Genomic DNA, 53,650 nt, shown 5'->3' with positions numbered 1-53,650 from the left:
TGGGCGACGCGCTGGGCGGACTCCGTCTCACCATCATCATGCTCCTTGCGCTGACCGCGCTGGTGACCTGGCTGATCGTCGCGCACCACCTGTGGGAGAAACCCGACCGGGAGACACCGGCCGGGCTGGCCCGGCTGTTCAACCTGGCCACGATCTTCACCCTCACCCTGGCCGCCGCGGTGTCCTATCTGGTGCTGTTCGCCGGAACGATACTCGTCACGGCACTGCTCATCGAGACATCCGTGCTGGCGGACACCCTGAAGCGGCCGGTCCATCCCACCGACTACCTGAACCTGACCTGGATCATCAGCTCGCTGGCCACCGTCGGTGGCACGATCGGCTCCGGATTGGAGGACGAGGACACGGTACGCGCCGCCGCCTACGGCTACCATCCCGACCCCGGCGGCCGGCGGGACGAGCAGCACGCGTGATCTCCTCCTCGGAGGTCTTGCCTCTGGCTGACAGCCGGCGGGGTCGCACCTGTCCCGATCGGCGAAGATGGCGACCAGCAGGCCAACGGGTAGTCCGCCGTCACAGGGGGCGGAAGTGCTGGTCAAGGTGAGGGTCTGCCCCCAAGATCCTATGATGAATCATAATTCCCGTATTGAGCTTCATAAATGCCCGATCGAGGCGAACCCGGCCAGGTGACCTCCGGACGGGTACCGGAAGGTCTTTCGGCCCGTCCCCGCGAGACTTTCCGCCCTCACCCGCAGCCGCCGCTCGGTCGAGGCTGGAGTCAGGACAGCGAGAAGGGGGGCGTCACCATGAACATCACCGAGGAAGAGCGCGTCAGGACCTTCGCCGGCACGCTCAAGACCCTGCTGCACGAGGGTAACGTGCGGCGGATCGTCGTCAAGGACGCGTACGGGCGTACCGTGATGGACGTCCCGCTGGCGGCGGGGGCGGTGGCGTTCGTCGCCGCGCCGTTGGTGACCGTGGTGGCGGGCCTGACCGCCGTCGCCGCCGGCTGGACCATCGACGTCCAGCGGCCAGGGCAGGACCCTGGACCAGCCGCAGCCGTGCGCGACGACGAGAGCGCGACACCGGCGGTGTGGGCCCCACGCTGGTGTGGGGCCCCAACGGGCATGGCCGAAGGTGGACGGGTTCGGGACGTTCGGCGGTACCGCGAGGCGCCGGCCCGCGCCATGCTGAGGTCAGGAGCTCTCGCGGAGAAGAGATGATGACGATGCTCCCGATCCGCCCCCTCATCGCCACCGCGATGGTGGCCAGCGCCACGGGCCTGCTCGCCGTACCGGCGCAGGCCACGCAACAGGCGGCCACCCCCACTTTGGTGGACGTCCGAGCCGCGCACCAGCCCGGCCTTGACCGGCTGGTCTTCGAGTTCAGCGGCCGGGCTCCGGCGCAGCGCGACGTGCGCTACGTGTCCCGGCTGATCGCCGACGGGTCCGGGCGGCCGGTCAGCGCGGTCGGCGACGCGCTGCTCCAGGTCCGCTTCAGGCCGGCCGACGGCCACAACCGGCAGGGCCGCCCCACGTACGGGCCCGCCCGCAAGACCTATGCGCTGCCCGGCGTCATCCAGGTCGTCAAGACCGGCGACTTCGAGGGCACGCTCACGTTCGGTGTCGGCCTCGCCAGGCGCGTGCCATACCGGGTCTACACGCTCACCCGGCCGAGCAGGGTCGTCGTCGACCTCGCCACGCCCTACCGGACGATGCCGGTGCGCGACTACTTCCTCAACAGCGCCGACTACAACGCCGGCCGGCGGCCGTACACGACCGCCGTGACCCGCCCGGTGGCGCCCCCGGCGACCGCTTACGGCGCGTTGCAGCGGCTCTTCGCCGGCCCGACCCAGGCCGAGCGCGCGCAGGGGCTGCGCTTCGTCAGCTCCAAGGCCACCGGGTTCAGCAAGCTGACGATCCGGCGCGGGGTCGCCAGGGTCCACCTGACCGGGCCCGTCGCGAGCGGCGGCGCCACGTTCACCATCGCCGACCAGATCCGGCCGACGCTGAAGCAGTTCCCGACGATCAAGTGGGTCAAGATCTACGACGCGGCCGGGCGCACCGAGAACCCAGCAGGGCCCTCGGACTCCATCCCGCAGTCGCTGGAACCGTGACGGCAGTCCTTCGTACCAGGTCCGGGCCGCCCGCACACCGAGCGGTTCGGACCGGACGCGCCCCACGCGTCTGCCCGCGTCGGCGTCACTCGTCCAGGTAGCCCAGTTCCTTCACCTCGCCCGCGACGTTTCGAAGATCTGCCGGGCCGGCCTCTCATCCTGCTTCGCCAGTCGCACCCAAGTGCGGCGACCGGCTGAAGCATGTTCTGGCAGGACTCGGCATGAGGATCCGGCGCCAGGATGGCGGCGGTCCTTCTGACCCATTCACGTGGCACACCGCTATGACGGAATGCGAACGGTGGAGATCGTCCCGGCGCCCGTCATGCCCAGGAGAACGGCCATGTCGATCACCTCCGGTCGCTGTGTCGTCCTTGATGAGCTCAGTCCTCGCTCCGTCCCACCGGTGTGCGCCTGAGGGAACGTTCTCCGAGCAGTGCGACCTGGCTCACGATCAGCGGTGCCTTGCTCAACCCTGACCGAATCCCGCGTGTGGCCGCGATGGTCCACGGCCGACCTCGTGGTGGTGGGCTCGCGCGGCCTGGGCGGGTTCAAGTCCGCGGTGCTGGGCTCGGTCAGCCATGGCGTGCTCTACCACCGGTCTGCCCGGTGGCAGTGGTGCCTCCGGGCAGACCGCGTGCGGCCGCCCACGGAACCCGCTGAAAGGCGCCTCCGGCACCAGCTTCGCCATCGTCGTGCTCGGCCAGTTCGCCGACGCCTTCGCCTGCCGCAGCGAGTCACGCCCGGCTTCCCAAGACGTGGCTCGGACGCCAGGTGGCCTAAGCAGGCGGTTCCGGCACGATCGCGACCGGGCACGGCGCGTGCTGGGAGAGGAAGCTCGCGATGCCGAACGGAGCCGAACTCTTTCTACCGACGACGACCAGCGTGGGCGGCTCGTGCGGCTCACCCTGCTGGATGCAGACCTGCGGATGGTGTGCCGCCGGCTCTCCCACATCGGCGGAGGTGGCGAGAGGCAACTGGCGCAAGGCCGCTTGGATGAGCGCGAACTCGGCCGCCGCTTCGTGCGGCTTGTCATCGGCCAGGACGATCGGGCCCGGCCGGGTTGCCTTGGGCAGCGGGCCGGGGCCGCGTACGACGATCACGGGGCAGTCGGCATGGGCGGCCACGTACCCCGCCACCGAACCGACCACCGCCCTGGGCAGCGCGCTCAACCCCCGCGAGCCGACCACGATGAGCGAAGCCGAACCCGAGAGCTCTACGAGCCGCTGAGCCGCCGGCCCTTCGTACAGCTCGCTCTCCACCTGCACACCGCTGCTGGTGGAGCGGGCGCATTCGGCGCCGTGCCAGAGCACGTGATCGGCGGCCTTGCGCAAATGGGCCTTGGCCTCCTCCTCCGCTTCACCGTACGGCCATTGCCACGCATGGACGACGCTCAGGGGCAGGTGCCGCAGCTCGGCCTCGTCGAGCGCCCAGTCCAGGGCCTGCATCGAGAAGTCCGATCCGTCGTATCCGAGCACGATGTCATTCATGTCGGGTCCCTCCTCTCATGTCCAGCCTCGGCGGCCAGCAGCCGTTCTCCCAGGGCAGAGGGCCCTTCATCGAAAGGCCCTTGGTCACGCGCTGCGTATCACCGCCACGGGGCAGCGGGCGTGGTGGAGCACGCCGCGGCTGACCGAGCCGAGCAGCGCCGCCTTGAGACCGCCGCGTCCGTGCGAGCCCACCACCAGCAGGTCGGCCTGGTCGGAGGCGGCGGTGAGCGCGTCCACCGGGTGCGCGGACGGGGCCTCCTCCAAGACCTTCACCTCCGGGTAGTCGCCCGCGAAGACGCGTACCCGGTCGCTGACCAGCCGATACTGCGCCGCACGTACCTCATCCAGGTCGTACCCGGCACCAGAAACCTGTACCGGCAACTGCCAGGCGTGCAGGACCCGAAGCGTGGCTCCGCGCAGCCGGGCTTGCTCGAAGGCGTAGGCGAGGGCGGGCTCGCACTCGGGCGAGTCGTCCACGCCGACCACGATCTCCCCGCGCACCGGGCGGCGCTCGCCGCGTATCACGACGACCGGGCAGCGCACATGCCCGGCCACCTGCGTGCTCACCGAGCCCAGCAACGCGCCGGCGAACCCGCCGAGGCCGCGGCAGCCGAGCACGATCTCGGTGGCGCCGTTGTCCTGGTCTCGCAGGACGGGGACGGGCAGCCCCTCGACGATCTGGGTCGTCACCTCGATGGAGGGCTGACGTTCGCGGGCGACATCGGCCGCCTCGCGCAGGATCCGCCGCGCCTCACCGGTCAGCATGTCGGGCAGCCATGGGGCGGGGAACTTGTGAATCTGGTACGGCGACCGGTCGACGGCGTGCACGACCCGCAGCGGCACCCGCATGCGGAAGGCATCGTCCGCGGCCCGCTCGACGGCATCCCGTGCGGCGGCTGACCCGTCTGCTCCCACAACGATCATGATGAACGCCTCCTTCGTCACCCCCATGGGACCTCACCCGCCGTGGTCCCTTGCAGGGCCGGAGGTCGGTCGGCTGAGAGTCGAAGGGCCCATCACCAACGAGGGCCATGGGATCCGTCAATCGGTTGGTGCCGGTTCTCCGAGCAGGACGAACTTGCCTGCGACTGGATCGAAGCCGAGGACCGCGTCTTCTCGGCCTCCGCCTTCCGGAGCGATCAGCACCGGCTTGTCGAGTTCGCTCCCGATCGCCCGCAGAAAGGCGCAGAGCGTGTCGACTCCTTCTTGACCTTGCAGTTCATGAAGGTAGAAGCCCTGCTCATGGAGAAAGCGTGCATGGGACCACCCACCACCAGCAGCGTGACCTCGTCGCCCACATGGGCGGGCGCGGCCCCAACCTCCGTCACGTCGGCCGGCATCCCGGTTGGCCGGCCCGTCGGCGACGACCCGCGCGACCTGTTGGGTGTTGCCGTACATCGATTCGTACACGACCAATGCCCTCATGACGCCACTCCTTCCATCTCGCCCCTGCTCTCCTGCGGGCCGCGGCAGGGCGCCCGAGGAGGAAGTCCCATTCGGCAGCGCCGTTGGTCCTCAGCCCGGATCGCCCGGAAGGTTCACGTGGTGAACAGCGTCCGCAGCAGGCGCTTGGCGACCTCGTTGGCCACGACGTACAACGCGGTCAGGGCGGCGAGCGCGCCGAGCACCGGCCACGTCAGCGGCACCAGCCCCAGCAAGCCGCCGACCGGCGTGTAGGGCAGCGCCACCGTCAGCACGGCCACCGCCAGGCTCGTCAGCAGCAGCGGTCTGGACGGGCGGCTGCGGAAGAACGGCCGTGCGGTCCTGAGGACGAGCATGACGGGCCGAGACGCGGGCCACCAGCGCTTCCTCGTCCAGCCGGTCGAGGTCGGCACCGGTCAGCACATCGCCGCCGAGACCCACTTCGCGGGCGATGCGCTCGGCGGCCAGCCGGTTGTCGCCGGTGATCAGGCGAACCGAGATGCCCAGCCCGGCCAGGTTCTGCACCGCTGCGGCGGCGCCGGCTTTGGCGGGGTCGTGAAAGGTGAGCAGGCCCACCAACGTCATTCCCTCCTCGTCCGCCACGGCGGCGGTGGAACGGCCGGGCAGCGCGGCGGTCGCCAGGCCGAGCACGCGGAAACCGTCCCCGCTCAGCTCGGCGAAGCGGCTCAGCACGGCCGCACGCACCGCCTTCAGCGGCACCGTGCCTTCGCCCGTGCGCGCGGTCGCGCAGGCGGCGAGGATCGCCTCCAGGGCCCCCTTCGTCATCAGCGTCGGGGCTCCGGCCTCGTTCACGAGCACCGACAGGCGTTTGCGCTGGAAGTCGTAGGGCACCTCGTCGAGCCGCGATGCCGGGTCGGGTGGGGGCGCGCCTGCGAGGACGGCCTCGTCCAGCGGGTTGGCGAAGCCCTGCTGCAGCCCGGCGTTGAGCCGGGCCAGCCGCAGCACCTCCTCGCTCGGCTCGCCCCCGATGCCGGTCGCGCGATCCAGCCGGATCGCGCCTGCGGTGAGCGTGCCCGTTTTGTCAGTGCACAGAACGGTCATCGCGCCGAAGTCCTCGATCGCGTCCAGGCGCTTGACGATGACGCGCTCGGCGGCCATCTTGCGGGCGCCGGCGGACAGGCTGACGGCCACGATGGCGGGCAACAACTGCGGGGTCAGGCCGACGGCCAGCGCGAAGGAGAACAGCAGCGCGTCCACGATGGGACGCTCCAGCACCACGTTGACGACGAAGATGACGGTGACCAGCACCACCATCGCCCGTACCAGGAGCAGGCCGAAGCGGGTCATCCCGCGCTCGAAGCCGGTGGTGACGTCGCGTCCGGCCAGCTCGGCGGTCACCTCGGCGAACTCGGTCGCGCGCCCGGTGCGTGTCACGGTGGCGGTGGCGGTGCCGCTGGCTACGTGAGTGGCCGCGTAAAGCTCAGACGCGAAGGTCTTCTCCGCGGGGAACGACTCGCCCGTCAGCGCCGACTCGTCCACAAGCAGGCTCTGGGCCCGTTCGACGACGCAGTCGGCCGGGACGATGTCGCCGGCCCGCAGCACCAGCAGGTCGCCCGGGACCACTTCGGCGGCGGGCACGGACACTTCGCGGCCGTCCCTGATCACCTCGGCCTCCACGCGCACGCGGGCCAGCAGGGAGTCGACGGCACTGCCCGCGGAGTGTTCCTGCCAGAATCCGAGCGCGCCGCTCAGGACGATGATCACCAGGATGATGAACCCGTCGGTCAGGTCGCCGAGAACCATGGACAAGGCCGTGGCGGTGATCAGGATGAGCACGATGGGGCTGGTGAACTGGCCAGCAGCAGCCGCAGCCCACGGTGCCCGCGCGGCCCGGCCACCTGGTTCGGCCCGTGCGACCGCAGCCGCCGCCGCGCCTCCGCGCCGGTCAACCCATGGTTCACCGAGTTGTCCACGGTCGCGCCGCCTTTCCGGCGCCATCGACGGGGATGTCACGCTCGCGGCACGCCCCGGGAACCGCTTGCAAGCCGGTCATCTTGCCGACGACCGGCGCCGCCCACGGGATCGGCTTGCGGTGTCGTGACGTGCATGTGAGGGTCATCATGCCCTCCTCCCAGGAACTATCCCAGCACGGCAGTGCCGCCTGCCCGGCTGATGCGACGGACCTGTCGTCCTCGTCACGCATGTCCGAGCACAGCGGAACGCCCGCCCCGGTGGTGCTGGGGGCGGGCGTGTCCCGGTGCGCACTACTTCAGCCAGGCGTGACGCTGCACGATCGGCAGGCCGCCGAGCCCGACGGTGGTACCGGCACCGGCCATCGCCAGGCCGATCAGAACGATGGAGTAGACGATGTGGTCGTCCATGAAGGGGTTGTTGGCCAGGGGCAGCTCGGCCGCCCACATCAGGACCAGCATCAGCGTGCCGGCGACGGCGGCGAGCCTGGCGGCGACGCCGAGGATCAGCGCCAGGCCGACACCGAGCAGGCCGGCCATGAACAGCCAGTCCACCCACACCTGTCCCGCCAGCGCGGAGAAGAGGCCGCCGAGCGCGTTCTCGCCGGTGCCCTTGAGGAACCCGGTCGTCGGGCTACCGCCCGCGATCCAGGCCCGATCCGACGGGGTGGCGAAGCCCCATCCGAACGTCTTGTCCAGGAACGCCCACAGGAAGATCCAGCCGATCGCGATCCGGGCGACTGCCCAGACGTAGTCGACCGGACGGCGTCCCTCGGTGATGGTCGCGCCCGCCTGCCCGGCGGACCTGTCGATCGTGGCGGCCATGACGGCCCCCCTTCCATGGCGGTGTGTCTCGTGCCCTCATCACACCGGGAAGGGCCCGTCCGAGGCAGTGCCGTACGACCGTCGCACGAAGGACCTTGGTCCTGGGGTGGACCTGTGCGGCGTGCGGGTAGAGCCGTACCGTCACCGGCGACGCGGTGTCGCCGGCAAGCCGGTCCCGAAGGCCGGAGGCCGACACGAGGAGGCGAGATGCTCGTCCGCGAGGTCATGAGCAGCCCGGCGGTCACCGTCCGCCACGACGATCCGGTGCGGCGGGCCGTCCGGGTCCTGCACGGCCACGACATCACCGCCGCCCCCGTCGTCGACGACGAGGGCCGGCTCGTCGGCGTGGTAAGCGAGCTCGACCTGTTGCGCGGCGAGTTCGAGCCCGATCCACGGGCCACCGTACGGCCGGTCGCCGCGTCCGCCGAGCCACTCCCCCGCCGGATCATGGACGTCATGACCCGGGACATTGTCACCGTCACCGGGACGACGGACGTCACCGTCGCCATCGACCTCATGGTCCGTCAGCGGGTCAAGAGCCTGCCCGTCGTGGACGGCCGGCGGATCGTCGGGATGCTCAGCCGCCGTGATCTGATGGCCATGCTCGCGCGTACGGACGAGGACCTGCGTCGGGCGGTGGAGGCAGCGCTGCGCGAACAGTTCCCGGCGGGACCAGGCTGGGGCCTCGCCGTCCACGATGGCGTGGCCGAGCTGAGCGGGCCGCTTGGCGACCAGGCCGGTCACATCGCCGACGTCCTCGCCCGTACGGTGCCCGGCATCGTGCGGGTCAGGCACGTCGACAGGTCGCCGTGACGCACTGGACGGGCCCTCACTGTGCGCGGCGCGGGCGCACGACCGCGACCGGGCAGGTCACGCGGCGCAGCACCGCATGGCTGACCGAGCCCAACCGGCCAGACCGTCACCACCTACGCCGACCTGGTCCGCTACGCGACCGCCGGCGAGCCGTACGTGATCAGGTTGAACGGCACCATCGTCGGCGGCGGCTTCTTCCTCAACGGCGTCTCGAACGTCATCATCCGCAACCTGACGATCAGGGACACCCGGATGCCGGAGGACGATCCCGACGACAAGGAATTCGACTACGACGGCATCCAGATGGACGGCGCCCACCACGTCTGGATCGACCACAACCACATCACGCGCAGTACGACGGCCTGATCGACAGCCGTAAGGACACCAGTTACCTGACGGTCTCGTGGAACGTGCTGTCGGAGAACAACAAGTCGTTCGGGATCGGCTGAACCGACGACGTCACCGCCCGCATGACGATCCACCACAACTGGATCCACCACACCAACCAGCGCAACCCCAGCACCGACAACGTGGCCTACGCCCGCCTGTACAACAACTACCTGCAGAACATCACCGGCTACGGCCATTACGCCCGCGGCGCTACGGAAATGGTCCTGGAGAACAGCTACTTCCAGAACGTGAAGGACCCGTACTACCGCGACGACGCCGCCCAGCTCCGCCAGTCCGGCAGCATCTGCTCCGGCTGCTCCGGCCAACAGGAAACCGGCGGCTCAGCCTTCGCGCCAAGCTCCTTCTGCTCCTACGGCCTCGACGCGGCCTCCCAGGTCCCCTCCCTGGTCCAGGCAGGCGCCGGCCCGCAGTCCAACATCGGAACCTGACCCTTTTCTGATACGGGTGGTGACGGCTCAGACCGCCATCACCCGTATCGTCTACGTCGGAGCTGCGGTCAGCAATCAACCGCTGAGCTGACGCCTCGATACGCCTCCAGCGCTGCTCCTGCGAAGGCGCTGCTGCTGCCGGGGCCATGGCGTTCCGTTATGCCGTACTTTCCTGCCAGGTATTCCTCTACTGCGATCCGGCTACTGGGCGCGTCGCTGCAGGCCAGACTCACTACCCTTTTCGCCGACTGGATGGCGTCCTGGTCCGACATCCGGCTCTGCGGGAAACCCGCTGTCCGAAGCTTCATGAGAAACTCCTCGTCAGGATCCGCCGCAGTCCACAGAGCGGTGGGAGCACTGGCCGCGGCAACGGGACCGAGTGGAGTTGCTGCTATTGCCATCGCCGAAGTAAGGACTGCAACCACTCTCGCTGGACGGCTGCAATGTCCGTGCTTCCTCATTTTCGACCTCCGTCCGAGGGAAGTGAGGAATCCGTGGCCTAGCGAGGAGTGCAAAACTTCTGCATACCCTCGTCGAACCCCTTGTAGTATCCGGTCCGGTAGCCGTAGAAGTAACCCTGGCTATAAGCGTCGCCCTCCTTCACTTTGGGCCAGGGCTTATTGCTCGCCGCGCAGTGGTTCCGCGTCTGGGCCAGAGCCGCCGAATACCCGTCGGAGTTACCTTTCTCGTAGCCCTTTTGGTACGGGGACGGCGGTTCCAGACGCATGACGGGATCTCTCGAACCGATCGTCGATGCTTCGGCAGCCACCGGACCGGCAGCCATCCCGACGAGAAGCATCGGGCCCAGGATGATGAAGCGTCCAGCATGCATGAGATCTCACTCTCCTCCACGAGACCTACTGAGAGGCTCCTCGTTCGGGAATTGCTCTCCCGCAGAGACGCACCTTTCTGCCTACGTCCGTGCAGTAACCCTTACGCGGGTCCTGGCGGCCACGCGACCGCCGTCCCGACCAGCCTAAGCCGCCGCTCCTGATGAAGCACAAGACGCAGCACCTCAAGAACCTGCCATGCGCTTTCCCCTGGCAGGTTCTTGTGCCAAGAAATGCGCACCCCCACTCGACTTTGCCCAATCTTTACCACCGGACAGGCTTACTTCAGCGCGATGCCTGATCCAGCCGCTCAGAATCGCGCTGCCCACGGCCGAGCAGGCACCGCTCCCTACATTTCCAGCAAGTCGAGTTGATCGTTTGCATGAATTTTCGGACACCAGGTCGGCAGGTGGCCCGAAGCCACAATGTCACGAATGACATCGACCATTGCGGCGACCCCCTTGTCCCGCACGACGATCAGATCGGGCGTACCAAAGTACCGGCCGGAGAGATTTTCGCCGGACTGCCGATGGCGGTCCATTATCCGCGATATCTGGTCCAGCGTGATGAGCAGGGCGCTGTACCGCTCACCGGTGGGCAACGTGATGATGGAATCGCCGACTTCCAGGTCCCCTGCATCGACATTCCCATCAAGGAGGATGTCGACTTCGAAACCATCGCCCACCCAGTGGAAATATGGTTCACTAGCCAGTCTTCCCAGCAGCATTCTGATGACTCTTCCTCGTCGCCGATGGCAGAAATAATCTTATAGCAGCTACAGAGGATCAAAGGCTGAGGCTACCGAGATGGCGGGGCGTTTCAGCAGGTAAGCGGCACAGCCATGCCATCACCCTGGCACTTCATGTTCTGTACGCCCGCGAGGAACCCGCCGTTGCCACCTGGAAGGGGCCTGGTGAAGATTGGTGCGTCGGGAAGGATGTCGTTCGGCCCAGCGCGCTACTGCAGCCTCGTTGCTTAGTGAAGGGAAGCACATGGACATCGAGAACATCATGACCTGGGACCCGCAAGACTTCCCTCCAGGTAGGGCCAGCCGGGACCGGTGCACCTGGGGAGGGAACGGGGCAGACGACCCTTGCACCGAGGACATCAAGTACACCGTGGTGGACAGCCTCGGGCGGCGCTGGTCCAGTTGCGAGTCGCACATGAACGCTTATCGGAAGTCCCGGCAGAGGCACGACCTCTGACACTAGCAGTAACACCTAGTAGTACTTTGTCAGCTCGTCGTGACAGCCGTTGGTGGCAGGCAGGGTAGCGGCCGCTCCAGAGGCCAACAGTACCCGGAGCATGTGCAAGATCTTGTAGAAGGTCGTCCCGCCACGCCTGCCGATCCTTCACGTACTGCTTCCTGAGCTTCTTCACCCGCTCCTACCAGCTGAGCTGCTTGGCCACGTCGTACGGGTCGGCCGGCTACGCCGTGGCCGGCTGCCGCGCCGGCGCCATCACCCGGTGACGGGTGTGCGGGACCACTGCTGGTTGGCGCCGCCGTTGCACGCGTACTGCTTCAGGACGACGCCGTCGGCGGTCGAGGAGGCCGGCACGTCCACGCACTTGCCGCTGTGCCGGGCCCGCAGCTCGAAGTAGCCGCCGGCGGCGACCATCTGGAACTGCTGGTTGGCGCCGCTGCCGCAGGTGTACTGGATGAGCTCGGCGCCGTCGGCGGTCGAGGCGCTCACCACGTCCAGGCACTTGCCGCTGTGCCGGCTGATGAGGCGCCAGTAGCCGCCGCCGGCGTCCTGGAAGCGCCACTGTTGCCAGGCGCCGCCGTTGGCGGCGTACTGGCCGACGCGCGCGCCGTCGGCGGTGTTCGGCTGCTGCACGTCCATGACCTTGCCGCTGTGGCGCGCGGCGACCGTGTAGTAGGACGGGGGCGGCGTCGGGGTGATGGTGTCGCCCCAGGCGTAGCGGATCCGGTCGGCGCCGGAGGCGTTGCGGACGGTCAGGCGCAGGTCGGTGCCGCTGCCGCTCAGCGCGTACATCGAGTACCAGTCGTAACCGATGTCGCCGGGCTTGCCGCCGAGTGCGGGCCAGTAGGTGCCGCCCATCTGGTTGTCCCGCATGACCTGCGCCATGGCGCGGATGTGGCGCACGAAGTTGTCGGCGCTGCCCGCGTCGGCGTAGTCGAGACCGGTCGACATCGGCGCGCCGAACTCGGTCGCGACCGCTCGGGAGGCGCAGCCGCCCAGGCGGGTCTGGATGTGGCTGCGGAAGGCGTCGTAGGTCATGGGGCTGTAGAAGAAGGCGTAGTGGTGGAAGGACAGCAGGGTCGCGCCGAAACGGCCGTCGTTGCAGATGTCGCGCAGGTCCTGGCTGTAGCCGGTGCCGCCGATGAGCACCCGTCCCGGAGGGGCCGCGGTGTGCCGGGCCAGCCAGCCGGCCGCCACGTCGCGCCACTGGGCGGAGCTGTAGCCGTGCGGCTCGTTCATCGGCTCGAAGTAGACGTTGCCGTTGGAGCCGTAGGCGCCGGTCACGGTGGACCACATGGCGTTCCAGGCGGCCAGGTCGGTGATCCTGCCTCCGGAGGCGGCGCCGTCCTCCCAGTAGGCGAGGATGACCTTGAACCCTCGGGCGGTGGCGGCGTCGATCGCGCCGCGGTAGGCGTTCCACCAGGACGTGGCGGCGACCGTGTGGGTGTTGATGGGCAGCCGGACGGTGTTGACGGCCATGGTGGCGGCCATGTCGTCGTAGAGGCTGTCGGCCTTGGCCCGCACGGTGGCGTAGCCGTCGGACTGGCTCAGGCCCTGCACGACGAGGGGGCCGGTGCTGAAGTTGTCGCCCAGCACGGCCCAGTTCATGCCACGGAACTGGCTGGTGGCCGCCTGGGCCGGCGGCGCGGCCAGGACGAGGCCCGTCAGGGCAGCGAGCGCGGCCACCAGGAGGGGGATCAGCGATCGGCGTGCCTGGGTCGCTGTCATGGGGATCGCCTCTCAAATCTCTGTTAGCGCTAACATCGCGGCGAGCGGACAGTCCGAACCGGTTTTACGGGGACGTTTCAGGCGGTACTGCCGCCGAGTGTCGACGCGACCGTAAGGCTTGTCAAGAGGTTGACAGGAAGCACGGAATGCGCTTACCGGCTTTATGACGATTTTTCCGGCAATATGCCAGCGTCCATTCTGGCGACCAGCCTATCCCCCCATGGATCACTGGCTTTGGCACCCGGGCAAACTCGAGGTCTCTTTTCCATCCACCAGAACAAAGCAGGCGGCATCGTGCGTATCGGCCGCAAGCTGCGCAATCAGCGCCTTCTCCCATCCCTCGCCCTCACCGTCGCGACCTGCGCGAACACCGCCCTTCCCGCGCACACCGCCACCGGGTTCATGATGGCCGGCAATGAATGGCTCATGCATCCGCACGAGGGGTGCCACAATCTACGACCCGCCTCTGCGGAACGTGAGGATCTGGAACGCCCTCCGGGATAACGCCATCGTCGCCATTGATTCGCAGTACTCCTGCGAGGGCGCCATCACGCAGCGCATCTACGTCGATGAAAGGTACATCCTGTACGACGCCCTCCTTCATGGCGGGAACGCCCGGAGACTGACCCGCCGGCGCGATCGTGTCCGCGGTGACCGCCCGGTCCACCACCTCGCCCACGCCAGCGAATTCGCCCGGTAGATGTCAGGATGCTCCCATGAGACGCATGATCGTCCGTGGCCCGGTTTTACGGTGGGCAGCGGTACTCCTGGCAGGGGCTCTCCTTCTCACCGGGCTCGTCTGGTTCACCATCAACTCGGACGACCGGTTCGCTCGGTCGGCTCCTCAGATGGAGGCCGTCGCTCGCACGTTGGGGAAGGACGAGGTGCTCGGGCGCCGGACGATCGGCGCCCTGACCTTCGACACGGTCTTTTGGGACGGTGACGTGGTGGTCTTCCACCTGAGCGGCACTCACCGTGCGTACTTCTACAGCCCTGACCGGAGGCCGGGCGACTCATCGCCCGTGTGGGGACCGTGGTATACGTTCGTGAGCGATCCCCACTGAGGCTTCTCTCCTTCGGTCAAGCGAAAAGTGGTCGCATCCAGATCGAGCTGAGCCGGCCGTCAGTCGATCCGATGAGCACGCCGTCGGCGATCTCCGTCAGGTGTTCCGCGGAAGCACCCTCCGGTGCGACGCGAAGCCATCCCGATCTCGGATCGAATTCCTTTCGCCACGAGTCTTCGTCTGAGACCCCGTACGCGATTCCCCGCTGGAAGGTGCTCCCTACGAATTGCACGACGCCAGGAGTGCTGCGAGGGATCGGCAGCTCCGCTGTCTTCCACGATATCTTCGGGAAGTAGCCCCAGACGTGCAGGGCTTCGTAGCGGGGAAGTCCTACCTCGATTTGCAGCGTGCGGATGGCGACACTGGCGACTCCGTCTGCGGTGCAATCCAGATATTGATCAGGTTCTGAGTGCATGAAATTGATGCTGTATTCGTGGTCTATGTAGGTGAGGGTGCCGGCGAATGGGGGGCCGGGGCGTTGTTTTATGTTCATGAGGTGAGGTCGATGCGGTGGACCTGGGCTGGGGACTCGATGATGAGGGCTTGATCCTCGTGCCGCCACCGTACAGGGCGGTCGTCGCCGAGGGCGTGGACGCCGGTGATCTCGCGGTCGAGCAGGCTGGCCACACGCCCCAGACGGCGCAGGACCACCGGGCCGTCAGGGCGGGCGAGGGCGGTGTCGAAGATCGCTTCGCCGTTGACGGCGAGCCGGTCGCCGATGCCGGCCAGGATGGCGCATTCGTCGTCGTCGATCTCGCCGTCGCCGGTGATCGGTACGCTGAGCAGCAGGTTCCCGTTCTTGTTGACCACGTCGGCGAGCATGCCGACCGCCTGGGCCGCGCTCTTGTAGGTGTGCTCGGCGAGCCGGCGCGCGTCGTAGTGCCACGAGCCGAGGCAGGTGCGAGTCTGCCATGGGTGCGGTTCGATGCGGTCGCTCGCGCCGCGTTCGACGTCCCAGGTCAGGGCGCGGCGCCGGCGTTCGTCGAGGATCTTGCCGCAGACGATCATGTCCTCGCCGAGGTTGTACAGCTCGGCGGCGATCTCCAGGCCGACCGGGCCGCATTGGTGCGGCGGGAGCACGGTGTCGTCGAAGTAGACCACGTCAGGCCGGTACGCCTGGGCCAGTTGCAGGGTTCTGGCCTTGAAGTTCGCCTGGTAGGCGGTGTCCGGGTGGTGCTCGGGGTCGGGCCAGTCCCAGTGGTGGTGGACGGTCTTCGGCTGGTCGAAGCCGGGGATCGGCCGGTGGTCCTGCGCGTACAGCTCCCGCGGGTCGAGCCCTTACCACCAGGTGCCGGCGCCGTCCGCCTTGGTGAGCCGCCCGTCGTACGGCACGCCCCCCAGCGGCCCGTCGGGGTCGGCGCCCTGGCTCGTACCAGGACCAGGCGTGCACGCTCACCCCGAACCGCAGCCCGTGCGAGCGTGCGGCGGCGGCCCACTCGCCGACGGCGACGAGTTCCTCCGGGTCCCAGCGGGACGCCTTCCACTCGTTGATGACATCCTTGAACCCGAACTGCGACGGATGCCCGTAACGCTCGCGGTGGTAGCGGAAGGCGTCCGTGCCCGGGAGGTCCCTTCGACGATCACGCGAAGTACCGAGCCTGCAGGGGAAACAGCCCGGAGTGAAGGCCTTCAGACCGCCGCTGCCACGGCCGACGCCGCCGGGCGGCCCGGACTGTCACGGTGGAAGATCGCCAGGAGGGCGAACCAGACCAGGATCATGATTCCGGCCGGGCGCAGGTACTCCTCGGCGAGCTGAGTGCCGACGAAGGAGTAGCCGGCGAGCCAGACGCCCGTGACGACGCCGACCACGCGGACCGGCCAGGAGTGGCTGACCAGGGAACTCGCCACGATCCAGACACCGGCGAGTACGTGGCCGCCGAGCCGGACCGCCCAGGCCGTGTCGTGGTCGACCCCGTTGATCATCAGGATGCCGGTGAGGACGTCGAGCACCACCCAGCCGTACCCCGCTGCCTTGGCCCAGGCCGCCGCCTCCAGGCGGGAGACCAGGAAGAGGATCGAGAGGTGGAAGAAGACGCCCAGGTATTCTCCCCACGCCACGTCCGGGTCCGTGAAGAAGGCGATCACGGCGGGCAGGAACAGGACGAGCGGGAGCAGCGCGAGCAGGCGCAGGCTGGCATAGTGCCGTCGAGCATCGAGCATCGGTGATGTCCTTCGCATGAGCCGTATGGTCGGGTTCGAACACTAGAGAGGCAGTGTTGACATGTCAACAGCTGGCGGGAGCGAGGCGACTGAGCTGTGGCTGCGCTGGAAACGCGCTCATGAGCTGGTACGTGCCGCCGTCGTCGCCGAGACCACAGCGGCGTCCGGCCTCTCGGAGGCGGAACTGAGCGTCTTGGTCTGCCTGCACGAGTCCGGCGGGAGCCTGCGGCAGAACGCCCTCGCCGCCGCCCTCAACTGGGACCGGACGCGGCTGTCGCACCTGCTGACCCGGATGGCCGATCGTGACTACGTGGCCCGCGACAAGGTGCCGAACGGGATGGAGGTCGCGCTACGCCCGGAAGGCAGAAACGCGATCAATGCCACGTTGCCGACACTGGAGAAAGCCACTCGCCGCCACCTGCTGGACCGGCTCGGCCCGGACGACGCCAGGACGCTCAAGGCCATCACCGATCGCCTCCTGTCCGACGACGGGGGTGCCTGAGGTGCTCTCAGAGCACCGATTCGGGACGATGAGCACCTACCTGCCGGCGAGCGGCTGAGATCACGTCGCTGAGCCGAACGTCTAAGCTGCAGACGTTCCTGATCGTGCGTGGTTGGGACTCCTCCGCCGCCCCTCGGGCTGGTTACCCGATCAACGGGGCGGCGGCCGGCCCCTCGCCGACCTTGCGTCGGCGAGGGGCCTTTCGCGTCCGCCCAGCTACGCCGCGATGACCCGGCGTGACCGAGGTGGTTCCCCCAGCAGACACCGGACCAGCCTCTGGTCAAACGCGTAACCAGCAGGTTACGCTTCCTGTGTGGACGAAGTGGCAGGGGCGATCGCAGATCAGGTGCGGCGGCAGATCCTGGTGATGCTCAAAGACGGGCAGCTCTCGGCCGGCGAGATCGCCGAACGCTTCTCGATCAGCCGCCCCGCCGTGAGCCGCCACCTGCGCGTGCTCCGGCAGAGCGGACTGGTCAGGGCTGAGCTGGTCGGCCGGCAGCGCCTCTACACGCTCGACGCGGAGCAGTTCACCGAGCTGGCCGGCTGGCTGGCCCAGTTCCTCGGGCCCTCCGGCTGGGAGCACCGCTTCGACGCTCTGGAGACCGAGGTCTACCGGACACGCCGCGAACGCCGTACGAACAGCGCAAAGACAAGCAGCGAGACCGACAGCAAGGGAGAAACAGCATGAAACGCTTCCCCACCGGCAAGCTCTTCCGCGCGGACGACGGCGTCGACCTCGTCCTCACCCGGACGTTCCGCGCGCCCGCCGAGGACGTGTGGGCCAGCGTCACCGAGCCGGAGCGTACCGCGCGCTGGTTCGGCCCGTGGGAGGGCGAGGCAGGACCCGGCCGGACGATCAGGGTCCAGCTGGTGTTCGAGGAGAAGGCTCCCTGGGCCGAGATGCGCATCGAAGCCTGCGAGCCGCCCCGCCGGCTGGAGATCACCGCCAAGGACACGGCCGGCTCCTGGCACCTCGAACTCCTGCTGTCGGAAGCGGACAGCGGCACCGAGCTGCGCTTCGTCCAGCACCTGGCCAGTGCCGAGGGCATCGGCGAGATCGGCCCCGGCTGGGAGTACTACCTCGACCTGCTGGCGGCCTCGCACGACGGCTCCGCCAAGCCGGAGTTCGACGACTACTACCCCGCGCTGAAGTCGTCCTACGAACACCTGACCGTCACGGAGCCCGAGGCGTAGATCGCCGGGTATCTCGGCCTGGCCGTCCTGACCCGAACGTCGGCATCGTTTTCCGGAGGGCCAGCGCCGTAACGTTGGGTCGAGTAGGAAGGAAACACCTGAAAGCAGGCAAGTAACCCTTCGGCGAAGCTCGCCCCGGCCCCCCCGTCAGGCCCGGCGGTAGTCGTCGATCCAGCAGGAAGAGAAGGATGACGAACACCGACAGACAGACGGACCCGCAGGACCCCGAGTACTCCGACGTCCCGGCTGCGCGGATCAATCCGCACATCCCGCACCCCGCGCGCATCTACGACTACTTACTGGGCGGCAAGGACAACTTCGCCTCCGACCGGGAGGCCGCCGAGGCGCTCATCAAGCTGTCGCCGGGCACGCGGGAGGGGGTACGCGCCCATCGTGCCTTCGTGGGCCGGGCCGTGCGGTACCTGGCGGCCGAGGCGGGCGTCACCCAGTTCCTGGACATCGGCACCGGCCTGCCGACCCAGGATCCCACCCACGTGATCGCCCAGCGGGCGGTGCCCGAGGCGCGGGTGGCGTACGTGGACAACGATCCGATCGTCTCGGTGCACGGCCGCGCCCTGCTGACCGGCGACCCGGCGGGCGCCACGGAGATGATCGAGGCGGACCTGCGCGAGCCGGAGAAGATCCTGAACGACCCCGCGGTCCGGGATCTGCTCGACTTCACCCGCCCCGTGGCCGTCATCCTGGCGGGCATCCTGCACTTCGTCACCGACGACGAGAACCCGTACGGGGTGGTGGAGCAGCTCAAGGCCGCGGTGCCCAGCGGCAGCCACCTGCTGCTGTCGCACATCACCATGGACTTCGCCGACCACCTGAGCCGCGAGGAGTTCACCAAGCCGTACGACAACAGCTCCGCGCCCATGGTGCCGCGCAGCCACGACGAGACGATGCGCTTCTTCGACGGCTGGAACCTGCTGGACCCGGGCCTCGTCGAGGTGGTGACCTGGCGGCCGGACCTCACCGAATACCAGGAGGAGATCCCCGGCGGGCACGCCTGGGCGTACGGGGGCCTGGCGATCAAACCTTAGACGAAGTCGTCTCACGCGACCAGTATCACGCCGGCCGGACGGGGCACGTGGTGCCGGGCGCGGGCACCTTGCCATCGTTCAGGTACCGGTCCACGTGGCCGATCACGCAAGGGTCACCGGCGTTCAGGTACCGGCCGTGGCCGATGCCGTCGTACGTGGTCGTGACCGAACCGGGAACCTGGTCGGGGTGATGGCGCGGGCAGAGGGTACTTCGACTTGGCTGTGTGGTATGTTGCAAGACTTTGCTCCGATCATGAAGGAACGCCATGGACGCCCCTACCTTGCACCGCCGATTTCTCAGCGATGTGGTCCCTCAGATTCGGCATGATGCCCGCGTCACCGGTGTGGCCGTCGCGGGGTCGATTGCGGGAGGTCATGCCGACGCTTATTCCGATGTGGATCTGATCGTGGTCATCGACGACGAGGCGTTCGACGCGGTCATGAAGGAACGGCTCACGCTGATCGATGCATGGACTGAGCTGGTGGCCGGATTCACCGGAGAGCATGTCGGAGAGCCCCGTCTGATCATCACGCTCGTCGGACCGCCCCTGCTGCATGTGGACTTCAAGTTCGTGCGGGCCTCCGACTTCGCCGAACGTGGCGAGGATCCTGTCGTCTTGTGGGATCGAGATGGCCACCTGGCCAAGACGCTCGTGGAGCATCCGCCGGTAAGCCCGCCCCTTGACCTGCAGTGGATCGAGGACCGGTTCTGGATCTGGGTGCACTACGGTGCGACGAAGCTCGGCCGCGGTGAGCTGTTCGAGGCCATCGGCTTTCTCAACTACCTGCGCGAGACGGTGCTGGCTCCCCTGGCCGCTCGCCGGGTAGGTGCCATCCCCCGCGGCGTGCGTCACCTCGAGTCCGTCGCGCCGGAAGAGGCACGCGACCTTCAGGCAACGCTCTGCGGTTACGACCAGTATGAGATCGGTCAGGCGTTCCTCGCCAGTGTCGCGCTCTACCTGCGGTGGCTCGGTGACGCTGGAGCGGTGATCCAACGCCATCACCATGCCGAAGAGCTCGCCGTTCAGTACCTCCGCGACGTCATCGCTGAGGTGACCTGATGTCGCAACGCGCAGACGCGCGTTTTCGATGCCCCCATAGTGGGCCATCACAGCGAGGGTGGCGGCCACGACCCGGTGAATCAGCGATGACAAGCGCGGGCAGAAATGATCAGCCGGTGTTGCGCCGGGCAGGGAGCTTCACGACCTCCGCGAGGTCCACCAGATCGACATACTCCCTGCCTCCTCCACGGTGAGGCAGTCCGCGATCCGGTACCGGCGTCGCCGTACCAGGGGGGCGCCGTGATGAGCTGACGGTAGTCGAGGCTCTTGGGCTCGACTCGATACCGCCTGAACTACTGACACCCGCATGGCCAAATCCTACGGACATACCCTATCGACATGAATCGCCCACGTGCCCCTGGCGCGCGAGCCGTTCGGTGAGATCGTCCAGAATCGCCGCAGTGGCGGTGGCGCCGAAGCGGGTGGCGCCCGCCTCATGGAGCTTCAGCAGCACGTCCAGGGTGCGGATGCCGCCGGCCGCCTTGACCTTGACCCGGTCGGAGACATGGGCGCGCATGAGCCGGATGTCGGCTGGCGTCGCGCCGCCAGACGCGAACCCGGTGGAGGTTTTGACGTACGTGGCACCGGCCTGCTCACTGAGTCGGCAGGCCCGGATCTTCTCGTCATCGGTGAGGTAGGCGTTCTCGAAGATGACCTTCACCACGATACCGGGGGCCGACTCCACGACGGTATGGATGTCGGCGAGCACGGCCTCGTCTTCGCCGGCGCGCAGGCGTCCGATGTTGAGCACGATGTCGAGCTCCCCGGCTCCGTCGAAGACTGCTGCGCGCGCCTCGGCCGCTTTGATGCGTGGGGAGGAGGAGCCGTGCGGGAAGCCGACCACCGTGCCGATCACCACGCCGCTTCCAGTGAGTCGCTCGGCGGCCGGCTCCACGTCACACGGTTTGACACAGACGGAAGCGACGTTGTAGCGGGCGGCCAGGTCGCATCCCGCTCGTACATCGTCGTTGGTCAGCTCAGGGCGCAGCAGTGAGTGATCGATCATTTGGGCCACGTCGGCGACGGCGCTGATCACGGTTATCCGGCTCCCTTGATGGTCATCGGGGATGGGTTGGGGTGACGTTCACGGGCGGAGGGGGTCGCTCGCCGGGGACTCGACGGTGAAGGCAACATCGAGCCTGTATCGGACGGCGATGTAGAGGGTGTCGGTGAGCTCCAGCGGCTCGTCGTGCTGATCGAGGATCAGGCGATGCTCGACCAGCAGCGGTGCGCCGGGGTCTACAGCGAGCAGGGCGGCCTCATCCTCGCTCGCGACTCGGGCGCCGATGCGGGCGTGGCCGCGGGCCGGAGTGCGGCCGAGCGCGATCAGTGTGGCGTGCAGGGAGCCGTGCTCGAGGTCGCCCTCCAGCAGGCCGCGCAGGCCACCGGGGAACACCGCGCGTTCGAGGGCGATCGGTACGTCGTCCGCCAGCCGAACACGTTCGACGGCGATAACCCGGGCTCGCTTGCCCAGCCGCAGCCGGTCGGTCTCCTGCGCGGTGGCGGGGCGCGTGCTGGCCGTGAGCAACCGGGAGGAGGGCCGCTGCCCGCGCCTGCGGATCTCCTCGCTGAACCGCACCAGGCTCTCGGCACGGCGGCTGCCCGACGGCGGGGCCACAAAGGTGCCCCGCCCCGGTCGCCGGATCACCAGACCGTCTGTGACCAGGCGCTGCACGGCAACACGAGCGGTCATCCTGCTGACGGCGAACTCTTCGCTCAACTCCGTTTCCGAGGGCAGCGCGTCACCCGGCTGCGCGGCGGCGATGCGCTCGCGCAGTGCCTGTTCGATGACGAAGTAGCGAGGGGCGAAATCCTCGGGCCGCTTGGCTGTCGCGTTCACATCGACAACCGTACACCAAACGTATATACAGCTATACGACCACTTGTCAGGATGAAAGAAGGGCGAGACCATGGAGCCAGACGTCAAGCACGCCATCCGCCAGATCTCCACGAAAGTGGTCTACGAGTCGCCGTATATGCGGCTACGGGAGGACCGGATCGTCCGCCTGGACGGGTGTGAAGGCGTGTACAGCTACGTGGACAAGCCCGATTTCGCCCTGGTCATCGCGGTCGAGAACGACGGTTTCCATCTCGTGGAGCAATATCGGTATCCGGTGCGTGCACGATCGTGGGAGTTCGTCCAAGGAGCGCTGCCGGGCCTGGCCACGGGCGACCCCGAAGCGGTGGCCCGGCAGGAGCTGCACGAGGAAACCGGCATCACGGCCGGGGCGATGGGGCATCTGGGACGGCTCAACTGTGCCACCGGCATGTCGTCACAGGGCTTCGATGTGTTCGTGGCCTCGCAGCTGACCCACGGGGAGGCGAGACCGGAGGCCGAAGAGCAGGATCTGCGGCGTCAGTGGTTTTCGCGGGCGGAGTTCGAACGCATGGTCCGCGATGGAGTGGTCACCGATGACTCCACGCTGGCCGCGTACGCCCTGTTCCTCCTGCGTGGGCCCTTCGTCGTTTGAGGCCGGCCGGTCACCACGGTCTTGGCGCGACTGCCGTTGCGGCTGTTCTTCCCGGCCGGGTCGTGCCTGTCATGGCCGGGGAGATCGGTGATCTCGCCTGAGCGCGCCCACCAGCCGGCCGATCCCGATGATGATCCCGACCGGCGCCGCACCGCCGGCGACGACCGCGAGGACCGCGGTCGCGCCGGTCATGAGCGGCGCCTGCGCGAAGGCGTACCCGATCAGGGCGGGCATCGCCCATCGCCGGGGGTTCGTCCCCGCGCTCACGCCTCGTCCCCGCGGAGCATCGTCGCTCCTCCTGAACGGCTTACGCCCATGCTCCGGAGGGGCTCGCCGAGCGAACGAGACGTCTGAAATGCGCCAGCATGCCGGCGGCCGGGCGGAGGAGAATCCGCTCGTGATCGCTCAACCGCAGGGAATCCGCATCCGGCACCGCGGGCGTCGACCGCAGGTCCATCCCACCGCCTACGTCGCCCCGACGGCCACCCTCGTCGGTGACATCCGCGTGGGGCCCAGGGCGCGGGTGATGTACGGCGCGGTGCTCGATGCGGAGGGGTCGCGGATCGGAGCTCCAGATGATCCCGGTGGTTCCGTATCAGCCGGAATAGAGTGGAGCCGGCCTGGGAGCGGGCCGACGAGCGGTGGCGCCACCCGCACCGGCCGTGAACGGCTTCACGAGCGCACCAGCTTCTCCAGCGGGACCTTGGGGTCGGCGAGGGCCGCGCGGTCCACGGGGGTTCGTGCGAGGACGAGGGCTTTGAGGTGGTCGCCCTGGTCCCAGATGTTGACGTTCATCGCGGCGATGACCCGGTCGTCCCGCAGCCAGAACGCGAGGAATTCCCGCCCGCTCAGATCACCGCGGATGACGACGTCGTGGTCGGTGCCGGGCGGGACGTGGCCGAGGTACTCCATGCCCAGGTCGTACTGGTCGGTGTAGAAGTAGGGCGGTTCGTCGTAGGCGGCCGGGCGGCCGAGCATGGCGCGGGCGGCGACGGGCGGCTGGTTGAGGGCGTTGGCCCAGTGTTCGACCCGCACGTGGTGGCCCAGGCGGGGGTGGTGGGCGTTGGCGACGTCGCCGGCGGCGTAGATGTCGGGATCGCTGGTCCGCAGGTCCGCCCCGACCTTCACCCCGTTGTCGACGGTGAGGCCCGCGGCGGCGGCCAGCTCGGTGTCGGGGACGGCGCCGATGCCGGCCAGCACGGCGTCCGCGTCGATGGCGGTGCCGTCGGCCAGGCGTACGCCGGTCTCGGTGACCTCGGCGAGGCGGGCGCCCAGCCGTAGGTCCACGCCGTGCTCGCGGTGCAGGTCGGCGAAGACGGCGCCGATCTCGGGGCCGAGGGCGGACAGCAGCGGCTGCTGCCCCTGCTCGACGACGGTGACCTCGGCTCCGGCCGCGCGGGCCGCGGCGGCGGTCTCCAGGCCGATCCAGCCGGCGCCGATGATCGCGACCCTGCGCGCGGCGGCCAGGGTGGCGCGCAGCCGGTCGGAGTCGTCCACGGTACGCAGGTACAGCACCCGCTCGTGGCCCGGCACGCTCAGGCGGCGCGGCTGGGCGCCGGTGGCGAGCAGGAGCTTGTCGTAGCGGAGTCGTTCGCCGCCGGACAGCGTCACCTCGTGCGCGGCCGGGTCGACGGCGGTGACGGAGACGCCGGTACGGACGTCCACGTCGTGCTCGCGGTACCAGTCCGCGTCGTGGACGAAGATCTTGTCGCGTTCGTCGCTGCCCTGGAGGTAGCCCTTCGACAGCGGCGGGCGTTCGTAGGGCAGGTGGGGTTCCCGTCCCACGAGCACGATCTCGCCGTCGAACCCCTCCTCGCGCAGCGCCTCGGCCGCCTTGGCCGCGGCCAGGCCGCCGCCCACGATCACGAATGCCGCCATCGTCGATCTCCTGTCTGCTCGTCAGGTATGGGACTGACCGGTCAGCGCGAAGAACTCCTGCCGGGACCTCGCGTCCTCGCGCAGCGTCCCCTTCAGGGCCGAGGTGACCGTGCGGGACCCCGGCACGCGTACGCCGCGCATCGACATGCACAGGTGCTCGGCCTCGATCACCACGCCGACCCCCTTCGGCGACAGGTGCCGCTGGAGCCAGTCGGCGACCTGCTTGGTCAGCCGCTCCTGCACCTGCAGGTCGCGGGCGAACAGCTCGACCACCCGCGCGAGCTTCGACAGCCCCCAAGATACGGTCGCCCGGCAGGTAGCCCACGTGCGCCACGCCCTGGAAGGGCAGCAGATGGTGCTCGCACAACGACTGCACGGGGATGTCGCGGACCAGCACGAGCTCGTCGTAGCCCTCCTCGTTGGGGAAGGTCGTCAGGTCGAACTCGCGCGGCTCCAGCATTTCGGCGTAGGCGCGCGCGACCCGCTTCGGCGTGTCGGCCAGGTGCTCGGACTGCACGTCGCGGCCCAGCGCGGTCAGCAGGTCGGTCACCGCTCGCTGGGCGGCCTCCAGGTCCACTCCCCCGCCCCTGACCACCCGCAGGCGCCGCGACCGGCGCTCGGCGTCGCCGGCCTCCTCCACCACGGACTCGCTCATGCCGCCCCCCTTCTATCGACAAGTTTCGTTAACATTAGAAGGGGCACGATAATTTCGTCAACAGGAGTGGGTTTTAGAATGGGCGAAGCCGACGGCATCTCCGCCATCGCGGCGCTGGACGAGCCGACGCGGCGCCGCCTGTACGCGTACGTGGTGCGCCAGCCGGAGCCGGTGAGCCGCGACGAGGCGGCCGACGCCCTGCAGGCGCCGCGCAACACCGTCTCCTTCCACCTGGAGAAGCTGGTCGAGGGAGGGCTGCTCGAAGCCGTCTACCAGCGCCGCACCGGCCGGTCGGGCCCCGGCGCCGGCCGTCCCGCCAAGCTCTACCGCCGCGCTCCCGGGCAGATCGCCGTCTCCCTGCCCGACCGGCGCTACGAGACCGCCGCCCACCTGCTCGCCGACGCCCTCCAGGAGGCGGAGGCCACGGGAGAGCCGCCCCGTACCGTGCTCGACCGCCGCGCCCGCGACCTGGGCCGGGCCCTCGGCCGCGACGCCACCGCCGGCGTCATGCCGACCCTGGAGGCTCTGGGCTTCGAGCCGCGCGCCTGCGACGGCACGATCGCCCTGGCCAACTGCCCATTCCGCAGCCTCGCCGAGCGGCACACCGCCCTGGTCTGCGGCATGAACCTCAGCCTGCTCGCCGGCCTGCTCGAAGCGCTCCCCGAGCCCGGCCTCACGGCCCTGCTGGAGCCGAGCCAGGAGCACTGCTGCGTACGCCTCCGCCCGGCCGGGTGACGGTCACTCCTTGACCGGCCGGACCACGGCGACCGGGCAGGTCGCGTGGTGCAGCACGGCGTGGCTGACCGAGCCGAGCAGCGCCGAGGCGAACCCGCCGAGCCCCCGCGAGCCCACCACCAGGAGATCGGCCGCCTTGGCCGCCCTGGCAAGGGCGGTGACCGGGTGGTCGCACGGCTGCTCGTCGGTCACCACCAGGTCGGGGTTGGCGTCGCGCCACGGCTCGACCAGTTCGCGTGCCCTGCGCGGCTCCGCCTGCACGATCTCCTCGATCAGGATGCTGTAGCCGACGGCGTACGGGGAGAAGGCCGGCACCTGCCAGGCCGTCACCACGTGCAGCTCGGCCCGGCGGCTCCTGGCCTGCTCGATGGCGTACTCCATGGCCGCCCGCGCGTGCTCGGAGCCGTCGTAGCCGACCACGATCCGCCGGTGCTCCACGGGGTGCAGGGCGCGGATCACGACGACCGGGCCCGTCGCGTGCCCGGCGACCGCGTTGCTCACCGAGCCGAGCAGCATGCCCTTGAACCCGCCGAGGCCGCGGCTGCCCAGCACGAGACTGTCGGCCGTCGCGGACTCGGCGATCAGCTCCTCGACGACGTTACCCGGCCTCAGGTCCGCCGTCACCTTGACGCCGGCCAGGCCACGGGCCCGATCGGCGGTGGCCTCCAGCGCGTCGGCGCAGTACTCGACGCCCTCGCTGTGCGACCACCGCTCGCACACGTGCACCAGCCGCAGGTCCAGCCCCCGCCGCCCGGCGTCGAGCGCCGCCCAGTCCACCGCCGCGCGAGCCGCGGCCGATCCGTCGACGCCGACCACGATCTGCCTGGTCATCGCATCTCCTCGGGCCGTTCCGTCCCTTACTTCCAGTTTCGCTCTCGGCCGGGGAGAGCCGCACCAGGAGGAAGTCCCAGGTCAGCAGGCCTTTGGTCCCAAGATCGGGGGTCAGTCGCCGGTGGTGCGGGCGGCCAGCTGCCCGGCGACGTCCTTGATCGCGTTCAGCACCCGCTCCGCCCTGTGGAGGTGTCGTCGGCGGGATTCTCCTGCGCGTTGGGTACCAGCTTCTTCAGCAGGGCGGAGGGGAAGATCGAGCAGATGTTCTCGCCCTTGAACGAGGCCGGCTCGACGGCCGCCCGTTCCTTCTCGGGCTCCTTCTCCGGCGCCGTCGCCTCCGTACGCGCGCCATCGTCGCCACCGCCCCGGCCTTGGGCGTGGTCGGCGGCGTCTCCACCTTCACCGAGGTGACGTCGTCGAGCTTGCTCGGCAGATCCAGCTCGCCGTCGTCGGCGAAGGAGGTGGCGAGGATGGGGATCAGTCCCGACGGAACCAACGGATATGTCCCTTTCAAGCGGAGGGGGCAGTCTTCCTGGCCACGATTCTCGGCCAGCCGATCGTGCGGCCGGCGTCCGTCGCCAGTCGGCGGGCCCACTCGGCGCAGGCCGGGCGGGCCTGGGGCGGGGCGGTCTGGGCGGCCAGTTCCTGCCAGCGCAGGCTGTGTCTCCAGCCGTCGGGCACGAGGTCGGCGTGTTCGACGGTCATGGGGGCCGAGCGTTCGAGGTGGGTGCGCCACCAGGCCGGGCTGTGGAAGGCCTGGTGGTCCCAGGTCCACATGTCGGCCAGGTGGCCGGGTGGGCCGGCGTCCAGTTCCTCGGTGATGCCGAGGACCACGATGCCGAGGACGCCGCCGGGGGCGAGGAACTGCTGCAGGTAGCCGAGGTAGAGGTCGTCGGTGCCGAAGTACTGGTACGCGTCCAGGCTGATGATCGCGTCGAAGTACTCGTGGGCGAATCTCAGGTCGTGGGCCTCCACGCGTACCGGCAGGACCTGGGATTCCACGCCGGCCTCGACGATCAGGGGCCACGTCTCGGGGCGGAGCCACATGTCGGCGGCCACGACCTGCACGCCGAACTCCTTGGCGAGGAAGATCGAGCTGGTCGCCCAGCCGCAGCCCAGGTCCAGCACGCGCATGCCGGGCGTCAGGTCGAGCAGGCCGGTCAGGGACTCGGCCAGCCACAGCGGGTTGGGGCCGTCGGCGTAGCGGGCCTGCCAGACCGGGTCGTACGTGGCCGAGCGCGGGAACTGGGGGTGGATGAGTTTCTCGGCGACCAGTGCGGGGTCCGCGTCGTCGGTCAGCACGTCGTGGGCTCCGATCCTGGGCGGTTGCGGATGGCGCGGCGGCTGAGCCACCACAGGGCCCGGCACAGGTGTTCGCGGTCGCGGTCGATGCCGGCCAGCCGGTTGGCCTGCATGTGGGCGAGGCTTTCGAGGATGTTCTGTTCTGGGGTGGTGAGCACGTGCCGGGCGGCCAGTTCGCGGATGCGGTGGCCGGTGTCGGCGAGCGGTTGGCGCTGCCGGGCGAAGACGGGGTCCAGCACGGCCCGGTACTCGGGGGCGCGCGGGTCGGGGCGGCGCTCGCCGGGAGTGAGGAGCTCGCAGAGCAGCGGGCGGAGTTCGCGGAAGCGCCTGCGGGCGGTGTGGGTGACGTGCGCTTCGCCGTCGCGGGGGTGGGGGTGGGCGGCCCAGGCGGCGTACAGCTCGTGCAGGGCGGCCACCTGCACCACGTCGGGGTCGAGCCCGGTGCGCAGGAGGTCCGCGGCGGCCTCGCTGCCGGCCCAGAACGCGGTCTCGACCAGGGAGATCGCGTGGCCGCCGCCGTACCGCTCCACCTCGCGGTCGTAACTGGCGAACGCGAGGTCCGTGGCCTGGCAGTCGCGGACGAGGCCGCTCCCCCAGGCCGCGCATCGGGACATGACCTCGGCGGCGTCGTCCCGCGTGTGGAAGCGCAGGCGCAGGTGCGGCAGCGGGTCGGCGTACCGGATGAAGAACCAGCGGTCGGTGAGGTGACCGAGGCCGGCGAGCAGGGCGCGCAGCGGCCCTGTGATGATCGCGTCGTGCTGGTCAGGGGCGGCGTACAGCTTCATGTGGATCCACTCGCCGCCCGGCAGCCAGCGGCGGGGAACGGCGGGTGCGGCGGCCGTGCGGGGAGCGGTGGGTTCGGGCATGCGGGTGCGGTCGCGCAGCACCAGCGGTACGACGATCTCGGCGTGGTACGGGCGGCCCGCCCGGTCGCGCAGCCACAGGTCGCCGGGGCCGGGGAGGGCTTCGAGCAGGCGGATCTCCGCGCCCGGACGCCGGAGCCCGCGGTGCAGTTCGTCCACCCAGAGCGGGTGGTCCAGGTCGAGCAGCAGCCGGTTGTCGCGGAAGGTCAGGTAGACGTGGCGCGGCACCCGCCACCTGCGCCGCCACCTCTGGCAGGCGTGGAAGAAGGCGTCCGGGTCGCCGGTGGGCGGGAGGGTGGCGGATGTGAGCGCCCATTGGGCGGGCTGGAGCACCACCTTGCGGCGGGTCAGCCGGGGCAGGAAGGGGGCGCCCGCCGCCGGGCCCCAGTCGAACGCGCACAGCGGGGTGTAGCCGTCCTCGGAGAACTCCAGGAGGGCGCGGCAGATGTTCGGGGCGTGGGTGACGTTCACCGCGTGGGTCTGGCCGATCGCCAGGGGTCGGCCCAGGGAGAGGGAGCGCAGGTAGAAGTGGTCCCCGGTGGCGCCGAGCACGATGTCCGTCAGGGGGATCTGCTTGACCGGCGGGCCGGTGGGCTCGGCGTTCACGCACACTTCGTGGTCGCGGGTGGGTGGATGGACGGCCAGGTTGCCGCTGCGGTTGGTCGTGATGCCGTGGTTCAGCTCGGCGAACACCGTGTCGGGACGCAGCTCCTCCTCCAGCCGCTGCTGGGCGCGGAGCCGTGCCAGGGCGGCCTCGGCGAGCAGGTCGAAGAAGCGGCCGAAGGACTGCCCGCCGCCGTAGTTGCCGATGGTGCTGAGCACGAGCCGCCACCGGCCGTCGCGGAGCGCCTCGGGCGAGGCGGCGGCGAGCTGGAAGAAGACGTCCTGGGAGGTACGCGGGCGGCTGTGGGCCTCGTCGGGGCGCCAGACGGTGAGCCGGTCGAGCAGGTCGTCGTCGAGCTCGACCGCGAGCAGCCCGTCGTGGGCGGCGCGGACGGCGGTCTCGACCAGGGCGCGGTCGCGTTCGGGGTGCTCGGGCTCCGGCTGGTGCGGCCACGCATGTGCGAGTGCCGGTTCGCGGTAGGTGGCGGGCGGGCCGAGGCCGGTCTCCGGGTGGAGCACGTCGAGCAGCGGCAGCTCGACGCCGGCGCCGTAGCGCTCCAGGAAGACGTGGTGGTAGTCGACGATGTGCGGCCGCCGTTGCCAGGCGCAGCCGAGCCGCATCAGCAGCTCTCCCGCCTCGGCCGCCGCCGTGCCGATCTCCGCCGGCAGCGTCGCCCGCTCCAGGGCGAGTGCCGTGTCGAGCTGGAACGTCGGGCCGGTGAAGCCGGGCGCCATCGCGCGCTGGCCCGCCTCGAGCCGGGCCACTCGCGCGGCGCCGCCTTCCCTGTCCACCTCGTCGGCGAGCTGCCGCACCTTCTGGAGGTCTGCTACGACGTCGTCGTGCACGCCGCGGTCGATCAGACGCTTGGCCAGGTGGACTTCGGGCAGCGGCTCGGCCGGGGCGGGGAGCAGATCGGGCAGGAGGATGCGCAGGTCGAAGAGCTGGTCGAGCAGGCGGTCGATCTTGTGGTGGGGTGCGTTCGGGAAGCGGCCGGCCAAGGCGGCCTTCAGCTCGGAGTACGTCGGGCCCTGCTCTGCCAGCTCCAGCGCGGCGGTGAGAGGGCGGCTCGTCGAGAGCTCGATGCGCCGGTTCTGCGCATACAGGACGATGCGGGTGCCGAAGCGGTGCAGCAGGGCGTTCACGTGTACGCCGAGCCGGTCGCGATCGAGCCGATCGGTGACGCGGGCCAGCCAGACGTTGTCGGCCCTGGTCCTGGTCGCCCGCACCGGGTCGGCGGCCAGGGTCGCGATCCCGGAGGCGTCGTCGAAGGCGCCGGTGGCGACGCCGGCGAACAGGCCCATGGGGGTGGGCCGGGTGGACATCCTCGTCAGGTACCTGAGCAGGGCGGCGTCCCGGCGGTTCGCCGCCTTACCGCCGGTGCCGGGTGTGGACAGCGCGGCGGCCAGGTCCGGGCTCGCGACCTGGAGTGCCTGGCGGACGCGTGGCTCGAAGGCGAGTTCGCGCAGCGCACGCCGTCCCTGGTCACGGGCCTGTGCCAGAGCGGCCGGCGCGTCCTGGATCGTCAGCGTGTCGGCGGGCAGGACGGGGGCGCGGAGCATGAACAGCTCCGACGCCGCGTACAGACGCTCAGGATGTGCCATGCGGCTGGTCCTCCTTGCTCTCGCCGACGCCGCTCAGCCGGCCATCAGGGCGTCGGCCCAGCGGGGCGGCACCGGCTCGGTGACGGACAGCAGCGCCAGCGCGACGCCCGCCGCGCCCTCCAGCAGTCCTGGCTGGTCGATCCAGGCGCCGCCGCTGCTGGCGGCGAGCGGCGATCCCGGTTCGCCGGTCACCTGCGGCTTGTAGTCCCGCACGATGAGCGGGTGGCCGGGGTCGCAGCCGCCGAGCAGCCGTTCGACCAGGCGTTCCAGCGCCGCCTTTGCCGCCGCGCTGCCGGTCCGGACGGCGAACGCCCGGCAGATCAGCAGCACTCCCCCGAGTCCGTGGCACAACCCCGGGCCGAGGGTGCGCGGCCGCGCCTCCAGCCGGCGCAGCGCGGCCTCGAAACCCTCGACCGCGACGGCCCGTACGGCCGCGTCGCCGAGCGCCTCGGCGGCGTCGAGCAGGGCGGAGGTGATGCCGGGTGCGCCGTAGCAGTACGCGGGCTCAGATGGCTGCCCCAGCCGGGGCGCGATCTCGCCCGACGCGTCGAACGGCATGACGCGCGACCACGTACGGCCGTGCTCGCCCCACCACGAGGCCGCGACGAGCTGATCGGCGAGGCCGCGGATCGCCCCGCGCATGCCGGGGGCGCGATGACCGGCGAGCCAGGCCCTGCTGAGCGCCGCCAGCGGCCCCGGGAGGCCGTGGGCCAGGCCGAGGTCCACGTAGCCGTGGGGGTGGAGCTCGCGTTCGCCGTCCCGTCCGTAGTTCTCCGGCGCGATCCGCCAAGGCGTCCAGCGGGAGGTGGTGAGCGGCCCATGGCCGGTGGCGCAGCGGGCGACGAGCCGCTCGATGACCAGGTGGACGATCGCGGGCCGGCGGGAGGCGTAGCCGAGTATGCGAGGCCGCTGATGACGTCGTAGTCGTGCACGGTCAACGCCCGATCGGCGGCGGGGCCGAACCCGTCGAGCTGCTGGGCCAACCGGCTGTCGAGGCCGCGCAGCGTCCTGGCGTACCGGCCGTCCTCATCGCATTCGGCGACGGCGAGGGCGATGCCGGTGGTGCCGAGTGACAGTCCGGGGCGCTGCAGCGGACGCTCGCGGGTGCTCGCGGCGGCCACCTTCAGCCACCGGTGCGCCTGCGTCCACCAGCCGGAGTCAGGGAAGGCGCGGGCGGCGTGCGCGAAGGCGACCGCGCTGCCGGCGGCGCCCCCGTACAGGGCCGCGCCCGGCTCCCACAGGGAGCGGCCGACCGTCGCCGCGGCCGACCGCGCCGCCTCGGCGACCAGCTCCTCGTCGCGGAGGCGGTGCAGGATCTCGGCCGCGGCCTTGCGCGCCTCGGACGCCGTCGCGGCGGGCAGCAGCTCAGTCAAAGGGGAAGATCTCCAGGAGGTGGCCGAAGCGGGCGTTGAAGAGCCGGTGGTGCTCGGCGGTGAACACTTCCCGCCAGGTGCCGATCCGGCCGCGGTGGAAGCTGTAGGCGTTGCGGTTGTACACCTTGCCGACGACGACCTCGGGGTCCATGTCGGTGCCGACGTGCTCGGCGACCCGGCGTACGGCGGCGAGCTGGCGTTCGGCACTGCCGCCGCCCTGCTCGCCGATCAGCTCCTCGAACGACACGGCGCACACGTCGGGGTGGTGGAACAGGCTGACGGCGGCCTCGAAGTCGGACAGCAGCGGGACGGCCGGGTCGCGGAGGAGATAGGTGATGCGCTCGGACATGGTCGGCAGGCTGCGCAGGATCGGGCGGAACACGGCGGCCTCGGGCTGGCGGCCGAGCGCGTGGCCGCCCTCGCCGGACAGGAACGTCGCCATGGAGATGAGCGTGTCGCGCGGGTCGCGGTAGCCCAGGATCACGCGCGGGCCTTCCGGGCTCTGCCACTCCCGCAGGAACGCGGGGTCCATCCGCCAGATGTCGAGCGAGTGGAACGTCCAGCAGATGCCGGGCGGGGTCGTGGAGAAGGGCCGCCCCCACGCCTCGGGGTGCATCGGCACCGGCTGGTCCAGCTCGGGGCTGGCCAGCTTGGTGTGGAAGACGTTGCCCGCGGCGAGCTTGGCCCGCCACAGTTCGGCGACCTGGAACCACAGGAGGTTGGTGGCCTGGACGAACCCGTCGCGGTCCGCGCGGTGGTCGAGCTCGGCCGCCGCGATGGGATGCATGTAGTGGCGGGCCAGCTCGATGCGCCGGCGCAGGCTCAGCGCCACCACGGCCGCGCGCGGCGGGACGGCCTCGCCGTCGGTGTGGTAGCCGAGCAGGATCATCAGCTCCTGCAGGAGATGGGTTCCGCTCTTTCGCGGGGAGACGGCTATGACGCGCTCTGCGGGCATGGGAGACCTCTCGTTCGCCGTGCCGTCCCGTCGCGACCGGCATGGGGACGGGCCGCGACGGGCGGATCACCTGATGCTCAGCAGCACTTGCTGGGCCACGAGGTGACCGTGATGCACGGCGCACACGTCCACCAGTGGGTGTGCCGGCCGACGGGCTGGGTGCCCTCGGGCAGGACGGAGATCTCGATGTCCAGCTCGAACTCGTCGAGGTCGTCGGTCGCGGGTTCGGTCTGCGTGATGCTCATGGCGGTCACCTTTCTTTCCGGATAGGGCGTGATCTCTGGCGGGGTTTCATGCGGTGACGACCAGGCCGTCGTCCACGAGCGCCCGCAGGGCCGTGCCGGCCTGGCGGAGTGCCTCGGCGGGCGGGACGACGCCGGCGACCGACTCGGCGTACTCCTTGCTGATCGCCGCGCTGTCCCGGCCGTCGCACAGGCGGTAGACGAGCCAGGCGGCGGGGTTGAGCCAGCGCACGCGGGGCGGGTCGGCGAGGGCCACGACGAGGCGGCGCTGTTCGGGCAGCGGTACGGCGGCGACCGGGGCGACGGCCTGGTACGTCGTGCCGTCCCCGCCTCCGGGTGTGGGCGGGGCGAGCAGGTCGAGCGCCTTGACCAGCCAGGCGATGAGCTGGTGGCCGTAGCCGGTGAACAGACCGGAGCGCTGCGCGAGCTGCTCGGCGAGGTGGCGGGCGCGCAGCTCGGGGGTGGCGTAGCGGGCGCCGCCGAAGGTCGCGCGGCTGACTGCGGCGTCCGCGGGCGGCTCTCCGAACCGGCTCGTGATCTCGGGTCCGGCCGAGCGGGCCAGGCCGTGGTAGACGGCGAGGTGGACGTACACGTGCAGGGCGAACAGCACCCGCATCAGTGACCAGGCCTCGCGCCGCCACGGGATCGGGACGACGTCGGCAGTGGCGTCGACGTGGTCGAAGACCACGGCGCCGCAGCGGATGATCTCGAAGAGGGCGAGGTGGAGCGCCTCGTGCAGCAGTGCTCCCGCCGCGTCCCAGACGTTCTGCAGCTTCTCGGGGGCGATGAAGACGGTGGCGGGGAAGCGGTCGCCGCCGGAGACGGAGTGCAGCGGCCCGTCCTCGCCCTCGTCGCGGGCGAGGCCGATCATGCCGACGTTGGCGAGGACGCCCGGTCCGACGGACGGCATCAGTGCCGTGAGCAGGGCGGCCGCCTCGTCGATCATCTTGAGCTCGGCGGCGGAGGGTTTGATCGGGACGTCGGCCGTTCCCCGGGGGAACTGTTCGTCGAGCAGGGACCACAGGCGTGCCGTGACGGGATCTTTCGTGCTGCGGGTCGTCTCCGTCCACGCCCAGGCCGAACGCGGAGACTCGCCGGCCGCGCGGCTCACCGCGTAACCGCCGGCGGCTGCGCGGCTCACCGCGTAACCGCCGGCGGCTGCGCGGCTCACCGCGTAACCGCCGGCGGCTGCGCGGCTCACCGCGTAGCCGGCGTCGGCGGGCAGCAGGCCGGGCAGGAGCAGGCCGGTGTCCGCCTGTGTGGTGACGGTCTGCAGGTCCTGCGTGGTGACGGTCTGCAGGTCCTGCGTGGTGACGGTCTGCAGGTCCTGCGTGGTGACGGTCTGCAGGTCGCTCTCGAACGCGCTGCGCAGCACCGGGTCGCGGCTCAGCACCCGCAGGTCCGCGTCGGGCGCTGCCGCGCAGCGCCGTACCGGCTCGGCGTTGTGCGGGGTCAGCTCGGCCAGCAGGGTCAGGCCGACGCGCAGCCGCCCGAGCACGCGCCGCTCGATGGCGGCGGCGTCGCCGTACTCGGGGTCGGTGCCGAGCAGCCGCTCCACCTCCTGCCAGAGCGTCATGGGCAGGCTCCTTTCCTTGACGGAGGTGGCCGGGTGCCGGTCGGCACCCGGCCACCGGATCACGTGTTGTCGGGACGGTGGGGGCCGCGGTCACGCGGGTACCAGTCGCGCTCGGCCGCGTTGTCCGAGGTCACGGCCGGAGCCTCCACCGACGTGCTGGAGCGGATGAACTCGCGGGGGTCGGGCACTGATGTCATGATCATCTTTCCTTTCGTTGGGTTGGTCACCTGTCGGCGGATGGCTTGAGTGGGAGCGCGGGCGGCGAGTCGACGGCGTCCGCGTCGGTCAGCGGACGGGCGTCGCCGGCGAAGCGGTCCAGCTCGGCGCCGCTGAGCAGCGTCGTCCCGGCCGGCGGGCCGCCCGCGACGACGAGGTTGCCGATCCGGTCGCCGCGCAGCACGTCGGGCTCTGCGAACAGGCGCACCTCGTCGAACACCGCCCGGAACGTCGCGACCTGGCGGCGGGCGAAGGCGAAGGGGACCGCGTCCAGGATGTTCAGCGCGTAGTGGCCGCCCGGCTTGAGCACCGCCGCCACCGCGGTGAGGAACTCCAGGCTCGTGAGCCGCGCGGGGACGCCGGTCCTGGTCAGCACGTCCGTGACGATGAGGTCGTAGGCGTGCGGGCGGGCGGAGCTGACGGCGTCGCGGGCGTCCGCGATGCGGATCTCCAGGCCGGACGGCGGCGGCAGCACCTCCGTGACCGTTCTCATCAGCGTGGCGTCCCGGTCCACGACCAGCTGGGACGATCCCGGGCGGGTGGTGGAGACGTAGCGCGGGAGTGTGAGACCTCCGCCGCCCAGGTGCAGCGCCGTGATCGGCGCGCCGGGGGGCGCGGCTCCGTCCGCGATGGTGGCCAGCACCCGCACGTACGGCATTCTCAACCGGCGAGGGTCGGCGAGGTCCACATAGGACTGCGGGAAATGGTCGAGAATCAGCACCCACATATTCGGGCCACCGGCGGCCGGCGTCAGGTCGACCGTGCCGAAATCGGTCGACACGGTGACCGCGCCTTCGGGTTCTTGATGAACGGTCATGGAGTAACGGACCTTTCTCGCGACCCGTCCTTCGACAGCATTGAGCTTAGGTCGGTGCGCGAATCCATCACAGGTCAGTGACAGGCCATTCACCGGACATTTCCCGCGACTGCCGGTCGCGCGGCGTCGATGGCCGGCCCCCGCGCCCGGTGAATGTCCGGCAGATACCCTCCGCACGCCCTTTGAACTGCTGACCTGTGCGTCGATACTCCTGAAAGAGAACGCACACAGAAAGGTGGAAACGGCATGAGAACTGCTTTAGCGTCGGTGGGCGACAGGCTGCTCACGTTGCTCGCGCCGAAGGCGGTCGCCAGCGCGGGAGCCTGCGAATACGAGAGGTTCTGCAGTTCCCCGCAATGCAAGATAGGGACCAACCTCTACCCGCGTACGCTGTACACCCTGTACAGCAACTGCGACATCGTCTCCTCAGGCTGCTGCACCACCTAGCGCCGCATCGACGATTCCGCTTGGTTCCGCGTCACGCGGGACCAAGCGGAATTCGTCCCGGATTTTTGTGGGAGTCGGAACAGTGCTTGCTTATGTTGGCTTCGGTTGCCGGGTGGTGCTCGCGGTGGTCTTCCTGGCGGCGGCGGTGAGCAAAGTGCGCAACCGGCGCGATCGGGCCGCCTTCCGGACGTCCCTGGGAGCGTTCGGCGTCGAAGCCCGGTTCAGGCCCGCCGTGGCCGCGGTGGTGATCGCCGGTGAGCTGGCCACGGCGGCGCTGCTGGCGGCCGACGTCACCGCGCTCGCGGGGCTGGCCCTCGGGTCGGTGTTGCTGATCGTCTTCGCGCTGGCGATCGGCGCGGTGCTGCGGCGGGGCTCGTCGGTGAGCTGCCGGTGTTTCGGCGCCTCGACGCAGTCGCTGGGCCGGCGGCACCTCATACGCAACGCGCTCCTGCTACTGGTGGCGGCGGCGGGCGCCACGGGGACCGCGCCGGCCGTGGGGTGGAACCCGGGGGCCTTGCTGGTGGCCGGGTTCATGGCGGTGATCGTGGCCGCCCTTGTCATCTCTTATGACGATCTCGTGTCGGCGGTCCTCCCCCGCTGACGCTTCCCGAAGGATGGTGAGTCGATGGATGTGGTGCTGATCGCCGCGGTCGTCGTGGTCGGCGTGCTGGGCGGGCTCAACCTGCTGCTGATGCTCGCCGTGCTGCGGCGGCTGCGCGAGTACGACGACAAATGGGCACGGTCGGGCATGGACGACCTCGCCCAGCGCAGGTTCCTCCCCGACGCCGGCACGCGGGTCGCCGACTTCACCGCGACCACGCTGGACGGCACCGAGATCGCCCTGCGCGACCCGGCCGCGGTGAGCGGGGTGGACGCTCCGCTGCTGGTCGCGTTCTTCGCCACCGGCTGCCCGGCCTGTCACGACGAGCTGCCGCGTTTCGTCCAGTACGCCGCCACCGCGCCGGGCGGCCGCGAACGGCACCTGGCGGTGGTCTCCGGGTCGCCCGACGAGGTCGCGGACGTCGTGGAGGCCGTCTCGCCGGTGGCCCGCGTGGTGGTCGAGCCGGACGAGGGCCCGGTGGCGACCGCGTTCAGCGTACGGCGCTGGCCTTTGTTCGTCCTGCTCGGGCAGGACGGCACGATCCTCGCCGGCGTCGGCGGCGTCTCCGCTCTCGAGCGGCAGGCCGTCTCGGTGTGATGCGCGCTCTCGCGGAGGATGAGTCCGGCTGGCGGGAACGCTGCGTGACCGCGCTCGGCCTGGCCTGGCGGGCCAGGCCCGCGCTGCTCGCCGCGCAGCTGGCCGGGGCGCTGGTCATGGGCGCGACGCCGGTCGCGGTCGCGTGGCTGACCAAGCGGATCCTGGACGAGCTGCTGGGACGACAGCAGCCCATCGGCTGGCTGGTCGGGCAGAGCGCGCTCCTGGCCGGGCTCGGGCTGGTCGCGGCGGCCCTGCCGCATCTCTTCCAGTACGTCGACGCCGAGATGGGCCGTTCGATCCGGCTGCACAGCCGCGACCGGCTGTACGCGGCGCTGTCCCGGCTGGCCGGGCTGTCCAGGTTCGAGAACCCGGCCTTCCACGACCGGATCCGGCTGGCCCAGCAGGCCGGCGAGATCTCACCCCAGACGATGCTCGACGCCTCGCTGAGCGGCGTGCGGACGGTGGTCACCATGCTCGGGTTCACCGGGTCGCTGCTGGCGGTCAGCCCGGTCATGGCCGCGGTCGTGCTGGTCTCGGCCGTGCCGGTGGTCGCCGCCGAGCTGAGCCTGAGCGCCCGGCGGAGCCGGATGATGTGGACGGTCAGCCCGCACGAGCGGCGGCAGGTGTTCTACTCACAGCTGATGATCGACCGTACCGCCGCCAAGGAGATCCGGCTGTTCGGCCTGGCCGACTTCGTCCGCTCGCGGATGCTGAACGAGCTGCGCCAGGTCAACACCGCACAGCGGCGGCTGGACCGGCGGGTGTGCCACACCCAGTTCGGGCTGGCCGCGCTGACCGCCACCGTCGCCGGGGTCGGCCTGGTCTGGGGCATCCTGCAGGCCCGCGCCGGCCTGCTGACCCCGGGCGACGTGATCGTCTTCATCGCGGCCGTCGCCGGCGTACAGACCGGCCTGTCCGGGCTCGTCTCCCAGCTCGCCTCAGGGCACCAGGCGCTCCTGCAGTTCGCGCACTACCTCGCCGTCCTCAACGCCGAACCGGACGTGCCCGCCCCGGCCCTCCCCGCCGCCGCGCCCTCGTTGCGGGGCGCGATCGAGCTGCGCGACGTCTGGTTCCGCTACGACCCCGACAAGCCCTGGGTGCTGCGCGGCGTGAGCCTGCGCATCCCGGCCGGCTCCCTGCTGGCCCTGGTCGGTGTGAACGGCGCCGGCAAGAGCACCCTGGTCAAGCTCCTGTGCCGCCTGTACGAGCCCACCCGCGGCTCGATCACCTGGGACGGCGTGGACCTTCGCCACATCCACGTGGCCGACCTGCGCGAACGCATCGGCACCGTGTTCCAGGACCACATGAACTACGACTTCACCGCCGCCGACAACATCGGCATCGGCGACCTGCCCGCCCTGCACGACCGCGACAGGATCCGCACCGCCGCGACCGCCGCCGAGGTCGACGCCACCGTCACCGCGCTCCCCCACGGCTACGACACCCTGCTGAGCCGCATGTTCTTCATGAACTCCGACTCCGGCGACACCACCACGGGCGTGACCCTGTCCGGCGGCCAGTGGCAGCGCATCGCCCTCGCCCGCGGCCTCATGCGCGGCCGCCGCGACCTGCTCATCCTCGACGAACCCAGCTCCGGCCTGGACGCCGAGGCCGAGCACACCATCCACCGCCGCCTGGCCGAACACCGCCACGGCACCACCAGCGTCATCATCACCCACCGCCTCAACGGGGTCCGCATGGCCGACCACATCGCCGTCCTCGACGACGGCCGCATCACCGAGCGAGGCACCCATGAGGAGCTGATGGCGTACGACGGCACGTACGCCCGCCTTTTCCGCATGCAGGCCTCCGGCTACCAGCCGGACCCGATCCCATGATCCCCTTGACCCTGCTCACCGCCCTGGTCCTGACGATCATCCTCATCCGCCGCACCCTCGTGATCGTCACCGTCTCCGGCACCAGCATGACCCCGGCCCTCCACCCCGGCGAGAGACTCCTGGTCCGCAGATGCGACCTCACCGCGTTGCGGGTCGGCGACATAGTGGTCCTGGAACCCCCGCGCATCCCCGTCTCCCCCGAGGTCACAGCCCTTGCCCCGTTGCCCACCCGAACGAAATGGCAGGTGAAAAGAGTAGCCGCCCTCCCCGGCGACCCCATCCCTGAACCGGCGAGAAAAGCATCAGGCACCCTGCGAACCGTCCCGGACGGCACCCTGATCGTGCTGGGCGACAACAAGGCCAGCCACGACTCCCGCCTCTCAGGCCCCTACCCCGCCACCCACCTCCTCGGCCGCACCCTCCGGAAACTCTGACGCTCGTGTTCATCAGCTCGGACCGGCGAACGTACCGGCCGTAGGGAACCCGTGCCGGTTCATTCGGCGTTGCACCTGTAGATGCCGGGCCTCAATCGGCCGTTGCCTGCCTTTCGGAGCGTTCATGAAACCGCTGCCGTTGAGAATTCAGGCCCTCCTCTTCGCCACAGCGGCTCTATCGTTCTGTCTCAGTGTTCATCTTGAGCAGAATCATCTCGACTACCTTGACAGACATCCCATCATGGTCAATCTGATCTCCGGCGTGGTGGGATTCTCTACGGCGACTCTCGTCATCAGCGTCGGGTTCAACTGGTATGCGGGCAAAGAGGATAAAAGACAGCGGAAGGAGCACTATTCTTCGCTGATCTGGCATCTTCGCTCTTTCCTGACCTACGCTCACGCCGAAGCCTGGACCACGATCCCCGAGGACATCGCAGGCAGTGCGGCTCGACTGCTCGGGTATGCCGACCAGGAAGACGCACGTCTGTACGCGTACAGCGACAGGCTGGCGACAGGGCGCACGCCAGGACCGTCGACTCGCCTGCACCGGCACTGCACTGAGATCTTCGCAGTCGGAGCCAAGCTGCACGAGGCCCTTGATATCGGCCCCGACGCCGGCATTGTCAGAGCACGTACCGCTGGGATTGCTGCGTACAAGGATTATCTGCGTGCCGGCTCGGGTGCGACCGGTGATGCGTACTGGAATATGGTGAGCGCTACGAGTCGCTACGCTACTTACCTCTTGGACCATCCCGCATGTGATGCCCTGTCTGAGACGAGCGAGTTCCCCCGCGCATCCTCTTGACGGCTTGCGGCTACGCGTCGGCGTAAGGCGTGAAGAGCGTGTCGCGTTGCATCCACGACTCGTTGAGCAGCTCGCTGTGCAGCTCGCCCTGGACGATTCCGAGGAGGAGGTCCGTCGTGGGCAGGTCGTGCCGTTCCCAGACGTCGCCGTCGCGGTCCGAGATGCGGATCGGGTACGGGCCGGACCTCGCCTCGGGTGAGATCTGCCAGTAGAGCGTGATGCCTGCGCCGGTCGAGGCCCAGGGCAGCAGGCCGTCATCAGGGGCCAGGTCGTCGGGAGGCCCCACGACCTCGTCATCGAACAGGTCCTGGAGTTGCTCCCACTCCAGCTTCGATCGCTCCAGGTCGATGTGCTTGAGTCCTGCGGGGACGTGAAGTCTCAAGTAGCCCAGCCAGAGGCCGCCTCCGCCTGCGTCGAGAAGTTCGCGGTAGTCCTGTGGTACGGCGGTTCCGAGCCGGCGCATGACCCGTTCCCAGTCGTACGGGACGGGCGGCGGCGCGGGACGTGCCCTTTGGATCAGTTGCTGAGCTGCGGTTGCCATGCGGGTATGCCCTCAGGATCGCTTGTGTGAATTCAGAGCCTATTGCCAGGCCTCCCTTCATCGAATATCGTCGATTGTCGATGAAGGAAGAGACGGGGCCGCTGCCGCGCGCGGAGGCCGAGGAGTATGCGAGCTGGTTCAAGGCGCTGGCCGACGCGACGCGGATACAGATCGTGTCGTTGCTGGCCAGGCGGCGTGAGCCGATGAGCGTGGGTGAGATCGTGGCGGCCTCCGGGGTGGGGCAGTCCACGGTGTCGCACCACCTGAAGATCCTGGCCGAGGTGCGGTTCGTGCTGGTGGAGCGGCAGGGGACGTCCTCGCTGTACCGGATCAACGAGAACTGCGTGAGCTGTTTCCCCACCGCCGCCGACGTGGTGATGGGCAAGCCGGTGCCGGGTGCGCCGGTCTGTGAGTGAGGAGATCTCTGTGGCGTACGACGAGATCATCGACCATTACTCCGCCCTGGCCCGCAGCGCGCTTCATGGGCAGCGCGTCGCCGACTGCGACCCCGTCGCCTTCGCCGGCGGCGGCTTCGGTCCGGCCGGCTACGACGACACCGCCGCGCTCCCCGACGGGGCGCTCCGCGCCAGCCTGGGGTGTGGCAACCCGGTCGCCGTCGCGGAGATACGTGCCGGTGAGACGGTGCTCGACCTCGGCTCCGGTGGTGGCATCGACGTGCTGCTGTCGGCGCGCCGCGTCGGCCCTCACGGCACCGTCTTCGGCCTGGACGCCAGCCCCGCCATGCTGGAGCTGGCGCGGCGCAACGCGGAAGAGGCGGGCGTCACCGACGTGCGGTTCCTGCAGGGCACGATCGAGGCGATCCCGCTGCCCGGCCACGCGGTGGACGTGGTCATCTCCAACTGCGTGATCAACCTGTCCGGTGACAAGGCGGCGGTGCTGGCCGAGGCGTTCCGGGCGCTGCGGCCGGGCGGCCGGTTCGGCGTCAGCGACGTCGTCACCGCGCAGGTGCTCGACGAGCAGGCGCGGCAGCGGGCCGAGGAGCGCATCGGGTGTGTCGCCGGATCGCTCACGGTGCAGGAGTATCGGGACCTGCTCGTCACGGCCGGCTTCGTCTCCGTCACGGTCACCTTGACCGCCGATCACGGCGATGGGGTGCACTCGGCGATCGTCCAGGCTGAAAAGCCCGCGATCGGGCCCGGCCTGGAGATCCGGCCGATGCGCGAGAGCGACGCCGCGGAGGTGCTGGCGATCTACCAGGCCGGGCTGGACACCGGCCAGGCCAGCTTCGAGACCGTCGCGCCCAGCTGGGAAGGGTTCGCCGCGAGCAGGTTGCCGCATCTTCGGTACGTGGCCGTGGACACGGATTCCGGCGAGGTGCTCGGCTGGGTGGCGGCCTCGCGGGTTTCGTCTCGGAGCGTCTATGCCGGGGTGGTCGAGCACAGCGTTTACGTGCACCCCGGCTGCCAGGCTCACGGCATCGGCCGCGCCCTAATGGGGGCGTTCATCGCCGCGTGCGAGGACGCCGGCGTGTGGACGATCCAGTCCGGCGTCTTCCCCGAGAACACGGCCAGCCTGGTTCTCCATCAGGCGCTGGGTTTCCGCGTCGTCGGGACCCGCGAGCGCGTCGGTTGCCACCACGGGGTGTGGCGGGACGTGGTGATGGTGGAGCGGCGCAGCCCGGCGGTCGGCATTTGACCCACGCGGGAACATCCCGCGGTCTGCGGTGCTACGAGGACTGGAAGCTCGACGGCCCGGCCGGGCAGGGCAGGGAAGCCGTCCGGGCCATCCGCGACGGCATCCGGTCCCAGGTCGTCAGGCTGCTCGGCGAGCTACCGCGCGACGGCAGGGGCGGTCAGCGGAGCGAACAGGGCGCCCAGCCGGTTCACCGTATCGGGGATGATCCAGTAGTAGACCCAGGTGCCGCGCCGCTCACTGCCGATCAATCCGGCGGTGCGCAGCACCTTGAGGTGGTGACTGATGGTGGGCGCGGTCAGGTCGAAGGCGTCGGTCAGGTCGCACACGCACGCCTCGCCGCCGGCGTGAGAGCCGATCATGGACAGCAGCCGCAGGCGTACCGGGTCGGCCACCGCCTTGAGCAGCACGGCCAGCTCGGCGGCGTCGCCTTCGCTGAGCGGCTCGCGGGCGATCGGCGCGCAGCACGCCCCATCCTGCGCGCCCTGGCCGGCCTGGACGAGGGGCAGGGTCGTGGCGGTCATGCGGGGCCTCCGGACCTGGCGGATGTTTCGACGTTCGTCTAAATGATAGTCGGTGGTGGCCGGTCAGTGCGGCGGCGGCGATCAAGCAGGCGTGGGTGACGGCACCAGCCGCCAGTCCCTGGTTGGAGGCGCATCGCGCGCGGTGGCTCCGAACTACGCACAGCACTCGAACAAGCCCACGGCGAGAACCTCGAACTGCGACGCGAACTCGCTCGCCGTGGGCGGCGCCCAATGAGATACGTCACTGCCACGTCGGCGTACAGGCGGACGTACATAGGCATGTACACGTAGACGTGCAAGGGGTGGACCGGCCGAGCGCCCGTTGCGAGCAGGGCTCGGCCACCCGCTCAGAGATGATGCGAGTCACGGCTCGCCGTCACTGGCCGAGCAGGCGCTGGATGTCCTCCAGGCGTTTCGCGTCAGCGGCCAGATGCGCATCGGCGTTGTCGAATAGCGCGTCGGCCAGCGGCGAAAGGCCGGCCTTAGGTTCCCGCCCCGCCGCGATGTCCGCCCGCCGGCCCTCCAGCGCCCGGCAGGAGGCCGCCACCAACTCCCGCACCTCTCCCGAATCCAGCAACGCGTGCCAGCGCAGCGCCAGTGCGAAGTCGGGCCTGGTGGAGTGCGGGGGCGCGGACAGTGCCTTGCGCAGCAGGTCGCGTAGCGCACGCCGGCCCTCGGGCGTGATGGCGTGAACGCGGCGCAGCCGATCGCCGGCGCGCTCCTCCGAATGCGTCTCGGCCAGCCCCTCGGCCTCCAGCTTGGCCAAGGCGTGACAGACCGATCCCGGCTTCACGTCTGTTCACTGCTCGTCCGTGGCTCTGCACTTGTACCTGTACACCCGAATCTCCTGGTCAGCCGCAGCAGCCGCCCTGGGACGCCCCGACCAGCGGCAGCGGAGTGCTCAGGAGACCGCCGCTGATCCCGGTGGCCAGGCCGACCCGCTGCTCCTGGGCCTCGGCGAGGCTGGAGGAGCAGACGCCGGTTTCGGGCAGGTCGAGCTGGACGTCCCGCGCCGCCTCCCAGTCGTCGGCCAGCGCGGCGACCACCGAGCGGGCCTGCTCGTAGCCGGTGGCCAGCAGGAACGTGGGGGCGCGGCCGTAGCTCTTGACGCCGATCGCGTAGTAGCCGTCCTCGGGGTGGGCGAGCTCGTCGGCGCCGTGCGGCGGGACGGTGCCGCAGGAGTGCGCGTTGGGGTCGATCAGCGGGGCGAGGGCGCGGGTGGAGCCGAGGATCGGGTCGAGGTCGAGGCGCAGTTCCCCGGCGATGGTGTGGTCGGGACGGTAGCCGGTGGCGGCCACGATGCGGTCGGCGGTGACGGTCTGCTCGTGGCCTGCGGGGTCGCGGCTGAGCACGCGTACCTGGTCGCCGTCCCGTTCGACGGCATGGGCGAAGAAGCCGGTCACCAGGCTGATGCGGCCGCTCTCGACGTGGGCGTGCAGGCGGGTGCCGAGCGCTCCCCGTGCGGGCAGGGCGTCCGCGTCGCCACCGCCGTACGTACGGGCGGCGCTGCCGGCGCGGATCGCCCACGTGATCGGGGTGTCCGCGAGCTGGGCCAGGGCGAGCAGCGTGGTGGCCGCCGAGTGGCCGGCGCCGATGACCAGGACGTGCCTGCCCGCGTACCGGTCGCGGTCGGCCCCGAGGACGTCGGGCAGGGCGTGGTCGATCAGGTCACCGGCGTCCGCTTCGCCGTGGGCGGGCAGGCCGGAGGCGCCGAGCACGTTCGGGGTGGCGTAGGTGCCGGAGGCGTCGATGACGGCACGGGCGTGCAGCTCGCTCCCGTCGGCCAGGCGGATCAGGAACGGCGCCTGCTCGCGGCCCGCCGTACGGACGCGGTCGTAGCCGAGCCTGCTGATCGCCGTCACCTTCGCCCCGGTACGCACCCGCTCGCCGAACAGCTCGGCCAGCGGCGTCAGGTAGTCGTCGATCAGCTCGGCCCCGGTGGGCAGCCACTCGGGGTCCGGCGCGCTCCAGCCGGCGGCCTCCAGGAGGCGGCGGGCGGCGGGGTCGATGTCGTACTTCCAGGGACTGAACACCCGTACGTGCCCCCACTGCGCGATCGACGCCCCCGCCCGCTCTCCCGCCTCCAGCACCACGAAGTCCAGCCCGCGCTCGGCGAGGTGGGCCGCCGCGGCCAGCCCGATCGGGCCGGCGCCGATGACCGCGACGGGCAGGTCATCAGGTCGGGCGGCCGGGCGGCCGGGCTCCAGCTCGACGGCGGTGGGACCGCAGCATCCACTCATGACATCTCTCCTGTTTCGACATCCGTCTAAGTAGCGTCATCGGCAGAATGCCCGAAAACTTAGATGGATGTCAAATTCGACTTTCATCGAATCAACCGGCGTGCGGAGGCCACGCCGAGGTCGCCTGGCGGATTCCGCGCAGGTGGCGGGCCAGCGCGGCGACGACGCGGCGGGCGTCGGCGCCGACCCCGCGCAGGGTGTTCGAGGAGGGCGTACGCTGCCACTCCAGGCCCAGGTAGCCCAGCCCGGGATGAGTCAGGGACAGGCCGCGGCGCTGGCGCGGGCGCCCACCGCCATCCAACGCACCCATCCCGGCGAGGTACGGCAGGTCCGGCCGGTATCCGGTGGCCAGCAGCACCGCATCGACGCGCTCGCGCCGGCCGCCGGGCCAGACCGCCTGATCACCGTCCAGCCGGGCGAACATCGCCCGCCACGTGTAGCGTCCCTCGCGCAGCGCCCGGCGGTAGCGCCCGTCATCGAGCACGAGCGACGGCGGCGGGGCCTCCGCGCGGGCCAGCGGCAGCCGGTCGAACCCGGTCACGCGGAACCAGAAGTGCAGGTCACGACCCAGCGGGCGCTGCTCGACGAAGCGGATCGGCGCGCGGCCGACCAGCGTCACCCGGCGTTCGGCGGCCAGCTCGTACGCGATCTGGACCGCGGAGTTGCCCGTCCCGACGACGACGACGTGCTCACCGGGCAGCGTGGCCGGCGAACGGTAGCCGGCCGCGTGCAGCACCGGGCCGGTGAAAGCGTCCAGACCGGGCAGGGCGGGCCGGTGCGGGCGTCCGAAGGAGCCGCTGGCCGCGATGACAGCGGGGGCGGCGAGTTCCTGCCCGTCGGCCAGACGTACGAGGAAGCCGCTCTCGCCGGGCTGGACGGCCTCCACCCGGGCGCCGGTGCGCAGCTCGGCGCCGCGCTCGATCAGGGCGGCGGCGTAGCGCTCCAAGTAGGCGACGACCTCGTCACGGCGCGGGTAGCGTTCCGGGTCGCCGCCGAAGGCCATGCCGGGCAGGCCGCTGTAGCGGGCGGGTGAGAACAGGGCGAGGCTGTCGTAATAGCGCGGCCAGGAACCGGCCGGCCGGTCAGAGGACTCCAGCAGCACGGGCCGTAGCCCTTGCTCCAAGGCGGCGTACGCGGCGGCCAGGCCGGACTGCCCGGCTCCGACGATCAGGATGCGGTCATTGGACATGCCGCGAACGTACCGTCATTCTCTAATATGTCAATAAGTTGGTACGAGCGGTAAGGTGCGATGAACGGGAGGAGCAGGCATGGCAGAGACCACGGCATCATCGTCAGACGCCGCAGGGGAGACGTGCGCGCCGCAGCTGCCGCAGGCCGCCCAGGACTTTCTCAAGGCCCTGGCGAACGAGAGCCGCCAGCAGATCATGCTGTTGTTCGCCCGGGGCGCCGAGCTGTCGGTCAACCAGGTCGCCGAACGCGCCGGCATCAGCCAGTCCGCCGCCTCGCAGCAACTCGCCCTGCTCCGGCGCGGCGGCATCGTCACCTCCCGCCGGGCCGGCAAGGAGGTGCTGTACAGGGGCGATCGCGACAGCGTCTCCCGCATCCTCGACGATCTGCAGGGCTATCTGCGCTTCTGCTGCTGACGCGGTTCGCTCTCCTGGTCAAAAGCCGAAGACCTTCGACCCGTCCCGCGGGACCTTCGTCCCTGGCCGGTGGGGGCGGTGGCGGGTGAGCGTGGAGGGAGGAAGCGACGAGGAGGAGCCATGAAGGCGCTCATCTACCAGGGGCCGGGGCGGCGTACGTGGACAGAGGTGCCCGATCCCCGCCCGGTCGAGGCGACGGACGCGGTCGTGCGTGTGGACGCCGTCACCATCTGCGGCACCGACCTGCACATCCTCAAGGGCGACGTGCCCGCCGTCCAACCGCGGACCGTTCTCGGGCACGAGGCGGTCGGCACGGTGACCGCCACCGGGACGGCGGTGACGACCGTCAAGCGCGGCGACCGCGTCCTGGTGTCGTGCATCTCCGCCTGCGGCCGCTGCCGCTACTGCCGCACCGCCGCGTACGGCCAGTGCCTGGGCGGGGGCGGCTGGATCCTCGGGCACCGGATCGACGGCACGCAGGCCGAGTACGTACGCGTCCCGTTCGCCGACACCTCCACCCACATCCTGCCCGACGGGGTCTCCGACGAGGCGGCGCTCATGCTGGCCGACATCCTGCCGACCGCGTACGAGGTGGGCGTGCTGAACGGCCGCGTCCGGCCGGGCGACACGGTCGTGATCGTCGGCGCGGGGCCGATCGGCCTGGCCGCGATCACCACCGCGCAGTTGTTCACGCCTGGTCACATCGTCGTGGTAGACCCGGCGCCGGCCCGGCTGGAGGCGGCCAAGCGACTCGGCGCGGACGTGGTCGTCGGCGCCGGTGACGACCCGGCCGACGCCGTGGCCGAGCTGACCAAAGGTCTCGGCGCGGACGTCGCCATCGAGGCGGTCGGCATCCCTGAGACGTTCGAGCTGTGCACCAGGCTCGTCCGCCCGTGCGGCCACGTCGCCAACGTCGGCGTGCACGGCCGGCCGGCCACCCTGCATCTGGAGGACCTCTGGATCCGCGACCTGACCATCACCACCGGCCTGGTCGACACCTCCTCCACCCCGGCCCTCCTGGACATGGTCGCCGCCGGGCGCCTGGACCCGACCGGCTTCATCACCCACCGCTTCGCCCTGGACGACATGCCCGCCGCCTACGACACGTTCGCCGACCCGGCCTCGACCGGTGCGCTCAAGGTGGTCCTGACGCGGTGCAGCGGGCAGGGTTGAAGCATGCCGGAGGACAGCTTCGACGAGCGGATCGCGGCGACGTACGAGGCGAAGTGGCCGGAGCTGTTCGACCCTGCGGTGATCGAACCTGCGGTGAGCTTCCTGGCGGAGCTGGGCGGCGCCGCGCTCGAGTTCGGCGTCGGCACGGGGCGCATCGCGTTGCCGCTGGCCCGGCGCGGGGTCCGTGTCGAGGGGATCGACCTGTCGGCCGCGATGATCGCGCGGCTGCGGGCCGAGCCGGACGCCGGCGCGGTCCGTACGACGGTCGGGGACTTCGCGACCACCAGGCTGGAGGCGACCTTCACGCTCGTCTACCTGGTACGCAACACGATCACGAACCTGACCACCCAGGACGAACAGGTCGAGTGCTTCCGCAACGCGGCGGCCCACCTCGAGCCCGGCGGTCGTTTCGTCATCGAGAACTACGTCCCCGAGCTGCGCCGGCTGCCGCCGGGCGAGACCGTGCACGCGTTCGCCGTGGGCCGGGAGCACCTCGGGTTCGAGGAGTACGACGTCGCGTCGCAGATCGCGACCTCCCACCACTACTGGGTGGCGGACGGACGGATGGAGACGTTCTCCTCGCGGCACCGGTACGTGTGGCCGTCCGAACTGGACCTCATGGCGCGGATCGCCGGGATGCGCCTGGAGGAGCGCTGGGCCGACTGGACCCGCACGCCGTTCACCGGCGAGAGCAGAAGCCACGTATCGGTCTGGCGGAAGGCGGACGGACGGTGAAATTTTCAACTATCCGAAATTTTCCCCCGATCGGCGTCAGACCAAGTGAGCGCGGCGTTTCGCGCCCATCCGGCCGGACCCCCTGACCGACCGGAGTTGACAGGGCAAAGGCGCATTCTTGACTCTTTTGGGAGCGCTCCCACGTCTTTCATCTCCGGTTCTGGAGATGACACCAATCAGCACGTTGAGGAAGGACGCCTTCATGGAAGCACTGGTCAACCGGCAGCAGGACCTTTTCCTGGCCCTCTATCGGATCGTGCTGGGACTGCTGTTCAGCTGCCACGGCGCGGCGACCCTGTTCGGCGTGCTCGGCGGCCCGCAGGGCGAGGCCCCGGCCTTCGGCGAGTGGCCGGGCTGGTGGGCGGCCGTCATCGAGCTCGTCGCCGGAGCCATGGTCCTGCTCGGCGTGGCCGCGCGCGCCGCCGCCGTCATCTGCTCGGGCACCATGGCGTACGCGTACTTCGTCGTGCACCAGCCGCAGGCGTTGTTCCCGATCGAGAACGGCGGCGAGAAGGCCGCCCTGTTCTGCTGGGGTTTCCTGCTGATCGCGGTGCTCGGTCCTGGCCGCTGGGCGCTGTCCACGCTGCGCGCCCCGCAGGCGTCGCTGGCGTCCCCGCAGCCCGACCGGCCCAGCACCGGCCTGCCGCGGCCGTCCTGACCTGCCGTGACGCGCTCGCCATCCGGCCTGTCCGCGGCGGAGGCGGCCGCACGCCTTGAGCGTGACGGACCCAACGTTCTCCCGCGCAAGCCGCCGACGCCGTCGTGGCGGCGCGTCCGCACGCAGCTCCGCGACCCGCTGATCATCGTCCTGCTCGTCGCCGCGGTGCTGACGATCACCACCGGCGACTGGACGGACACCGTCGTCATCATGCTGGTGATCGTGGTGAACACGGCGGTCGGGGTGGCCCAGGAGGTACGCGCCGACCGGGCCATCACGGCGCTGGCCGACCTCGCCACCCCCGAGGCGCGGGTGGTGCGGGACGGCCGGCAGACGCAGATCCCGGCGAGCGAGGTCGTCGCCGGCGATCTGGTCGTGCTGGCGGAGGGCGACATCGTCCCGGCGGACGGCGAGGTGGTCGAGTCGGCGGCGCTGCTGGCCGACGAGTCGGCGCTGACGGGCGAGTCGGTGCCGGTGGACAAGAGGGCCGGGGCACTGGTCTCGTCCGGCACCGTGGTGGTGCGGGGCAGGGGGCGGGCGGTGGTGACCGCGACCGGCGCGGCGAGCGCGAGCGGCCGCATCGCCGCCCTCATGGTCAAGGGCGGCGGGCTCACGCCGTTGCAGCGCCGCCTCGTCGGGGTCGGGCGGCTGCTGGCGGGGATCGCGGTGCTGCTGTCGGCGCTGGTGCTGGCCCTGGGTCTGGTACGCGGCCAGCCGGTGGAGCTGATGGTCGTGACCGCGATCAGCCTGGTGGTGGCCGCCGTACCGGAGTCGCTGCCCGCCGTCGTGACCTTGAGCCTGGCGCTCGGGGCGCGCCGGATGGCGGCGCGCAACGCCCTCGTACGCAACCTGCCCGCCGTCGAGACGCTGGGCTCGGTGACCGTGCTCGCCACCGACAAGACCGGCACCCTCACCGAGGGACGGATGGTCGCCCGGCACCTGTGGACCCCGGCCGCCGAGGCCGCGACCACCGGCTCCGGCTACGCGCCCGGCGGCGTGATCGAGGCCGCGGACCCCGGCGAGTTCCGCGCGCTGCTGACGGCCGCGGCGCTGTGCAACGACGCCCGCCTGTGCCCGGGCCCGGAGTGGACGGCCTTGGGCGACCCGACCGAGGCGGCTCTGCTCGCCGCCGCCGCCCGGCTCGGGCTCGACCACGAGGACCTGCGGGCCCGGTTTCCCCGGGCCGGGGAGCTGCCGTTCGACAGTGACCGCAAGCGCATGACCACCGTGCACCTCCTGCCGGACGGCCGCGCCCGGGTGGTCTGCAAGGGCGCCCCCGAGGCGCTGCTCGTCCCTGACGTGCTGACCGACGACCCCGCGCTGCTCGCCCGTGCCGCCGAGCGCGCCGACCGGTACGCCCGTGACGGCTACCGCGTCCTCGCGGTAGCCGCCGCCGACCTGGACGTCGTTCCCGTGTCCGTACGGGAGAGCGGGCTCGGCCTGCTCGGCCTCGTCGCGATCCTCGACCCGCCACGCGCGGCGGCCGCCACGGCGGTGGCCGACTGCAAGAAGGCCGGCATCAGGCCCGTCCTCATCACCGGCGACCATCCGGGCACCGCCCGCGCCATCGCCGCCGACCTCGGCATCATCGGCCCTGCGGACCGAGCCGTCGACTGCCGCGAACCCGGCGTCCTCGACGGCGGACCGGCCGCTGACCGGCTTGAGCCCGGAACCTCCAGCGGCGCGGCGGCCGCCGTTTACGCGCGCGCGACCCCCGAGCAGAAGCTCGACATCATCGAGGCCCTGCGGAAGCGCGGCGAGATCCTCGCCATGACCGGTGACGGCGTCAACGACGGCCCCGCGCTGCGCCGCGCCGACATCGGTGTCGCCATGGGCAGGCGCGGCACGGAGGTGGCCCGGCAGGCCGCCGACCTCGTACTGGCCGACGACAACCTGGACACCGTCGTCGCCGCCGTCGAGGAGGGCCGCCGGGTCTATGCGAACATCCGCCGCTTCCTCGTCTACGGCCTGTCGGGCGGCGCGGCCGAGATCGCCGTGATGATGCTGGGCCCGTTCGTCGGCCTGCCGCTCCCCCTGCTGCCCGCGCAGATCCTGTGGATCAACCTGCTCACCCACGGCCTGCCCGGCGTCGCGCTCGGCGGGGAGCCGACCGTGCCGGGGACCATGGAACGCCTGCCCCGGCCGCCCGGCCAGAGCATCATGGGGGCGGGCCTGTGGCAGCGGGTGCTGCGGATCGCCGTCGTGCTCACCGCCGTCACGCTCGGCGTCGCCGTGTGGGCGTCGCTGACCGGGCGGCCGTGGCAGAGCATGGCGTTCTTCGCGCTCGGCGCGACCCAGCTGGGGGTGGCGCTGGGGACGCGTACCCGGCCGCGCTCCCTGGCCAACCCGATGCTGCTGGTCGCTGTGGCGGGTGCGCTCGTGCTGCAACTGGCCGGGGTCTATCTCCCGCTGCTGCAGGAGCTGCTCGGCACGCGTCCGCTGGCTCCCGGCGATCTGCTGATCGTCCTGGCGCTGTCCGTCACGGGGTACGCCGCCGCCCGCCTCGACCGCATCCTGCACCCGTCGCCCCGTCCCTGAGCCACGCGCGAAGCGGCGCCCAAGTGGACGCCGCTTCCCGGCCTATCAGGAGGCGGGTACGGGGAACGACGCGGCCAGGCTCTCGCCCCACTGCCTGGCCCGCTCCAGCTCCCCGGCCGCCAGCGGCCCTTGCGTGCCGGTGACGTAGAAGCTCTGCGGCGGGACGACGACCCTGACGCCGACCCGGCGCAGCCGCTTGGTGATCGCCCGCGCGGCCGAGCCGGGCAGGCGCGGCTTGGCCACGCGAGTGTCGAACGCCGCCGCGCACAACCCGGCCGACGACGTGCTGAGCGCGGCCAGCCATTCGCGTACGCCCTGATCCTTGGACACCAGCGGCCCGGTCGCCTGCTGGGCGGCCGAGTCGCGGGTGGAGGCCCTGCTCATGGAGAAGGCGTGCGTGGGACCACCCACCACCAGCAGCGTGACCTCGTCGCCCACGTGGGCCGGCGCGGCTCCGATCTCCGTCACCTCGGCCGGCATCCCGGTGGCCAGCCCGTCGGCGACGGCCCGCGCGACCTGTTGGGTGTTGCCGTACATCGATTCGTACACGACCAGTGCCCTCATGACATGACTCCTTCCGTCTCGCCCCTACTGTCCTGCGGGCGGCGGCGCGGCGCCCGAGGAGGAAGTCCTGCGAACCGGCGCCGTTGGTCCACAGCGGAACGCCCGCCCCGGTGGTGCCGAGGGCGGGCGTGTCCCGGTGCGCACTACTTCAGCCAGGCGTGACGCTGCACGATCGGCAGGCCGCCGAGCCCGACGGTGGTACCGGCACCGGCCATCGCCAGGCCGATCAGAACGATGGAGTAGACGATGTGGTCGTCCATGAAGGGGTTGTTGGCCAGGGGCAGCTCGGCCGCCCACATCAGAACCAGCATCAGCGTGCCGGCGACGGCGGCGAGCCTGGCGGCGACGCCGAGGATCAGCGCCAGGCCGACACCGAGCAGGCCGGCCATGAACAGCCA

At 70.3% G+C, this 53,650-nt stretch carries 60 protein-coding genes and 6 pseudogenes (1 of these 66 cut by a window edge); 29 read left to right on the top strand and 37 right to left on the bottom strand.

Going from position 1 to position 53,650, the window contains the following annotated elements:
* The 4 genes and pseudogenes from AB0K18_RS35535 to AB0K18_RS35520 all read left to right on the top strand — a co-directional run.
* Positions 1–431, top strand: the 3' end of a protein-coding gene (locus AB0K18_RS35535) for a hypothetical protein (RefSeq protein WP_364923428.1). Its footprint begins 676 nt before the window's first position; 431 of the gene's 1,107 nt are visible here — the last part of the coding sequence; its start codon lies off the left edge, out of view; its stop codon occupies positions 429–431.
* A gap of 333 nt (positions 432–764) precedes the next feature.
* Positions 765–1,181, top strand: coding sequence for a DUF4342 domain-containing protein (locus AB0K18_RS35530; protein WP_364923425.1), 417 nt, complete (start codon positions 765–767; stop codon positions 1,179–1,181).
* A complete protein-coding gene (locus AB0K18_RS35525; protein ID WP_364923422.1) occupies positions 1,178–2,074 on the top strand; it encodes a GerMN domain-containing protein in 897 nt (298 codons plus the stop codon). The genes AB0K18_RS35530 and AB0K18_RS35525 overlap by 4 nt, the downstream gene beginning before the upstream one ends.
* 502 nt (positions 2,075–2,576) lie before the next feature.
* Positions 2,577–2,734, top strand: a pseudogene (locus AB0K18_RS35520) (universal stress protein); the annotation flags it as partial.
* Between the two features lie 116 nt (positions 2,735–2,850).
* Here the strand turns inward: AB0K18_RS35520 and AB0K18_RS35515 are convergent.
* The 7 genes and pseudogenes from AB0K18_RS35515 to AB0K18_RS35485 all read right to left on the bottom strand — a co-directional run bounded on the left by AB0K18_RS35515 (position 2,851) and on the right by AB0K18_RS35485 (position 7,739).
* A complete protein-coding gene (locus AB0K18_RS35515; RefSeq protein WP_364923419.1) occupies positions 2,851–3,561 on the bottom strand; it encodes a universal stress protein in 711 nt (236 codons plus the stop codon).
* Between the two features lie 84 nt (positions 3,562–3,645).
* The gene (locus tag AB0K18_RS35510; RefSeq protein ID WP_364923416.1) at positions 3,646–4,485 is read right to left on the bottom strand and encodes a universal stress protein; all 840 of its coding nucleotides are present in this window, start codon (positions 4,483–4,485) and stop codon (positions 3,646–3,648) included.
* 117 nt (positions 4,486–4,602) lie between these two features.
* Positions 4,603–4,986 carry a hypothetical protein gene (locus AB0K18_RS35505; protein WP_364923413.1) on the bottom strand — a complete coding sequence of 128 codons (384 nt, stop codon included), beginning with the start codon at positions 4,984–4,986 and terminating at the stop codon, positions 4,603–4,605.
* A 113-nt stretch (positions 4,987–5,099) separates the two neighbouring features.
* Positions 5,100–5,339, bottom strand: coding sequence for a cation transporting ATPase C-terminal domain-containing protein (locus AB0K18_RS35500; RefSeq protein WP_364923721.1), 240 nt, complete (start codon positions 5,337–5,339; stop codon positions 5,100–5,102).
* 82 nt (positions 5,340–5,421) lie between these two features.
* Positions 5,422–6,747, bottom strand: a pseudogene (locus AB0K18_RS35495) (HAD-IC family P-type ATPase); the annotation flags it as partial.
* 20 nt (positions 6,748–6,767) lie between these two features.
* Positions 6,768–6,905: a cation-transporting P-type ATPase gene (locus AB0K18_RS35490; RefSeq protein WP_364923411.1), complete on the bottom strand. Its 138-nt coding sequence runs from the start codon at positions 6,903–6,905 to the stop codon at positions 6,768–6,770.
* Positions 6,906–7,208: 303 nt separating this feature from the next.
* Positions 7,209–7,739 (bottom strand): hypothetical protein, encoded by a 531-nt coding sequence (locus AB0K18_RS35485; protein ID WP_364923408.1) that lies wholly within the window; start codon positions 7,737–7,739, stop codon positions 7,209–7,211.
* A 207-nt stretch (positions 7,740–7,946) separates the two neighbouring features.
* Between AB0K18_RS35485 and AB0K18_RS35480 the strand changes: the two genes are divergently transcribed.
* A complete protein-coding gene (locus tag AB0K18_RS35480; RefSeq protein WP_364923405.1) occupies positions 7,947–8,552 on the top strand; it encodes a CBS domain-containing protein in 606 nt (201 codons plus the stop codon).
* Between the two features lie 16 nt (positions 8,553–8,568).
* Here AB0K18_RS35480 and AB0K18_RS35475 read toward each other — a convergent pair whose 3' ends face one another.
* Entirely contained in the window at positions 8,569–8,646 is a 78-nt protein-coding gene (locus tag AB0K18_RS35475; RefSeq protein WP_364923719.1) for a hypothetical protein, read from the bottom strand.
* A gap of 62 nt (positions 8,647–8,708) precedes the next feature.
* Between AB0K18_RS35475 and AB0K18_RS35470 the strand changes: the two genes are divergently transcribed.
* Both AB0K18_RS35470 and AB0K18_RS35465 read left to right on the top strand, forming a co-directional pair.
* Positions 8,709–8,918: a hypothetical protein gene (locus AB0K18_RS35470; protein ID WP_364923403.1), complete on the top strand. Its 210-nt coding sequence runs from the start codon at positions 8,709–8,711 to the stop codon at positions 8,916–8,918.
* Positions 8,919–9,022: 104 nt separating this feature from the next.
* Entirely contained in the window at positions 9,023–9,391 is a 369-nt protein-coding gene (locus tag AB0K18_RS35465) for a hypothetical protein (protein ID WP_364923400.1), read from the top strand.
* Positions 9,392–9,890: 499 nt separating this feature from the next.
* Here AB0K18_RS35465 and AB0K18_RS35460 read toward each other — a convergent pair whose 3' ends face one another.
* The 3 genes from AB0K18_RS35460 to AB0K18_RS35450 form a co-directional block, all read right to left on the bottom strand.
* Complete coding sequence (locus tag AB0K18_RS35460) at positions 9,891–10,223, bottom strand: hypothetical protein (RefSeq protein WP_364923398.1); 333 nt, start codon at positions 10,221–10,223, stop codon at positions 9,891–9,893.
* A 347-nt stretch (positions 10,224–10,570) separates the two neighbouring features.
* A complete protein-coding gene (locus tag AB0K18_RS35455) occupies positions 10,571–10,948 on the bottom strand; it encodes a hypothetical protein (protein ID WP_364923395.1) in 378 nt (125 codons plus the stop codon).
* 733 nt (positions 10,949–11,681) lie between these two features.
* The gene (locus AB0K18_RS35450; RefSeq protein WP_364923392.1) at positions 11,682–13,154 is read right to left on the bottom strand and encodes an RICIN domain-containing protein; all 1,473 of its coding nucleotides are present in this window, start codon (positions 13,152–13,154) and stop codon (positions 11,682–11,684) included.
* Positions 13,155–13,870: 716 nt separating this feature from the next.
* On the opposite strand from AB0K18_RS35450, the gene AB0K18_RS35445 reads away from it, so the two are divergent.
* A complete protein-coding gene (locus AB0K18_RS35445) occupies positions 13,871–14,218 on the top strand; it encodes a hypothetical protein (protein ID WP_364923389.1) in 348 nt (115 codons plus the stop codon).
* A 16-nt stretch (positions 14,219–14,234) separates the two neighbouring features.
* Here the strand turns inward: AB0K18_RS35445 and AB0K18_RS35440 are convergent, their stop codons facing one another.
* The 3 genes from AB0K18_RS35440 to AB0K18_RS35430 all read right to left on the bottom strand — a co-directional run bounded on the left by AB0K18_RS35440 (position 14,235) and on the right by AB0K18_RS35430 (position 16,378).
* A complete protein-coding gene (locus tag AB0K18_RS35440) occupies positions 14,235–14,711 on the bottom strand; it encodes a hypothetical protein (protein WP_364923387.1) in 477 nt (158 codons plus the stop codon).
* A complete protein-coding gene (locus AB0K18_RS35435) occupies positions 14,708–15,454 on the bottom strand; it encodes an alpha-L-fucosidase (protein ID WP_364923716.1) in 747 nt (248 codons plus the stop codon). The genes AB0K18_RS35440 and AB0K18_RS35435 overlap by 4 nt, the downstream gene beginning before the upstream one ends.
* Positions 15,455–15,847: 393 nt before the next feature.
* Positions 15,848–16,378, bottom strand: a complete 531-nt coding sequence (locus AB0K18_RS35430; RefSeq protein WP_364923384.1) for a hypothetical protein — start codon at positions 16,376–16,378, stop codon at positions 15,848–15,850.
* Positions 16,379–16,439: 61 nt separating this feature from the next.
* Between AB0K18_RS35430 and AB0K18_RS35425 the strand changes: the two genes are divergently transcribed.
* From AB0K18_RS35425 to AB0K18_RS35410, 4 genes are all read left to right on the top strand, one after another.
* Positions 16,440–16,880, top strand: coding sequence for a MarR family transcriptional regulator (locus AB0K18_RS35425; RefSeq protein ID WP_364923381.1), 441 nt, complete (start codon positions 16,440–16,442; stop codon positions 16,878–16,880).
* A gap of 313 nt (positions 16,881–17,193) precedes the next feature.
* Positions 17,194–17,568 carry a metalloregulator ArsR/SmtB family transcription factor gene (locus AB0K18_RS35420; RefSeq protein WP_364923378.1) on the top strand — a complete coding sequence of 125 codons (375 nt, stop codon included), beginning with the start codon at positions 17,194–17,196 and terminating at the stop codon, positions 17,566–17,568.
* A complete protein-coding gene (locus AB0K18_RS35415; protein ID WP_364923375.1) occupies positions 17,565–18,074 on the top strand; it encodes an SRPBCC family protein in 510 nt (169 codons plus the stop codon). The genes AB0K18_RS35420 and AB0K18_RS35415 overlap by 4 nt, the downstream gene beginning before the upstream one ends.
* 188 nt (positions 18,075–18,262) lie before the next feature.
* A complete protein-coding gene (locus tag AB0K18_RS35410) occupies positions 18,263–19,120 on the top strand; it encodes an SAM-dependent methyltransferase (RefSeq protein WP_364923373.1) in 858 nt (285 codons plus the stop codon).
* Between the two features lie 25 nt (positions 19,121–19,145).
* Here AB0K18_RS35410 and AB0K18_RS35405 read toward each other — a convergent pair whose 3' ends face one another.
* Entirely contained in the window at positions 19,146–19,388 is a 243-nt protein-coding gene (locus tag AB0K18_RS35405) for an alpha/beta hydrolase (RefSeq protein WP_364923370.1), read from the bottom strand.
* Here AB0K18_RS35405 and AB0K18_RS35400 point away from each other — a divergent pair.
* A complete protein-coding gene (locus AB0K18_RS35400; RefSeq protein ID WP_364923367.1) occupies positions 19,387–20,181 on the top strand; it encodes a nucleotidyltransferase domain-containing protein in 795 nt (264 codons plus the stop codon). The genes AB0K18_RS35405 and AB0K18_RS35400 overlap by 2 nt on opposite strands.
* A 331-nt stretch (positions 20,182–20,512) precedes the next feature.
* Here AB0K18_RS35400 and deoC read toward each other — a convergent pair whose 3' ends face one another.
* Entirely contained in the window at positions 20,513–21,217 is a 705-nt protein-coding gene (gene deoC, locus AB0K18_RS35395) for a deoxyribose-phosphate aldolase (RefSeq protein ID WP_364923364.1), read from the bottom strand.
* A 48-nt stretch (positions 21,218–21,265) separates the two neighbouring features.
* Positions 21,266–22,021, bottom strand: a complete 756-nt coding sequence (locus tag AB0K18_RS35390; protein WP_364923361.1) for a GntR family transcriptional regulator — start codon at positions 22,019–22,021, stop codon at positions 21,266–21,268.
* A gap of 70 nt (positions 22,022–22,091) precedes the next feature.
* Here AB0K18_RS35390 and AB0K18_RS35385 point away from each other — a divergent pair, with 70 nt between their 5' ends.
* The gene (locus AB0K18_RS35385) at positions 22,092–22,652 is read left to right on the top strand and encodes an NUDIX hydrolase (protein ID WP_364923357.1); all 561 of its coding nucleotides are present in this window, start codon (positions 22,092–22,094) and stop codon (positions 22,650–22,652) included.
* A gap of 69 nt (positions 22,653–22,721) precedes the next feature.
* On the opposite strand, the gene AB0K18_RS35380 is transcribed toward AB0K18_RS35385, so the two are convergent.
* The 3 genes and pseudogenes from AB0K18_RS35380 to folE form a co-directional block, all read right to left on the bottom strand.
* Positions 22,722–22,919, bottom strand: a complete 198-nt coding sequence (locus AB0K18_RS35380) for a hypothetical protein (RefSeq protein WP_364923354.1) — start codon at positions 22,917–22,919, stop codon at positions 22,722–22,724.
* A gap of 405 nt (positions 22,920–23,324) precedes the next feature.
* On the bottom strand, positions 23,325–24,530 hold the full coding sequence (locus AB0K18_RS35375; RefSeq protein WP_364923351.1) for an FAD-dependent oxidoreductase: 1,206 nt from the start codon (positions 24,528–24,530) through the stop codon (positions 23,325–23,327).
* A gap of 21 nt (positions 24,531–24,551) precedes the next feature.
* Positions 24,552–25,185 (bottom strand): annotated as a pseudogene (gene folE / locus AB0K18_RS35370) (GTP cyclohydrolase I FolE).
* A 78-nt stretch (positions 25,186–25,263) separates the two neighbouring features.
* Here folE and AB0K18_RS35365 point away from each other — a divergent pair.
* The gene (locus AB0K18_RS35365; protein ID WP_364923348.1) at positions 25,264–25,920 is read left to right on the top strand and encodes a helix-turn-helix domain-containing protein; all 657 of its coding nucleotides are present in this window, start codon (positions 25,264–25,266) and stop codon (positions 25,918–25,920) included.
* 3 nt (positions 25,921–25,923) lie between these two features.
* Here the strand turns inward: AB0K18_RS35365 and AB0K18_RS35360 are convergent, their stop codons facing one another.
* The 10 genes and pseudogenes from AB0K18_RS35360 to AB0K18_RS35315 all read right to left on the bottom strand — a co-directional run bounded on the left by AB0K18_RS35360 (position 25,924) and on the right by AB0K18_RS35315 (position 36,264).
* Positions 25,924–26,751 (bottom strand): universal stress protein, encoded by an 828-nt coding sequence (locus AB0K18_RS35360; RefSeq protein WP_364923345.1) that lies wholly within the window; start codon positions 26,749–26,751, stop codon positions 25,924–25,926.
* A gap of 510 nt (positions 26,752–27,261) precedes the next feature.
* On the bottom strand, positions 27,262–28,053 hold the full coding sequence (locus AB0K18_RS35355; protein WP_364923342.1) for a class I SAM-dependent methyltransferase: 792 nt from the start codon (positions 28,051–28,053) through the stop codon (positions 27,262–27,264).
* On the bottom strand, positions 28,047–31,121 hold the full coding sequence (locus tag AB0K18_RS35350) for a lantibiotic dehydratase (RefSeq protein ID WP_364923339.1): 3,075 nt from the start codon (positions 31,119–31,121) through the stop codon (positions 28,047–28,049). Before AB0K18_RS35350 ends, AB0K18_RS35355 begins: the two co-directional genes overlap by 7 nt.
* 33 nt (positions 31,122–31,154) lie before the next feature.
* On the bottom strand, positions 31,155–31,904 hold the full coding sequence (locus AB0K18_RS35345; RefSeq protein ID WP_364923713.1) for a lanthionine synthetase LanC family protein: 750 nt from the start codon (positions 31,902–31,904) through the stop codon (positions 31,155–31,157).
* 176 nt (positions 31,905–32,080) lie between these two features.
* Positions 32,081–32,494: pseudogene (locus AB0K18_RS35340) on the bottom strand (lanthionine synthetase LanC family protein); the annotation flags it as partial.
* On the bottom strand, positions 32,487–33,449 hold the full coding sequence (locus AB0K18_RS35335; protein ID WP_364923336.1) for a hypothetical protein: 963 nt from the start codon (positions 33,447–33,449) through the stop codon (positions 32,487–32,489). The pseudogene AB0K18_RS35340 and the gene AB0K18_RS35335, both read right to left, overlap by 8 nt.
* A gap of 77 nt (positions 33,450–33,526) precedes the next feature.
* Positions 33,527–33,694 (bottom strand): hypothetical protein, encoded by a 168-nt coding sequence (locus tag AB0K18_RS35330; protein ID WP_364923334.1) that lies wholly within the window; start codon positions 33,692–33,694, stop codon positions 33,527–33,529.
* 46 nt (positions 33,695–33,740) lie between these two features.
* The gene (locus tag AB0K18_RS35325; protein ID WP_364923331.1) at positions 33,741–35,267 is read right to left on the bottom strand and encodes an HEXXH motif-containing putative peptide modification protein; all 1,527 of its coding nucleotides are present in this window, start codon (positions 35,265–35,267) and stop codon (positions 33,741–33,743) included.
* Positions 35,268–35,326: 59 nt separating this feature from the next.
* The gene (locus AB0K18_RS35320; RefSeq protein ID WP_355415806.1) at positions 35,327–35,464 is read right to left on the bottom strand and encodes a hypothetical protein; all 138 of its coding nucleotides are present in this window, start codon (positions 35,462–35,464) and stop codon (positions 35,327–35,329) included.
* A gap of 26 nt (positions 35,465–35,490) precedes the next feature.
* Positions 35,491–36,264 carry a fused MFS/spermidine synthase gene (locus AB0K18_RS35315; protein ID WP_364923328.1) on the bottom strand — a complete coding sequence of 258 codons (774 nt, stop codon included), beginning with the start codon at positions 36,262–36,264 and terminating at the stop codon, positions 35,491–35,493.
* Between the two features lie 282 nt (positions 36,265–36,546).
* Between AB0K18_RS35315 and AB0K18_RS35310 the strand changes: the two genes are divergently transcribed.
* From AB0K18_RS35310 to AB0K18_RS35285, 6 genes are all read left to right on the top strand, one after another.
* Entirely contained in the window at positions 36,547–36,747 is a 201-nt protein-coding gene (locus tag AB0K18_RS35310; protein ID WP_364923325.1) for a hypothetical protein, read from the top strand.
* 82 nt (positions 36,748–36,829) lie between these two features.
* Positions 36,830–37,348, top strand: a complete 519-nt coding sequence (locus AB0K18_RS35305) for a MauE/DoxX family redox-associated membrane protein (protein WP_364923323.1) — start codon at positions 36,830–36,832, stop codon at positions 37,346–37,348.
* A gap of 24 nt (positions 37,349–37,372) precedes the next feature.
* Entirely contained in the window at positions 37,373–37,945 is a 573-nt protein-coding gene (locus tag AB0K18_RS35300; RefSeq protein WP_364923320.1) for a TlpA disulfide reductase family protein, read from the top strand.
* Positions 37,945–39,783, top strand: coding sequence for an ABC transporter ATP-binding protein (locus AB0K18_RS35295; protein ID WP_364923316.1), 1,839 nt, complete (start codon positions 37,945–37,947; stop codon positions 39,781–39,783). The genes AB0K18_RS35300 and AB0K18_RS35295 overlap by 1 nt, the downstream gene beginning before the upstream one ends.
* Positions 39,780–40,217, top strand: a complete 438-nt coding sequence (locus AB0K18_RS35290; protein ID WP_364923313.1) for a S26 family signal peptidase — start codon at positions 39,780–39,782, stop codon at positions 40,215–40,217. Before AB0K18_RS35295 ends, AB0K18_RS35290 begins: the two co-directional genes overlap by 4 nt.
* 124 nt (positions 40,218–40,341) lie before the next feature.
* The gene (locus tag AB0K18_RS35285) at positions 40,342–41,022 is read left to right on the top strand and encodes a hypothetical protein (protein ID WP_364923310.1); all 681 of its coding nucleotides are present in this window, start codon (positions 40,342–40,344) and stop codon (positions 41,020–41,022) included.
* Positions 41,023–41,032: 10 nt separating this feature from the next.
* On the opposite strand, the gene AB0K18_RS35280 is transcribed toward AB0K18_RS35285, so the two are convergent.
* Entirely contained in the window at positions 41,033–41,563 is a 531-nt protein-coding gene (locus tag AB0K18_RS35280; RefSeq protein ID WP_364923308.1) for a hypothetical protein, read from the bottom strand.
* 80 nt (positions 41,564–41,643) lie between these two features.
* Between AB0K18_RS35280 and AB0K18_RS35275 the strand changes: the two genes are divergently transcribed.
* The 3 genes and pseudogenes from AB0K18_RS35275 to AB0K18_RS35265 all read left to right on the top strand — a co-directional run.
* Positions 41,644–41,979 (top strand): metalloregulator ArsR/SmtB family transcription factor, encoded by a 336-nt coding sequence (locus AB0K18_RS35275; protein WP_364923305.1) that lies wholly within the window; start codon positions 41,644–41,646, stop codon positions 41,977–41,979.
* Between the two features lie 10 nt (positions 41,980–41,989).
* The gene (locus tag AB0K18_RS35270) at positions 41,990–43,219 is read left to right on the top strand and encodes a GNAT family N-acetyltransferase (protein ID WP_364923302.1); all 1,230 of its coding nucleotides are present in this window, start codon (positions 41,990–41,992) and stop codon (positions 43,217–43,219) included.
* 32 nt (positions 43,220–43,251) lie between these two features.
* Positions 43,252–43,356, top strand: a pseudogene (locus AB0K18_RS35265) (heat-shock protein HtpX); the annotation flags it as partial.
* On the opposite strand, the gene AB0K18_RS35260 reads toward AB0K18_RS35265, so the two are convergent.
* From AB0K18_RS35260 to AB0K18_RS35245, 4 genes are all read right to left on the bottom strand, one after another.
* Positions 43,354–43,740, bottom strand: a complete 387-nt coding sequence (locus AB0K18_RS35260) for a metalloregulator ArsR/SmtB family transcription factor (protein ID WP_364923299.1) — start codon at positions 43,738–43,740, stop codon at positions 43,354–43,356. The pseudogene AB0K18_RS35265 and the gene AB0K18_RS35260 overlap by 3 nt on opposite strands.
* Before the next feature lie 376 nt (positions 43,741–44,116).
* Positions 44,117–44,533, bottom strand: a complete 417-nt coding sequence (locus AB0K18_RS35255) for a helix-turn-helix transcriptional regulator (protein ID WP_364923297.1) — start codon at positions 44,531–44,533, stop codon at positions 44,117–44,119.
* Between the two features lie 58 nt (positions 44,534–44,591).
* Positions 44,592–45,980: an FAD-dependent oxidoreductase gene (locus AB0K18_RS35250; RefSeq protein WP_364923294.1), complete on the bottom strand. Its 1,389-nt coding sequence runs from the start codon at positions 45,978–45,980 to the stop codon at positions 44,592–44,594.
* A gap of 91 nt (positions 45,981–46,071) precedes the next feature.
* Positions 46,072–47,169 (bottom strand): NAD(P)/FAD-dependent oxidoreductase, encoded by a 1,098-nt coding sequence (locus AB0K18_RS35245; RefSeq protein WP_364923292.1) that lies wholly within the window; start codon positions 47,167–47,169, stop codon positions 46,072–46,074.
* Between the two features lie 79 nt (positions 47,170–47,248).
* Between AB0K18_RS35245 and AB0K18_RS35240 the strand changes: the two genes are divergently transcribed.
* The 5 genes from AB0K18_RS35240 to AB0K18_RS35220 all read left to right on the top strand — a co-directional run bounded on the left by AB0K18_RS35240 (position 47,249) and on the right by AB0K18_RS35220 (position 52,688).
* The gene (locus AB0K18_RS35240) at positions 47,249–47,584 is read left to right on the top strand and encodes a metalloregulator ArsR/SmtB family transcription factor (RefSeq protein ID WP_364923289.1); all 336 of its coding nucleotides are present in this window, start codon (positions 47,249–47,251) and stop codon (positions 47,582–47,584) included.
* Positions 47,585–47,704: 120 nt separating this feature from the next.
* Complete coding sequence (locus AB0K18_RS35235; RefSeq protein WP_364923287.1) at positions 47,705–48,757, top strand: alcohol dehydrogenase catalytic domain-containing protein; 1,053 nt, start codon at positions 47,705–47,707, stop codon at positions 48,755–48,757.
* A 3-nt stretch (positions 48,758–48,760) separates the two neighbouring features.
* Positions 48,761–49,492 (top strand): class I SAM-dependent methyltransferase, encoded by a 732-nt coding sequence (locus tag AB0K18_RS35230; RefSeq protein WP_364923284.1) that lies wholly within the window; start codon positions 48,761–48,763, stop codon positions 49,490–49,492.
* Positions 49,493–49,694: 202 nt separating this feature from the next.
* On the top strand, positions 49,695–50,150 hold the full coding sequence (locus tag AB0K18_RS35225) for a DoxX family protein (protein ID WP_364923281.1): 456 nt from the start codon (positions 49,695–49,697) through the stop codon (positions 50,148–50,150).
* A 6-nt stretch (positions 50,151–50,156) separates the two neighbouring features.
* Positions 50,157–52,688, top strand: a complete 2,532-nt coding sequence (locus tag AB0K18_RS35220; RefSeq protein WP_364923277.1) for a cation-transporting P-type ATPase — start codon at positions 50,157–50,159, stop codon at positions 52,686–52,688.
* Positions 52,689–52,733: 45 nt separating this feature from the next.
* Here AB0K18_RS35220 and AB0K18_RS35215 read toward each other — a convergent pair whose 3' ends face one another.
* Both AB0K18_RS35215 and AB0K18_RS35210 read right to left on the bottom strand, forming a co-directional pair.
* Positions 52,734–53,252 carry a flavodoxin domain-containing protein gene (locus tag AB0K18_RS35215; RefSeq protein WP_364923274.1) on the bottom strand — a complete coding sequence of 173 codons (519 nt, stop codon included), beginning with the start codon at positions 53,250–53,252 and terminating at the stop codon, positions 52,734–52,736.
* Between the two features lie 143 nt (positions 53,253–53,395).
* A pseudogene (locus AB0K18_RS35210) lies at positions 53,396–53,650 on the bottom strand (hypothetical protein); the annotation flags it as partial.

Origin of the sequence: Nonomuraea sp. NPDC049421, from assembly GCF_040677005.1 — a bacterium.
Lineage (GTDB): Bacteria > Actinomycetota > Actinomycetes > Streptosporangiales > Streptosporangiaceae > Nonomuraea > Nonomuraea salmonea.
Note: the sequence above shows the minus strand (reverse complement) of the source record. Positions and strands in the feature narration are given on the sequence as shown.

Bases quoted from the DNA above. Each gene is read 5' to 3' on its own strand.
- AB0K18_RS35530 (WP_364923425.1), top strand. From the start codon at position 765: ATGAACATCACCGAGGAAGAGCGCGTCAGGACCTTCGCCGGCACGCTC.
- AB0K18_RS35525 (WP_364923422.1), top strand. From the start codon at position 1,178: ATGATGACGATGCTCCCGATCCGCCCCCTCATCGCCACCGCGATGGTG.
- AB0K18_RS35515 (WP_364923419.1), bottom strand. From the start codon at position 3,561: ATGAATGACATCGTGCTCGGATACGACGGATCGGACTTCTCGATGCAG.
- AB0K18_RS35510 (WP_364923416.1), bottom strand. From the start codon at position 4,485: ATGATCGTTGTGGGAGCAGACGGGTCAGCCGCCGCACGGGATGCCGTC.
- AB0K18_RS35505 (WP_364923413.1), bottom strand. From the start codon at position 4,986: ATGAGGGCATTGGTCGTGTACGAATCGATGTACGGCAACACCCAACAG.
- AB0K18_RS35500 (WP_364923721.1), bottom strand. From the start codon at position 5,339: ATGCTCGTCCTCAGGACCGCACGGCCGTTCTTCCGCAGCCGCCCGTCC.
- AB0K18_RS35485 (WP_364923408.1), bottom strand. From the start codon at position 7,739: ATGGCCGCCACGATCGACAGGTCCGCCGGGCAGGCGGGCGCGACCATC.
- AB0K18_RS35480 (WP_364923405.1), top strand. From the start codon at position 7,947: ATGCTCGTCCGCGAGGTCATGAGCAGCCCGGCGGTCACCGTCCGCCAC.
- AB0K18_RS35465 (WP_364923400.1), top strand. From the start codon at position 9,023: ATGACGATCCACCACAACTGGATCCACCACACCAACCAGCGCAACCCC.
- AB0K18_RS35460 (WP_364923398.1), bottom strand. From the start codon at position 10,223: ATGCATGCTGGACGCTTCATCATCCTGGGCCCGATGCTTCTCGTCGGG.
- AB0K18_RS35455 (WP_364923395.1), bottom strand. From the start codon at position 10,948: ATGCTGCTGGGAAGACTGGCTAGTGAACCATATTTCCACTGGGTGGGC.
- AB0K18_RS35450 (WP_364923392.1), bottom strand. From the start codon at position 13,154: ATGACAGCGACCCAGGCACGCCGATCGCTGATCCCCCTCCTGGTGGCC.
- AB0K18_RS35445 (WP_364923389.1), top strand. From the start codon at position 13,871: ATGAGACGCATGATCGTCCGTGGCCCGGTTTTACGGTGGGCAGCGGTA.
- AB0K18_RS35440 (WP_364923387.1), bottom strand. From the start codon at position 14,711: ATGAACATAAAACAACGCCCCGGCCCCCCATTCGCCGGCACCCTCACC.
- AB0K18_RS35430 (WP_364923384.1), bottom strand. From the start codon at position 16,378: ATGCTCGATGCTCGACGGCACTATGCCAGCCTGCGCCTGCTCGCGCTG.
- AB0K18_RS35425 (WP_364923381.1), top strand. From the start codon at position 16,440: ATGTCAACAGCTGGCGGGAGCGAGGCGACTGAGCTGTGGCTGCGCTGG.
- AB0K18_RS35415 (WP_364923375.1), top strand. From the start codon at position 17,565: ATGAAACGCTTCCCCACCGGCAAGCTCTTCCGCGCGGACGACGGCGTC.
- AB0K18_RS35410 (WP_364923373.1), top strand. From the start codon at position 18,263: ATGACGAACACCGACAGACAGACGGACCCGCAGGACCCCGAGTACTCC.
- AB0K18_RS35400 (WP_364923367.1), top strand. From the start codon at position 19,387: ATGGACGCCCCTACCTTGCACCGCCGATTTCTCAGCGATGTGGTCCCT.
- AB0K18_RS35405 (WP_364923370.1), bottom strand. From the start codon at position 19,388: ATGGCGTTCCTTCATGATCGGAGCAAAGTCTTGCAACATACCACACAG.
- AB0K18_RS35385 (WP_364923357.1), top strand. From the start codon at position 22,092: ATGGAGCCAGACGTCAAGCACGCCATCCGCCAGATCTCCACGAAAGTG.
- AB0K18_RS35375 (WP_364923351.1), bottom strand. From the start codon at position 24,530: ATGGCGGCATTCGTGATCGTGGGCGGCGGCCTGGCCGCGGCCAAGGCG.
- AB0K18_RS35365 (WP_364923348.1), top strand. From the start codon at position 25,264: ATGGGCGAAGCCGACGGCATCTCCGCCATCGCGGCGCTGGACGAGCCG.
- AB0K18_RS35360 (WP_364923345.1), bottom strand. From the start codon at position 26,751: ATGACCAGGCAGATCGTGGTCGGCGTCGACGGATCGGCCGCGGCTCGC.
- AB0K18_RS35350 (WP_364923339.1), bottom strand. From the start codon at position 31,121: ATGGCACATCCTGAGCGTCTGTACGCGGCGTCGGAGCTGTTCATGCTC.
- AB0K18_RS35335 (WP_364923336.1), bottom strand. From the start codon at position 33,449: ATGCCCGCAGAGCGCGTCATAGCCGTCTCCCCGCGAAAGAGCGGAACC.
- AB0K18_RS35330 (WP_364923334.1), bottom strand. From the start codon at position 33,694: ATGAGCATCACGCAGACCGAACCCGCGACCGACGACCTCGACGAGTTC.
- AB0K18_RS35325 (WP_364923331.1), bottom strand. From the start codon at position 35,267: ATGACGCTCTGGCAGGAGGTGGAGCGGCTGCTCGGCACCGACCCCGAG.
- AB0K18_RS35320 (WP_355415806.1), bottom strand. From the start codon at position 35,464: ATGACATCAGTGCCCGACCCCCGCGAGTTCATCCGCTCCAGCACGTCG.
- AB0K18_RS35310 (WP_364923325.1), top strand. From the start codon at position 36,547: ATGAGAACTGCTTTAGCGTCGGTGGGCGACAGGCTGCTCACGTTGCTC.
- AB0K18_RS35300 (WP_364923320.1), top strand. From the start codon at position 37,373: ATGGATGTGGTGCTGATCGCCGCGGTCGTCGTGGTCGGCGTGCTGGGC.
- AB0K18_RS35295 (WP_364923316.1), top strand. From the start codon at position 37,945: ATGCGCGCTCTCGCGGAGGATGAGTCCGGCTGGCGGGAACGCTGCGTG.
- AB0K18_RS35290 (WP_364923313.1), top strand. From the start codon at position 39,780: ATGATCCCCTTGACCCTGCTCACCGCCCTGGTCCTGACGATCATCCTC.
- AB0K18_RS35285 (WP_364923310.1), top strand. From the start codon at position 40,342: ATGAAACCGCTGCCGTTGAGAATTCAGGCCCTCCTCTTCGCCACAGCG.
- AB0K18_RS35280 (WP_364923308.1), bottom strand. From the start codon at position 41,563: ATGGCAACCGCAGCTCAGCAACTGATCCAAAGGGCACGTCCCGCGCCG.
- AB0K18_RS35275 (WP_364923305.1), top strand. From the start codon at position 41,644: ATGAAGGAAGAGACGGGGCCGCTGCCGCGCGCGGAGGCCGAGGAGTAT.
- AB0K18_RS35260 (WP_364923299.1), bottom strand. From the start codon at position 43,740: ATGACCGCCACGACCCTGCCCCTCGTCCAGGCCGGCCAGGGCGCGCAG.
- AB0K18_RS35250 (WP_364923294.1), bottom strand. From the start codon at position 45,980: ATGAGTGGATGCTGCGGTCCCACCGCCGTCGAGCTGGAGCCCGGCCGC.
- AB0K18_RS35245 (WP_364923292.1), bottom strand. From the start codon at position 47,169: ATGTCCAATGACCGCATCCTGATCGTCGGAGCCGGGCAGTCCGGCCTG.
- AB0K18_RS35240 (WP_364923289.1), top strand. From the start codon at position 47,249: ATGGCAGAGACCACGGCATCATCGTCAGACGCCGCAGGGGAGACGTGC.
- AB0K18_RS35235 (WP_364923287.1), top strand. From the start codon at position 47,705: ATGAAGGCGCTCATCTACCAGGGGCCGGGGCGGCGTACGTGGACAGAG.
- AB0K18_RS35230 (WP_364923284.1), top strand. From the start codon at position 48,761: ATGCCGGAGGACAGCTTCGACGAGCGGATCGCGGCGACGTACGAGGCG.
- AB0K18_RS35225 (WP_364923281.1), top strand. From the start codon at position 49,695: ATGGAAGCACTGGTCAACCGGCAGCAGGACCTTTTCCTGGCCCTCTAT.
- AB0K18_RS35215 (WP_364923274.1), bottom strand. From the start codon at position 53,252: ATGAGGGCACTGGTCGTGTACGAATCGATGTACGGCAACACCCAACAG.